This is a genomic window from Wenjunlia tyrosinilytica (assembly GCF_014646055.1).
Taxonomy (GTDB): domain Bacteria; phylum Actinomycetota; class Actinomycetes; order Streptomycetales; family Streptomycetaceae; genus Wenjunlia; species Wenjunlia tyrosinilytica.
Window position 1 is genome coordinate 115343 of record NZ_BMMS01000003.1, and the last position, 57198, is coordinate 172540.

Annotated in this window: 51 protein-coding genes and 1 pseudogene (2 of these 52 only partly in view); 14 read left to right on the plus strand and 38 right to left on the minus strand. The window is 72.1% G+C overall.

Features of this window, described 5'->3' with window-relative positions:
• The 6 genes from aroB to IEY86_RS04375 all read right to left on the minus strand — a co-directional run.
• On the minus strand, positions 1-79 hold the 5' portion of the coding sequence (aroB, locus tag IEY86_RS04350) for a 3-dehydroquinate synthase (protein WP_189130162.1). 1013 nt of this gene lie to the left of the window's left edge; the window shows 79 of its 1092 coding nt (coding positions 1-79); the start codon lies at positions 77-79; its stop codon lies beyond the left edge, outside the window.
• The gene (locus IEY86_RS04355; RefSeq protein ID WP_189130163.1) at positions 76-591 is read right to left on the minus strand and encodes a shikimate kinase; all 516 of its coding nucleotides are present in this window, start codon (positions 589-591) and stop codon (positions 76-78) included. The genes aroB and IEY86_RS04355 overlap by 4 nt, the downstream gene beginning before the upstream one ends.
• Positions 588-1772: a chorismate synthase gene (gene aroC / locus IEY86_RS04360; RefSeq protein WP_189130164.1), complete on the minus strand. Its 1185-nt coding sequence runs from the start codon at positions 1770-1772 to the stop codon at positions 588-590. Before aroC ends, IEY86_RS04355 begins: the two co-directional genes overlap by 4 nt.
• A 797-nt stretch (positions 1773-2569) precedes the next feature.
• Positions 2570-2899 (minus strand): hypothetical protein, encoded by a 330-nt coding sequence (locus tag IEY86_RS04365; protein ID WP_189130165.1) that lies wholly within the window; start codon positions 2897-2899, stop codon positions 2570-2572.
• Between the two features lie 54 nt (positions 2900-2953).
• Positions 2954-3520 carry a TetR/AcrR family transcriptional regulator gene (locus IEY86_RS04370; RefSeq protein ID WP_189130166.1) on the minus strand — a complete coding sequence of 189 codons (567 nt, stop codon included), beginning with the start codon at positions 3518-3520 and terminating at the stop codon, positions 2954-2956.
• A gap of 16 nt (positions 3521-3536) precedes the next feature.
• Positions 3537-5021 carry an amidase gene (locus IEY86_RS04375; RefSeq protein WP_189130343.1) on the minus strand — a complete coding sequence of 495 codons (1485 nt, stop codon included), beginning with the start codon at positions 5019-5021 and terminating at the stop codon, positions 3537-3539.
• 76 nt (positions 5022-5097) lie between these two features.
• On the opposite strand from IEY86_RS04375, the gene IEY86_RS04380 reads away from it, so the two are divergent.
• On the plus strand, positions 5098-5889 hold the full coding sequence (locus IEY86_RS04380; RefSeq protein ID WP_189130167.1) for an SDR family NAD(P)-dependent oxidoreductase: 792 nt from the start codon (positions 5098-5100) through the stop codon (positions 5887-5889).
• Between the two features lie 66 nt (positions 5890-5955).
• Here the strand turns inward: IEY86_RS04380 and IEY86_RS04385 are convergent, their stop codons facing one another.
• The 6 genes from IEY86_RS04385 to IEY86_RS04410 form a co-directional block, all read right to left on the minus strand.
• Positions 5956-6798 (minus strand): shikimate dehydrogenase, encoded by an 843-nt coding sequence (locus tag IEY86_RS04385; protein WP_189130168.1) that lies wholly within the window; start codon positions 6796-6798, stop codon positions 5956-5958.
• Between the two features lie 7 nt (positions 6799-6805).
• The gene (gene mltG / locus IEY86_RS04390) at positions 6806-8701 is read right to left on the minus strand and encodes an endolytic transglycosylase MltG (RefSeq protein ID WP_189130169.1); all 1896 of its coding nucleotides are present in this window, start codon (positions 8699-8701) and stop codon (positions 6806-6808) included.
• 117 nt (positions 8702-8818) lie between these two features.
• Complete coding sequence (ruvX, locus tag IEY86_RS04395; RefSeq protein ID WP_189130170.1) at positions 8819-9277, minus strand: Holliday junction resolvase RuvX; 459 nt, start codon at positions 9275-9277, stop codon at positions 8819-8821.
• Complete coding sequence (alaS, locus tag IEY86_RS04400) at positions 9277-11949, minus strand: alanine--tRNA ligase (protein ID WP_189130171.1); 2673 nt, start codon at positions 11947-11949, stop codon at positions 9277-9279. Before alaS ends, ruvX begins: the two co-directional genes overlap by 1 nt.
• A complete protein-coding gene (locus IEY86_RS04405) occupies positions 11949-12266 on the minus strand; it encodes a DUF6167 family protein (RefSeq protein ID WP_189130172.1) in 318 nt (105 codons plus the stop codon). The genes alaS and IEY86_RS04405 overlap by 1 nt, the downstream gene beginning before the upstream one ends.
• Before the next feature lie 8 nt (positions 12267-12274).
• On the minus strand, positions 12275-12673 hold the full coding sequence (locus IEY86_RS04410) for a DUF948 domain-containing protein (RefSeq protein ID WP_189130173.1): 399 nt from the start codon (positions 12671-12673) through the stop codon (positions 12275-12277).
• Between the two features lie 258 nt (positions 12674-12931).
• Here IEY86_RS04410 and IEY86_RS04415 point away from each other — a divergent pair, with 258 nt between their 5' ends.
• A complete protein-coding gene (locus IEY86_RS04415; RefSeq protein WP_189130174.1) occupies positions 12932-15148 on the plus strand; it encodes an ATP-binding protein in 2217 nt (738 codons plus the stop codon).
• 187 nt (positions 15149-15335) lie between these two features.
• Here the strand turns inward: IEY86_RS04415 and rpsD are convergent, their stop codons facing one another.
• The gene (gene rpsD / locus IEY86_RS04420; RefSeq protein WP_189130175.1) at positions 15336-15947 is read right to left on the minus strand and encodes a 30S ribosomal protein S4; all 612 of its coding nucleotides are present in this window, start codon (positions 15945-15947) and stop codon (positions 15336-15338) included.
• Between the two features lie 55 nt (positions 15948-16002).
• Here rpsD and IEY86_RS04425 point away from each other — a divergent pair, with 55 nt between their 5' ends.
• On the plus strand, positions 16003-16860 hold the full coding sequence (locus IEY86_RS04425; protein ID WP_189130176.1) for a DUF2470 domain-containing protein: 858 nt from the start codon (positions 16003-16005) through the stop codon (positions 16858-16860).
• Positions 16861-17000: 140 nt separating this feature from the next.
• On the opposite strand, the gene IEY86_RS04430 is transcribed toward IEY86_RS04425, so the two are convergent.
• Both IEY86_RS04430 and IEY86_RS04435 read right to left on the minus strand, forming a co-directional pair.
• Entirely contained in the window at positions 17001-18383 is a 1383-nt protein-coding gene (locus IEY86_RS04430) for a replication-associated recombination protein A (protein ID WP_189130177.1), read from the minus strand.
• A 116-nt stretch (positions 18384-18499) separates the two neighbouring features.
• On the minus strand, positions 18500-19168 hold the full coding sequence (locus tag IEY86_RS04435) for a vitamin K epoxide reductase family protein (protein ID WP_189130178.1): 669 nt from the start codon (positions 19166-19168) through the stop codon (positions 18500-18502).
• 152 nt (positions 19169-19320) lie between these two features.
• Between IEY86_RS04435 and IEY86_RS04440 the strand changes: the two genes are divergently transcribed.
• On the plus strand, positions 19321-19545 hold the full coding sequence (locus IEY86_RS04440) for a response regulator transcription factor (RefSeq protein WP_229698149.1): 225 nt from the start codon (positions 19321-19323) through the stop codon (positions 19543-19545).
• A gap of 80 nt (positions 19546-19625) precedes the next feature.
• On the opposite strand, the gene IEY86_RS04445 is transcribed toward IEY86_RS04440, so the two are convergent.
• Positions 19626-20114: a hypothetical protein gene (locus IEY86_RS04445; RefSeq protein WP_189130179.1), complete on the minus strand. Its 489-nt coding sequence runs from the start codon at positions 20112-20114 to the stop codon at positions 19626-19628.
• Between the two features lie 298 nt (positions 20115-20412).
• Here IEY86_RS04445 and IEY86_RS36170 point away from each other — a divergent pair.
• Positions 20413-21465, plus strand: a pseudogene (locus tag IEY86_RS36170) (MFS transporter); the annotation flags it as partial.
• Positions 21466-21514: 49 nt separating this feature from the next.
• Here IEY86_RS36170 and IEY86_RS04450 read toward each other — a convergent pair.
• Entirely contained in the window at positions 21515-22417 is a 903-nt protein-coding gene (locus IEY86_RS04450; protein WP_189130180.1) for a LysR family transcriptional regulator, read from the minus strand.
• Positions 22418-22551: 134 nt separating this feature from the next.
• Here IEY86_RS04450 and IEY86_RS04455 point away from each other — a divergent pair, with 134 nt between their 5' ends.
• Positions 22552-22986 (plus strand): hypothetical protein, encoded by a 435-nt coding sequence (locus IEY86_RS04455; RefSeq protein ID WP_189130181.1) that lies wholly within the window; start codon positions 22552-22554, stop codon positions 22984-22986.
• A 126-nt stretch (positions 22987-23112) separates the two neighbouring features.
• On the opposite strand, the gene aspS is transcribed toward IEY86_RS04455, so the two are convergent.
• From aspS to IEY86_RS04470, 3 genes are read right to left on the minus strand one after another with little or no spacing between them, the layout of a single operon-like run.
• Positions 23113-24885 (minus strand): aspartate--tRNA ligase, encoded by a 1773-nt coding sequence (gene aspS, locus IEY86_RS04460; protein WP_189130182.1) that lies wholly within the window; start codon positions 24883-24885, stop codon positions 23113-23115.
• Entirely contained in the window at positions 24882-26144 is a 1263-nt protein-coding gene (gene hisS / locus IEY86_RS04465) for a histidine--tRNA ligase (protein WP_189130183.1), read from the minus strand. Before hisS ends, aspS begins: the two co-directional genes overlap by 4 nt.
• A gap of 13 nt (positions 26145-26157) precedes the next feature.
• The gene (locus IEY86_RS04470; protein ID WP_189130184.1) at positions 26158-26874 is read right to left on the minus strand and encodes an MBL fold metallo-hydrolase; all 717 of its coding nucleotides are present in this window, start codon (positions 26872-26874) and stop codon (positions 26158-26160) included.
• Between the two features lie 222 nt (positions 26875-27096).
• Between IEY86_RS04470 and IEY86_RS04475 the strand changes: the two genes are divergently transcribed.
• Entirely contained in the window at positions 27097-27948 is an 852-nt protein-coding gene (locus IEY86_RS04475) for a peptidylprolyl isomerase (protein ID WP_189130185.1), read from the plus strand.
• A gap of 318 nt (positions 27949-28266) precedes the next feature.
• A complete protein-coding gene (locus IEY86_RS04480; protein WP_189130186.1) occupies positions 28267-29496 on the plus strand; it encodes a DUF349 domain-containing protein in 1230 nt (409 codons plus the stop codon).
• 108 nt (positions 29497-29604) lie between these two features.
• On the opposite strand, the gene IEY86_RS04485 is transcribed toward IEY86_RS04480, so the two are convergent.
• The 16 genes from IEY86_RS04485 to IEY86_RS04560 form a co-directional block, all read right to left on the minus strand.
• Entirely contained in the window at positions 29605-32133 is a 2529-nt protein-coding gene (locus tag IEY86_RS04485) for a RelA/SpoT family protein (protein ID WP_189130187.1), read from the minus strand.
• Positions 32134-32298: 165 nt separating this feature from the next.
• Positions 32299-32871 (minus strand): adenine phosphoribosyltransferase, encoded by a 573-nt coding sequence (locus IEY86_RS04490; RefSeq protein ID WP_189130188.1) that lies wholly within the window; start codon positions 32869-32871, stop codon positions 32299-32301.
• Between the two features lie 14 nt (positions 32872-32885).
• Positions 32886-34034: a protein translocase subunit SecF gene (gene secF, locus IEY86_RS04495; RefSeq protein WP_189130189.1), complete on the minus strand. Its 1149-nt coding sequence runs from the start codon at positions 34032-34034 to the stop codon at positions 32886-32888.
• Positions 34034-35785, minus strand: coding sequence for a protein translocase subunit SecD (secD, locus tag IEY86_RS04500; RefSeq protein ID WP_189130190.1), 1752 nt, complete (start codon positions 35783-35785; stop codon positions 34034-34036). Before secD ends, secF begins: the two co-directional genes overlap by 1 nt.
• Before the next feature lie 109 nt (positions 35786-35894).
• Positions 35895-36413, minus strand: a complete 519-nt coding sequence (gene yajC / locus IEY86_RS04505) for a preprotein translocase subunit YajC (protein ID WP_189130191.1) — start codon at positions 36411-36413, stop codon at positions 35895-35897.
• Positions 36414-36646: 233 nt separating this feature from the next.
• Positions 36647-37738 carry a Holliday junction branch migration DNA helicase RuvB gene (ruvB, locus tag IEY86_RS04510; RefSeq protein ID WP_189130192.1) on the minus strand — a complete coding sequence of 364 codons (1092 nt, stop codon included), beginning with the start codon at positions 37736-37738 and terminating at the stop codon, positions 36647-36649.
• Positions 37739-37886: 148 nt separating this feature from the next.
• Positions 37887-38507, minus strand: a complete 621-nt coding sequence (gene ruvA / locus IEY86_RS04515; RefSeq protein WP_189130193.1) for a Holliday junction branch migration protein RuvA — start codon at positions 38505-38507, stop codon at positions 37887-37889.
• Positions 38504-39073, minus strand: a complete 570-nt coding sequence (gene ruvC, locus IEY86_RS04520) for a crossover junction endodeoxyribonuclease RuvC (RefSeq protein WP_189130194.1) — start codon at positions 39071-39073, stop codon at positions 38504-38506. The genes ruvA and ruvC overlap by 4 nt, the downstream gene beginning before the upstream one ends.
• Before the next feature lie 230 nt (positions 39074-39303).
• Positions 39304-40056 carry a YebC/PmpR family DNA-binding transcriptional regulator gene (locus IEY86_RS04525; protein ID WP_189130195.1) on the minus strand — a complete coding sequence of 251 codons (753 nt, stop codon included), beginning with the start codon at positions 40054-40056 and terminating at the stop codon, positions 39304-39306.
• 112 nt (positions 40057-40168) lie between these two features.
• Positions 40169-40777 (minus strand): pyridoxal 5'-phosphate synthase glutaminase subunit PdxT, encoded by a 609-nt coding sequence (gene pdxT, locus IEY86_RS04530; protein WP_189130196.1) that lies wholly within the window; start codon positions 40775-40777, stop codon positions 40169-40171.
• A gap of 262 nt (positions 40778-41039) precedes the next feature.
• Positions 41040-41954, minus strand: coding sequence for a pyridoxal 5'-phosphate synthase lyase subunit PdxS (pdxS, locus tag IEY86_RS04535; protein ID WP_189130197.1), 915 nt, complete (start codon positions 41952-41954; stop codon positions 41040-41042).
• 295 nt (positions 41955-42249) lie between these two features.
• Positions 42250-42783, minus strand: coding sequence for a hypothetical protein (locus tag IEY86_RS04540; RefSeq protein ID WP_189130198.1), 534 nt, complete (start codon positions 42781-42783; stop codon positions 42250-42252).
• A 121-nt stretch (positions 42784-42904) separates the two neighbouring features.
• A complete protein-coding gene (locus IEY86_RS04545; RefSeq protein WP_189130199.1) occupies positions 42905-44083 on the minus strand; it encodes a glycosyltransferase family 4 protein in 1179 nt (392 codons plus the stop codon).
• On the minus strand, positions 44080-45000 hold the full coding sequence (locus IEY86_RS04550; RefSeq protein WP_189130200.1) for a phosphatidylinositol mannoside acyltransferase: 921 nt from the start codon (positions 44998-45000) through the stop codon (positions 44080-44082). Before IEY86_RS04550 ends, IEY86_RS04545 begins: the two co-directional genes overlap by 4 nt.
• Positions 44997-45698: a phosphatidylinositol phosphate synthase gene (gene pgsA, locus IEY86_RS04555; protein ID WP_189130201.1), complete on the minus strand. Its 702-nt coding sequence runs from the start codon at positions 45696-45698 to the stop codon at positions 44997-44999. Before pgsA ends, IEY86_RS04550 begins: the two co-directional genes overlap by 4 nt.
• 107 nt (positions 45699-45805) lie before the next feature.
• Entirely contained in the window at positions 45806-45946 is a 141-nt protein-coding gene (locus IEY86_RS04560; RefSeq protein WP_189130202.1) for a hypothetical protein, read from the minus strand.
• Positions 45947-46063: 117 nt separating this feature from the next.
• Here IEY86_RS04560 and IEY86_RS04565 point away from each other — a divergent pair, with 117 nt between their 5' ends.
• The 5 genes from IEY86_RS04565 (at position 46064) to IEY86_RS04585 (ending at position 53151) form a co-directional block, all read left to right on the plus strand.
• The gene (locus IEY86_RS04565; protein WP_229698150.1) at positions 46064-47233 is read left to right on the plus strand and encodes a sensor histidine kinase; all 1170 of its coding nucleotides are present in this window, start codon (positions 46064-46066) and stop codon (positions 47231-47233) included.
• Between the two features lie 3 nt (positions 47234-47236).
• Positions 47237-47902: a response regulator gene (locus IEY86_RS04570; RefSeq protein ID WP_265803707.1), complete on the plus strand. Its 666-nt coding sequence runs from the start codon at positions 47237-47239 to the stop codon at positions 47900-47902.
• A gap of 259 nt (positions 47903-48161) precedes the next feature.
• Complete coding sequence (locus IEY86_RS04575; protein WP_189130203.1) at positions 48162-50357, plus strand: elongation factor G-like protein EF-G2; 2196 nt, start codon at positions 48162-48164, stop codon at positions 50355-50357.
• Between the two features lie 261 nt (positions 50358-50618).
• Positions 50619-52256, plus strand: coding sequence for an AbeC-like domain-containing protein (locus IEY86_RS04580; RefSeq protein WP_189130204.1), 1638 nt, complete (start codon positions 50619-50621; stop codon positions 52254-52256).
• Between the two features lie 184 nt (positions 52257-52440).
• Positions 52441-53151 carry a glycoside hydrolase family 75 protein gene (locus tag IEY86_RS04585; RefSeq protein WP_189130347.1) on the plus strand — a complete coding sequence of 237 codons (711 nt, stop codon included), beginning with the start codon at positions 52441-52443 and terminating at the stop codon, positions 53149-53151.
• A 90-nt stretch (positions 53152-53241) separates the two neighbouring features.
• Here IEY86_RS04585 and IEY86_RS04590 read toward each other — a convergent pair whose 3' ends face one another.
• Entirely contained in the window at positions 53242-53805 is a 564-nt protein-coding gene (locus IEY86_RS04590) for an HIT family protein (protein ID WP_189130205.1), read from the minus strand.
• A 147-nt stretch (positions 53806-53952) separates the two neighbouring features.
• Between IEY86_RS04590 and IEY86_RS04595 the strand changes: the two genes are divergently transcribed.
• Positions 53953-55119 carry a flavin-containing monooxygenase gene (locus IEY86_RS04595; protein WP_189130206.1) on the plus strand — a complete coding sequence of 389 codons (1167 nt, stop codon included), beginning with the start codon at positions 53953-53955 and terminating at the stop codon, positions 55117-55119.
• 146 nt (positions 55120-55265) lie between these two features.
• On the opposite strand, the gene thrS is transcribed toward IEY86_RS04595, so the two are convergent.
• A protein-coding gene (gene thrS / locus IEY86_RS04600; RefSeq protein WP_189130207.1) for a threonine--tRNA ligase crosses the window boundary here: on the minus strand, positions 55266-57198 show its 3' portion. Its footprint extends 47 nt past the window's final position; only the last 1933 of its 1980 coding nucleotides appear in the window; its start codon lies beyond the right edge, outside the window — the gene reads right to left on this strand; its stop codon occupies positions 55266-55268.

The following is a 57198-nucleotide window of genomic DNA, read 5'->3' on the forward strand; positions in this document are numbered from 1 at the left end:
GCCGGTGGCCGACGAGCACCTCGTAGGGGTCGGTGCCCGCGGTGCCCGCGACCTGGATACGGGTGGGGGTGTCGGTCATGCCTGCCTCAGCTGGAGTGCCTCGAGGACCGCGTCGGCGACCTCTTCGGGGGTACGGCCGTCCGTGGGCACGGTGGCCCTGGCGGCCTCGGTGTACAGCGGGCGGCGCTGGTCCATCAGTTCGCGCCAGCGGGCCCGGGGATTGCCGATGAGAAGGGGGCGGGGGGCGTCGAGCCCGACGCGCTTGACCGCGTCCGCCAGCGCCACCTCGAGGAAGACCACCGGCGCCCCGGCGAGCGCCGCGCGGGTCCCCTCGTCCATGATCGCGCCGCCGCCGAGGGAGAGCACGCCGGTGTGCTCGGCCAGCGCGGTGCGCACGGCCTCGCGCTCCAGGGCGCGGAAGTGCGGCTCGCCCTCGTCGATGAAGATCTCCGGGATCGGCTTGCCGGCGGCGCGCTCGATGTCGGAGTCGGTGTCGCGGTAGTCGACGCCCAGCCGCTCGGCGACGATCCGGCCGACCGTGGTCTTGCCGGCGCCGGGCGGGCCGATCAGGACGACCGCGGGGGCGCTCATTTGATCGCCAGGTTGTCGAGGTAGCCGGTGACGTTGCGGCGGGTCTCCTGGACGGAGTCGCCGCCGAACTTCTCCGCGACCGCGTCGGCGAGCACGAGGGCCACCATCGCCTCGGCGACGATGCCCGCGGCCGGGACCGCGCAGACGTCGGAGCGCTGGTGGTGGGCCTGGGCGGGCTCGCCCGTGACGACGTCGATGGTGGCCAGCGCGCGGGGCACGGTGGCGATCGGCTTCATCGCGGCGCGCACCCGCAGCAGCTCACCGGTCGACAGCCCGCCCTCGGTGCCGCCGGAGCGGCCGGAGGTGCGGCGCACGCCCTCGGGCGTCGCCTCGATCTCGTCGTGCGCCTGGGAGCCGGGGACACGGGCGAGGTCGAAGCCGTCGCCGACCTCGACGCCCTTGATCGCCTGGATGCCCATCAGCGCGGCGGCCAGCCGGGCGTCGAGGCGGCGGTCCCAGTGCACATGGCTGCCCAGGCCCGGAGGGAGGCCGTAGGCGAGGACCTCGACGACTCCGCCGAGGGTGTCGCCGTCCTTGTGGGCCTGGTCGATCTCGGCGACCATCGCCTCCGACGCCTCGGGGTCGAGGCAGCGCACGGGGTCGGCGTCCAGCCTCGCCTCGTCGCCGGGGACCGGCAGGACACCGGCCGGGGCCTCGGCCGCGGCAAGCTCCACGACGTGGCTGACGATCTCGATGCCGGTGGTCTCCTTCAGGTAGGAGCGCGCCACCGTGCCCAGCGCCACCCTGGCCGCCGTCTCCCGGGCGCTGGCGCGCTCCAGGACCGGCCTGGCCTCGTCGAAGCCGTACTTCTGCATGCCCGCGAGGTCGGCGTGGCCGGGGCGCGGGCGGGTCAGCGGGGCATTGCGGGCGAGTTCGGCCAGGATCTCCGGGGCGACCGGGTCGGCGGCCATGACCTGCTCCCACTTCGGCCACTCGGTGTTGCCGACCATGACCGCCACGGGGCTGCCGAGGGTGAGGCCGTGCCGCACGCCGCCGAGGAAGGTCACCTCGTCGCGTTCGAACTTCATCCGGGCGCCGCGCCCGTAGCCCAGGCGCCTGCGGGCGAGTGCGTCGGCCACCATGTCGGTGGTGATCGGAACACCGGCGGGCAGCCCCTCCAGCGTCGCGACGAGTGCGGGGCCGTGCGACTCCCCCGCGGTCAGCCAGCGCAACCTGCTCAACGGTGCTCCTTCATCTGCGCCCGTGCGTTTGCCTCACGCAGATCTTCCCACGATTCGGGCGGGCGCCCGCGCCCCGTCCAGGGTGCGGACCGGCCCGACGGCCGGAGCGGGGAACGGTCGACCACCCCGGCAGGCACCCGGGGCGCCGGACTGGAGCGGGAAGGGCAAGACGGCCGGGGCGCCCGAGTGGAGCGGACGGGCACGGCGGGCCCGACGAGGCGCCCGGGCACCCGACGAGGGCGCGGCCACGCCGACCGGGCACCGGGCGGGGGCGGGACGGCCACGGCGACCGGGCGGCGGACAGCACGCCCACCGGCACGGTGGCCCGGCAAGGCGACCGGGCACCGAACAAGGGCGAGACCGCCACGGCGACCGGGCGGCGGACAGCAGGCCCCCGGCAAGGCGACCAGGGCCCCGGACAAGGGCAGGACCGGCAAGGCGATCAGGCACCAAGAGGCAGGCCCACCAGCACGACAGCCCGACAACCCCCGCCCAGGCACCAGACGAAGGCGAGACCACCACGGCGACTGGGCAGCGGACAGCAGGCCCACCGGCACGAGCCCGGCAACCCGCCCAGGCACCGGACAAGGGTGAGACCGCCACGGCGACCCGGCGCCGGACAGCACGCCCAACCAGCACGACAACCCGACAACCCACCTGGGCCCCGGACAAGGGCAGGACCGGCAAGGCGGTCAGGCACCAAGAGGCAGGCCACCGGCACGACAGCCCGGCAAGGCGGCCGGGGACCGGACAAGGGCGGGACGGGGCGGCGCGGTCGCCCCAAGGTGTGCCGGGCGCTAGTTCGGTGACTGGTCCGGTGTCCGGCCGGGGGGCGGTTCCGGGGCCTCGCTTGTGGGGGCGCCGTATGTCTGCCCCGCCGCAGGCGCGTAGCTGCCCAGGTAGTGGCTGCCCGGGCGCTGCCCGTACTGGGCGGCGGCGTGGACGGGTCGGCCCGACCGGACCGCCCTGCGGTACTGGATCTTCCGCACCAGCTTGAACACCCAGGTCGCGACGACGGCCAGCGCGACGAGTCCCAGCAGCGTGAGCGCCAGCCAGTGCGGCAGGAAGGACAGCACGACTGCGAAGATCTTGCTGCCGATGGACGCCTGCAGGGTGTGCCATTCCATTGAGCTCCCCCTCCGGATACGGAAAACGCGTCCGGATCCTAGCGCCCGTCCCCGTCAGCCGCTGCTCGCCCCCCGAGCGAGCAGCAGGAGCGCGTCGACGAGGTCCGAGGCGGGTGAGCCGGTGGCCAGGCGGCGCAGTTGGAGGCCGAAGACGAGGGCGACGGCGGTGCCCGCGACCCGCTCGGCCTCGGGCACGCCGAGCCCGCCGAGGATCCGCGCGGCCAGCCGGTCGTAGGCGGCGAAGCACTCGGCCGCCGCGGTGCGCAGCCGCTCGTCCCGGCCGGCCTGGACGTACAGCTCGAAGGGCGCGATGTGCGTGCTGTCGAACTCCGTGCCCCCGGCCACCTGGGCGACGGTGGCCGCGGCCCCGTCGAGGTCGATCCCGTCGGAGCGGCACAGGTCGGCGAGCTCGGTGAAGCGCCGGGTCTCCTCCCCGACGAAGTGCAGCAGGCTCTCGCGCAGCAGCTCGTGCTGGGTCTCGAAGTGGTAGGTGACCGTCCCCAGGGAGACTCCCGCCTCCTTGGCGATCCGCCGGTTGGTGACCCCGGCGAGGCCGTCCTGGCCGATGATGCGCAGGACGGCGTCGATGATGCTCTGCCGGGTGTCGGCGGGCTTGGACATGCGGATCATTGTTCCATCAGCGTCCCGGCTCCATCCCGCGAAGGGCGGGGCGGCTCTCGTACCAGCGGCGGTCGGCCTCGAGCTGGGCGGCGAGGGAGACGAGGAGTTCCTCGCTGTTCGCCGGGCCGAGCAGTTGGGCGCCGACCGGCAGCCCGTCGCGGGTGAAGCCCGCGGGCACGCTCATCGCCGGCCAGCCGAGCACATTCCACGGCCATGCGTAGGGGCAGGCCGCTGTCATCGCCTTGTCCGTCCGCCAGGCGCTCAGATCGTCGAAGGCGCCGATGCGCGGGGGCGGGGCGGCGGACGTCGGGGTGAGCACGATGTCGTACGAGCGGTAGATCCCGCCGATCCTGCGGTGCTGGCGGGGCTCGCGGGCCCGGGCGAGGCGCAGGACGGGCCCGGCGAGACGTCTGCCGGTGCGCGCGGCGGCGCGGGTGCGGGGGTCGAGCAGGCCGGGCTCGGGGTGCAGGGCGGCCAGTTCCGCGACCCCCGCGGTGGCGCGGGCCACCAGGCTGGGCCCGATCAGGCCGTAGCGCGGCCTGGCCTCCTCGACGTCGTGCCCGAGGCGGGCGAGCGCCTCGGCGAGGTCGGCGACCGCGCGGCGCACATCGGGGTGCGCGGTGGCGCGGGTGCCGGTCAAGGGCGGCCGCCACGCCAGGGCGATGCGCAGTCGGCCCGGCTCCCGGCGGGCGGCCTCCCGGGCGTTGATGGGACCGGGCCGGTGCAGATCTTTCGGATGGGCGCCGAGGACGGTGTCCAGCAACAGGGCCGCGTCGCCGACGGTACGGGCCAGCGGTCCACTGACGGCCAGGCCGTTGAAGGCGTCGCTGTACGGGTGCAGGGACACCCGCCCGCGCTGCGGCTTGATGCCGACGAGATGGGTCCAGCCCGCGGGGATGCGGATGGATCCGGCACCGTCGGAGCCGAGCGCGGCCGGGACGAGTCCGGCGGCGACGGCGGCGGCCGAGCCGCCCGAGGAGCCGCCGGGGGTGTGGTCGGTGTTCCAGGGGTTGCGGGTGGCACCGAAGGCGGGGCCCTCGGTGAAGGGCCACTGGCCGAGCTCGCAGGCGTTGGTCTTGCCGACGATCACCGCCCCGGCCTCGCGCAGCCGCCGCACCGGCTCGGCGTCGGCGGACGCGGGGCCGATCTCGCCCCGGCAGCCGAACAGCGTCGGCAGTCCCGCGACATCGGTGTCGTCCTTGACCGCCACGGGCACCCCGAGCAGGGGCCGCCGCACCAGAACGTCGTGCGCCGCCCCCGCCCCCGCTCCCGCGGCGAGTGCGCGGTCGGCCTTCTCGGCCTCCTCCAGCGCGGCTTCGGCGCGAAGGCACCGGAAGGCGTTGATCGTGTCCTGGGTGGCCTCGATGCGCTCGAGCGACGCCCGGACCAGGGCCACCGAGGTGGTCCGGCCCTCGGCCAGGGCTCGGGCGCACTCGGCGAGTCCGGTGGGACGGGCCGACGCGGTGGGTCCGGTTGAACCGGTGGGGCCCGGTATTCCCATGGATTCGGCTGTGGACACGGTCGCCTCCCCTCTCTATCGTTCGTTCGAACGAACAGGTCCTCGGGAGGCTACTCGTATGCGCATCACCGGAACAACCGTCCTGCTCACCGGGGTCACCGGCGGCATCGGCCGGACGATCGCCCGGGACCTCGCGCGAAAGGGGGCGAAGTTGGTGATCTCCGGGCGGCGCCCCGAGGCTCTTGGGCCGATCGCCGCCGAGCTCGGCGCCCGCGCCGTCACCGCCGATCTGGCCGACGCCGACCAGGTGGCCCACCTCGCCGAGGCCTGCGGGGACGCCGACATCCTCATCGCCAACGCCGCTCTGCCCTCCAGCGGCGACCTGCTCGACTACACGCCTGGCCAGGTGGACCGGGCGCTGACCGTGAATCTGCGGGCCCCGGTCATGCTCGCCCGCCTGCTCGCGCCACGCATGGTGGACGCGGGACGCGGCCATGTGGTGTTCGTCGGCTCGATCTCCGGAAAGGCCGCCAGCAAGTCCTCGTCCCTGTACACCTCGACCAAGTTCGGGCTGCGCGGCTTCGCCCATGGCTTCCGCCAGGACCTGCACGGCACGGGGGTCGGGGTCTCCCTCGTCCAGCCCGGATTCGTCCGTGACGCGGGGATGTTCGCGGCCACGGGCGCGACCCCGCCCGGCGGTGTGCGCACGGTCTCCCCCGAGCAGGTGGCGGCGGGCGTCATCCGGGCCATCGAGCGGGACCTGTGCGAAGTCAACGTCGCCCCGCTGGAGTTGAGGCTGCTGAGCGCGATTGCCGGGCAGTTCCCGGCATTCGCCGCGATGGTGCAGCGCCGCTCGGGCGCGGAGCGCACCATCGGCCGGATCGTGGAAGCCCAACGCGAAAGCCGCTGACGACGCACCGCCTCAGCATGGCGCACGTCGCAGCGTGGCGCACCGCCTCGGACGCGGCGCACCGCCTCAGACCTCCCGCGCCGCCAGTGCCGCCTCGCCCGCGGCCCGCATCGCCGCCAGGGGGGCCGGGGACCGGCCCGTCATCAGTTCCACCTGGAGCACCGCCTGGTGGACCAGCAGGTCGAGTCCCCCCACGACCGCTGCCCCGCGCGCCGACCAGGCGGCGGCCAGCGCCGTGGGCCACGGCTCGTAGAGGACGTCGAACAGCGCGCCGGGGCGCTCCGGCACCGCGTGCGCCAACTCGTCCGTCGTGCCCGCCGGGGTGGTGGAGACGACCAGCTCCGCCGAGAACGCCCGCGCCGCGCGGGACCACTCCTCGGTGCGCACGGTGACCCCCAGCCGCTCCCCCATGGCCCGCATCTGCTCGGCCCTGGCCTCGCCGCGCACGTACGCGGTCACCTCGCCGCGGCAGATCCGCGAGAGCGCGGCCAGTGCCGAGGAGGCCGTGGCGCCCGCGCCCAGGACGGCGGCCGACGCGACCTCGTCCACCCCTCGTTCACGCAGCGCCGAGACCATGCCCGGGACATCGGTGTTGTCCCCTACTTTGCGCCCGTCGGGGGTGAAGACCACCGTGTTCACGGCGTCCACCGACGCGGCGACGGGGCCGATCCCGTCCAGCAGCGGCATGATCGCGCGCTTGAGCGGCATGGTCAGCGACAGGCCGGCCCATCGCTCCTGCTCGGCCTCGAGCCCCTTGACGAACGCGGGCAGCGCGGCCTCGTCCACCTCGAACCGGTCGTACCGCCAGCCGTCGAGCCCGAGGGCCTCGTAGGCGGCGCGGTGGAGCACCGGGGAGAGGGAGTGGGCGATGGGCGAGCCCAGGACCGCCGCCCGCTTTGCGTCTGCCATCGTGCCGTCAGCCGTCCTTGTGCTCTTTCTGGTACTTGTTGAACTCGGCCACGTTCTTGTCGTGGACCGCCTGGTCGTTCGTGAAGCGGGTGTCCCCCGGCCTCACGGTGACGAAGTAGACCCAGTTGCCCTTCGTGGGGTTCAGCGCGGCCTCGATAGCCTGGTGGCCGGGGTTGCCGATGGGTCCGGGCGGAAGCCCCTTGACCTTGTACGTGTTGTAGGGGCTGTCGAGCTGCGTCTCGCCCTCGGTGGTGTCCAGCGTGCTGCGGTTGAGGGCGTAGTTGATGGTGGAGTCCATCTGCAGCAGGCCATGGGTCGCCTCGGTGTCCAGGCGGTTGTACATCACCCGGGCGACCTTGCCGAAGTCCTTGTCCTCCTTGGCCTCGGCCTGCACGATGCTCGCCAGCACGATCACCTCGTACGGCGACCTGTCGACCGCCTTGGAGGCGTCGGCCAGTCCGTCGCGGCGGTACTCCTTGTCGGCCTGCTTGACCATCTGCTTGACCAGGTCGAGCGGCTTGGTGTTCTTGCCGACGGTGTAGCGCGAGGGGAACAGGAAGCCCTCGGGGTTGCCCTTGGCGTAGTCGGGCAGGCCCAGATCGGCGTCCTTGACGGCGTCGCGGGTCTCGCCGGCCTTCAGCCCGAGCTTCTTGTCGATCGCCTCGTAGATCTTGGAGGCACGCAGGCCCTCCGGGATGATCAGGGCGTTGAGGCTGGCCGGGTCGGTCATCACCTTGACGGCGGAGCCCGCCGACATCTTCTTGTGCATGGGGTACACCCCCGCCTGGATGCTCTTGCCGTCGGCCGCCTCCACGAAGGCCTTGGTGCTCTTGACCACGCCCGCGCGGACCAGGATGTCGCCCATGTCGGACAGGCTCGCCCCGTCCGGGATCTCGACCTGGACGTCTCCCGTGCCCGCCCCGGAGAAATCGGGCGGCGGGCCGAAGTGCGACTGCCAGAACTGGTAGCCCACATAGCCCACGCCCGAGACGGCGCCGCCGAGGACCAGTACGACGACCAGGCAGGCCATGCCGCTGCGGCGGGGTCTGGTCTTCTGCTTGGGCCCTCGGCCGCGCCGGTCCTGGCGCGAGGACCGCTCGTCCGGCTCGTCGTCCCAGTCGCCGTCCGGGTCGTCGTGTCCGCGCGCGAAGAACGCGTGGTCGTCGTCCTCCTCGCCGTCCATGGGCGGCTGCTGGGGATCGGCGTGCGGCTCGGTCCGCGTGGCCTGCGGCTCCTGGCCGTAGTCCTGCCCGCCGTAGGGGTCGTAGGGCTCGGCCCCGGCGAACGGGTCCTGGCCCTGGTGGGCGGGGTCCTGGTGCCGGCCCGGGTCCTGGTAGGTCCCCTGCGGTCCCTGGCCGTGGGGATCCTGCCGTCCGTAAGGGTCCTGCTGGCCCTGGCCGTAGGGATCCTGCTGCCCCTGACCGTAGGGATCGGGCTGGCCCTGGCCGTAGGGGTCCGGCTGTCCTTGGCCGTACGGATCGGGCTGGTTCCGGCCGTAGGGGTCCGGCTGGCCCGGGCCGTAACGATCCGGCCGGCCCTGGCCGTAGGGGTCCGGTTGGCCGTACGGATCGGGCTGGCCGTAGGGGTCCGGATGGACGTACGGATCCGGCTGACCGTAGGGGTCCGGCCGTCCGTACGGGTCCTGCTGGCCGTAGGGATCGTGTCCGTAGCCGTGGTGGTCGGGCTGCTGGTACGGGTCGCCCTGGGGGCGGCCGTACGGGTCACCGGAGCCCTGGTAGGAGCCCTCCCACTGCGCGGCCTGGGCCCCCTGCTGAGCGCGCGGCGCAGCGCCGTAACCGTCCCAACCCCCCGTAGGCGTCCCGTGCCCGGCCCAGTCGGGGTCCGTGAGCGGATCCCCTGGGTACCACGGATCGGAACCGGAGCCCCGGCCAAGGTCAGTCATCTATCCCCTATCACCGGGACGGCGGCGCTGCACGATCCAGGCTCCTGGACTCGCCTCAGGGTTCGAACGAGCGCCCTAACGGGCTGCCACATCCCGCGGAACGTTACCGTACCGCGATCAGACAACCACTTCGACGCACTCCCCAGGAGTAGTACCGGAGACCCGTTCGGTCTCGAGGGCGCTCTGCAGGATGACGACCGCGGCCGCCTGGTCGACGACGGACCGGCCCTTCTTGCTCCGCACACCCGAGGCCCGCAGGCCATGGGTGGCGGTGACGGTGGTCATGCGCTCGTCCACCAGCCGTACGGGGACGGGCGCCACGAGCTTCGCCACGTCCTGGGCGAAGGCTCTGACCTTCGCCGCGGCCGGCCCCTCGCGCCCGTTCAGGGAGCGCGGAAGGCCGACCACGACCTCGATCACTTCGTACTCGGCGGCGATCTCCGCGATGCGGGCCCGGTCGCCCCGGCCCGCCCGCACGGTCTCCACGGGAGTGGCGAGCAGGCCGTCGGGGTCGCAGGAGGCGACCCCGATCCTGGCGTCGCCGACGTCCACGCCGATCCGCCGCCCGCGGCGCATCAGGCGGCCCGCTCCGCGACGAGGCGCTCGACGGCGCCCACGGCCTCGTCCACGGCGGACGGGTCGCTGCCGCCGCCCTGGGCCACGTCGTCCTTGCCGCCACCGCCGCCGCCGAGGGTCTTGGCGGCGGTGCGCACCAGCTCACCGGCCTTGATGCCGCGCTCGCGGGCGGCCTCGTTGGTGGCGACGACGACGAGCGGACGGCCGTTGGCCACGGTGAAGACGGCGACGACCGCCGGGCGGCCGCCGGTGACGCGGTTGCGGACGTCGAGGACGAGCTTGCGCAGGTCGTCGGCGCCGGCGCCGTCGGCCACCCGGGCGGCGACCAGCGCCACCCCGTGCACGTCCCGCGCCTGCTCGGCGAGGCTGCCCGCGGCCTGGAGGACCTTCTCCGCGCGGAACTTCTCGATCTCCTTCTCGGCGTCCTTCAGCTTGGCCAGCAGACCGGAGATCCGCTCGGGCAGTTCCTCGGGGCGGCCCTTGACGATGTCGGTCAGCCGGGAGACGACCGTGTGCTCGCGGGCGAGGAAGTTGTAGGCGTCCACGCCGACGAGCGCCTCGACCCGTCGCACCCCCGAGCCGATGGAGGACTCGCCGAGCAGCTTGACCAGGCCGAGCTGGGCGGTGTTGTGCACGTGCGTGCCGCCGCACAGCTCCTTGGAGAAGTCGCCGATGGTGACCACACGCACCCGGTCGCCGTACTTCTCGCCGAACTCCGCGATCGCGCCCTGCTTCTTCGCCTCGTCCATGCTCATGACCTCGGCGGTCACATCGAGCTCGCGGGCGAGCACCTCGTTGATCTTCTGCTCGACATCGCCGAGCACCGTGCCGGGAACGGCGGACGGGGAGCCGAAGTCGAAGCGGAAGCGGCCGGGAGAGTTCTCCGAGCCCGCCTGGGCCGCCGTCGGGCCGAGGGCGTCGCGCAGGGCCTGGTGGGTCAGGTGCGTGGCGCTGTGGGCACGGGCGATGGCGCGTCGGCGGCCGGTGTCGATCTGCGCCCAGGCTCCGGCGCCGACGGTGACCTCGCCGACCTGGACGACGCCCTTGTGCACGCTGACGCCGGGGACCGGCTGCTGGACGTCGCGGACGTCGATCACCGCGCCGGAGTCGATCCTGATCCGGCCGGTGTCGGCGAGCTGGCCGCCTCCCTCGGCGTAGAACGGGGTGCGGTCGAGGACGACCTCCACCTCGTCGCCCTCGTGGGCGGCCGGGGAGGGCAGGCCGTCGACGAGCAGGCCCACCACGCTGGCCTCGCCCTCGAGGTCGGTGTAGCCGGTGAAGACGGTCTGCCCGGCCTCGTCGGCGATGCCCCGGTACGAGGTGAGGTCGGCGTGCCCCATCTTCTTGGCCAGGGCGTCGGCCTTGGCCCGGTCCCGCTGCTCCTTCATCAGGCGGCGGAAGCCCTCCTCGTCGACGGACAGGCCCTGCTCGGCCGCCATCTCGAGGGTCAGGTCGATCGGGAAGCCCCAGGTGTCGTGGAGCAGGAACGCCTTGTCGCCGGGCAGGACGTCGCTGCCGGACTTCCTGGCCTCGTTCACCGCGCCGTCGAGGATCGTGGTGCCGGTCTTGAGCGTCTGGAGGAAGGAGGCCTCCTCCGCCAGGGCGACGGTCTCGACGCGCTTGCGGTCCTCGATCAGCTCGGGGTACTGCTCGCCCATCGTCCCGATGACGGTGTCGACGAGCTCGCCGACGACCGGCTGCGTGGCACCGAGCAGGCGCATGTTGCGGATGGCTCGGCGCATGATGCGGCGCAGCACGTAGCCGCGGCCCTCGTTGCCGGGGGTGACCCCGTCGCCGATGAGCATCACCGAGGTGCGGATGTGGTCGGCGACCACGCGCAGCGACACGTCCGAGCGCTCGTCGGCGCCGTAGCGGACGCCGGTCAGCCCGGTGGCCTTGTCGATGACCACCCGAAGGGTGTCGGTCTCGTACATGTTCCGCACGCCCTGAAGGATCATCGCGAGGCGTTCGAGGCCGAGGCCGGTGTCGATGTTCTGGGCGGGCAGGTCGCCGAGGATGGGGAAGTCCTCCTTGCCGACCCCCTCGCCGCGCTCGTACTGCATGAAGACCAGGTTCCAGATCTCCACGTACCGCTCGTCGTTGACGGCGGGGCCGCCCTCCTGCCCGAACTCGGGGCCGCGGTCGTAGTTGATCTCGGAGCACGGACCGCAGGGGCCGGGGACGCCCATGGACCAGAAGTTGGGACCCATGCCCAGGCGCTGGATGCGCTCGGCGGGCACGCCGATGACGTCGCGCCAGATGCGCTCCGCCTCGTCGTCCTCCTTGTAGACGGTGATCCAGAGCCGGTCTGGCTCCAGCCCGTAGCCGCCTCCCGCGACGGGAGTCGTCAGCAGCTCCCACGCCAGCTTGATGGCGCCTTCCTTGAAGTAGTCGCCGAATGAGAAGTTGCCGCACATCTGGAAGAACGTGCCGTGGCGCGTGGTCTTGCCGACCTCTTCGATGTCGGGGGTGCGTACGCACTTCTGCACGCTGGTGGCGCGCGCGAAGGGCGGCTTGACCTCGCCGAGGAAGTAGGGCTTGAAGGGGACCATGCCGGCCGGGACCAGCAACAGGGTGGGGTCGTCGGCGATGAGCGATGCCGACGGCACGACGGTGTGCCCGCGCTCCTCGAAGAAGCGCAGCCAGCGGCGGCGGATCTCTGCCGACTCCATCAGTGGTCGTCCTTCCGGTTGTACGCGTTGCCCGAGCGCTGTCCAGGCAGTGCCTGGTCCGGCGCCGCGGGGAAGCCGCGGTGGTAGTCCCGGCCGGTGCGGCCGGGGGTCTTCTTGAGCTCTGCCTCGCGCTCGGCCATGCCGGTGCGCACGTCCTGCGCGAATCGGCGGACCTGGCCGCCGAGGTCGGCCGCCCGGCCGACCGCGGTCTCCGCGATCCCCTCGGGGGTGAGCTTGCGGGCTGCCCGGTTGACCTTGGTGGTACCCCAGGTGCCGATGGCGATTCCGGCGACGAGCCAGAAGAGGCGGCGGAACATGTGTCGTGTCAGCCCTTCGATCCGCGGACCCGGCTCGCGTCGTCCGTCCGGCCCTTCGACGTCCGGCTCCGGCCGGCCGCCCGGCGTACGCCGTAGCCGAACGCGGCGACCTTGGCCAGGGGTACTCCGATGGCCTCCTGGACGGCACCCGACAGCGCCGAGGCGTTGGCGGCGACCTCCTCGGCGTCGGCGGTGATCGCGTCGACGCGGTCCAGCTGGACACCGGTCCTGCGCAGGGTGGTCGCGGCCTCGCCCAGCAGCGGGACGGTCTGGTCGGCGACCCCGGCGACGAGCCGGGTGGTCTCCCGCAGGGCTCTGGCGAGCCGGACCAGCACGACGGCGAGGAAGGCCACGAGGATCGCCCAGAACACGGCGACGATCAGCCCCGCAACCTCTCCACCGGACACCTTGCGCGCTCCCTCGATGACGTCGGTCGGCCGCCCGGACCCGGTCGGTCGCCCCGGCGGGACCTTCGGGAACCGCGGGGTGCGGCGGTTGCGCACGCACGGCCGGCAGGGTCCGACCCTATCGCGCCGGGCCGGTGGATCCGTACCGCATTTGGCCTGGGGCCCACGGGCTCGCCGCGGCGATCGGCACCACGGGCGCGGAAAGCGCACGCAGGGGGTTTGTACGGCGCGTGCGGCCGCAAGTACGCTCTGTGAGCAATGTGCGCTCATGCCTCGACCCGCGATGCCCCGGCCGTCTGCCGCCGCCCCGGAAACCTCCCTGCGGAACTCAACCGCTTCATCGGCCGCGGTCCCGAACTGGCCGAGGTCGACGCGCTGATGCGCGGCGCCCGGCTGGTGACGCTGACCGGGCCCGGCGGGGTGGGCAAGACCAGACTGGCACTGCGCGCGGCCGCCGCCGCCAAGGACCGGTTCCACGACGGTGTCTGGCTGGTGGACCTGTCCGTGCTGCGGGATCCGGAGCTGCTGGGGCATGCCGCCGCCGAGGCGCTGGGGCTCGCCGACCGCACCACGCGCACTCCCCGCGAAGCGCTCGCGGAGCACCTGGCGGGGCTGGAGTCGCTGCTCGTTCTCGACACGTGCGAGCACCTGGTGGAGGCATGCGCCGACCTCGTCGCGGAACTCCTGCGCCGGGCACCGCGCCTGAGGGTGCTGGCGACGAGCCGCCAGCCGCTGAGGGTGTGCGGGGAGCACTCCTTCACCGTGCCGCCGCTGCCGGTGGCGCAGGACTGCGGGCGGCCGGTCGCCGACGCGGTGGAGCTGTTCGTGGAACGGGCTCGCGCGGTCGTCCCGGGACTGACCGTGAACGACCGCGAACGGGCCCGGATCGCGGAGCTGTGCCGCCGCCTCGACGGGATCCCGCTGGCGCTCGAACTCGCGGCGGGACGGATGCGCGCTCTGTCGGTGGAGCAGTTGCTGGAGCGCCTCGACGACCGGTTCCGGCTGCTGACGGGCGGCAGCCGGTCCGCGCAGCCGCACCACCGGGCGCTGCGCACGGCGATCGGCTGGAGCCACGAGCTGTGCTCCCCGGCCGAACGGCTGCTGTGGGCTCGCCTGTCGGTCTTCGCCGGGGGTTTCGACCTGGAGGCGGCGGAGTACGTGTGCGCCTGCGTGGAACTGCCCGCCCAGGATGTGCTGGACGTGGTGGGTGAGCTGGTCGCCAAGTCGATCGCGGTGCGCGAGGAGGGACCGGCCGGTGTCCGGTACCGGCTGCTGGACACCGTTCGCGAGTACGGCGCCAACTGGCTGGCCGTCACCGGTGACGCCGAGCGCGTCCAGCGGCGGCACCGGGACTGGTACCTGGGCCTGGCGACATGGGGCGAGGTGGACTGGTTCGGCCCGCGGCAGGTCGAGGTGGCCGCGCGGATCGAGCGCGACTTCCCCAATATGCGGGTGGCGCTGGAGTACAGCCTCACGACGCCGGACGAGGCGCACCTGTGCCAGTACATGGCCGGCACGCTCTGGTTCTACTGGGTCGGCTGCGGGCGGCTGGCGGAGGGCCTGCACTGGCTCACCCGGGCGCTGGAGGTGGACGGCCGCCACTACCGGGCGAGGGCGAAGGCGCTGTGGGTGGCCGGGTACGTGGCGATCCTGCGCGGGGAGACCGTGCGCGCCACGGATCTGCTCCACGAGTGCGAGGCCCGCGCGCTGCACGAGGGCGACCCGGTGGCCGCGGCGTACGCGCTGCACCGGCTGGGCTGCCTGGCGCTGGTGACCGACGACATGGCGCGCGCCGAGGAGCTGATCCGGGAGGCGCTGCACGAGTACCGGGCGATGGGCGAGCTCAACAGCAATGTGATCATGGCGCAGAACGAGCTGGCGATGGCGGTCGCCTTCCAGGGCCGCCTGGACGAGGCGGTGGCGCTGTGCGACGACGTGCGCGAGGTGTGCCGGGACCACGGCGAGCGGTGGGCGCTGGCGTACGCGCTCTATGTGCTGGGGCACTCGGCGTGGGCGTCGGGGGATCTGCCCCGGGCCCGGGCGCTGGTGAGGGAGTGCCTGGACATCAGCCACTCGTTCCGCGACCTGGTGGGCATCGTGCTCGCCGTGGAGCTGCTGGCCCAGGTCACCGAGGGCGAGGGGCACGCCGGGGAGGCGGCGGTGCTGCTGGGGGCGGCGAGCCGCATATGGAACACGGTGGGCCTGCCGCTGTTCGGCTGCCGGCACTTCAAGGGGCCCCATGTGCTGTGCGAGCAGCGGCTGCGGGCACGGCTCGGGGAGAGCGCCTACGAGGAGGCGTTCGCCCGCGGCAGGAGCCTGGGCCTCGACGATGTCGTGGCCGGTGCCGGGCAGCGGCGCGGCGGTCCGCAGCGGCCGCCGGACCCGGAGCGGGCCCCGGCCGCCGACCAGGAGGGCATCCCGGCCCAGTACGGCGGCGAGCCCGCCGTCTCCCCGCCGACCGGCACGGCCGACTGACCGGCACGGCCGACTGGTCGGTACGGCCGACTGACCGGCACGGCCGACTGACCGGCACGGCCGACTGGTCGGTACGGCCGACTGACCGGCGCGGCCGACTGACCGGCCTGCGCGGTCGGCCGGGAGCGGACGACCGGGGACTGCGGGCTCGCGTCGCGGCGCCGGGCGCCCCGCGGGGCGGGACGCGTCAGCGGGCGTAGTACTCGACGACCAGCTGCTCGTCGCAGATCACCGGGATCTCGCGGCGGTTGGGTTCGCGGTCCAGGCGGAAGGCCAGCGCCTTGAGGTTGACCTCGAGGTAGCGCGGGGTCTCGCCCTCACCGGCGTAGCCGCCCTCGCGGGCCACCTGGAACGGGTGCTTGTCGCGGCTGCGCTCACGCACCGTCACGACGTCGCCGGGGCGTACACGGAACGACGGGCGGTCGACCTTGCGGCCGTTGACCTCGATGTGGCCGTGCACGACCATCTGCCGGGACTGGTAGACGGTCCGGGCGATCCCGGAACGCAGGACGAGCGCGTCCAGACGGCGCTCGAGCTCGATGATCAGCGCTTCGCCGGTCTTGCCTTCGACCTTCCGAGCGCGGTCGTAGGCACGGCTCATCTGCGTCTCGCTGATGTCGTACTGAGCGCGCAGACGCTGCTTCTCCAGCAGGCGGACCTTGTAGTCACTGCTCTGCTTGCGGCCGCGACCGTGCTGTCCCGGCGGGTACGGGCGCGCCTCGAAGTACTTGACGGCCTTCGGGGTCAGCGGGATGCCCAGCGCGCGGGACTTGCGGACCTTGGGTCGCGATTGGTTCACGTTCTTCGAACCTCCGTGTAAGTTAGGTGAGGCTTACCTTAGCGGAGGAGATCGCATGTTTCGACCCGGGAGCCCCACGCCCATGACCGACGACGCCACCGGGGCGGCGGATCACGCGGATCACAGGGAGTCGGGTCAGCCGCGCCCTCAGGCAGAAGGAAGCGTCCGGTCGCCGTCGGCGGCCGAACGCGCACGAACCCTCGTCGAGGGTAACTCGTCCGCGGGTCTGGACATTCCCGGCTGTGAGTACCGCGATCCCACCGGCGCCCTGCCCGCGGCGCGGGCCGTGCTGCCCGACGGGGATGTGCTTCTCCTGATGCCGGGCGACTCCCCCGCCGCCCGCTTCGCCGCCCACGCGCAGGACGACGACCTGGCCTGTGTGCTGGAAATCACGGACGTGGCACCGGTCGCCGTGGCCCACCGCATCCGGGGCAGGGCGTGGGTCGCGGGCTGGCTGACCCCCGTGCGCGGGGACGACCGGGAGACGGGCCTGGCGCTTCTGGAGCGCCCGGTGGAGCCCGACCCGCGCTGGACGCTGCTGCGGCTGGAGGTCGGCGAGGTCCTGGTGGACGACCTGTGGGGCGCCGAGCACGTGGAGCCCGAGGAGTTCGCGCGGGCGGCACCCGACCCCCTGGCGGGGTACGAGGCCGAGCTCCTCCAGCACCTGGCGGCGGCCCACGGGGACCAGATGCGCCGCCTGTGCTCCCTCCTGGGCGAGGACGCCCCGTCCTGCTCCGGCGGGCGAAGGCCTCTGATGGCGGCCCCCCTGTCCCTGGACCGCTTCGGCCTGCGAGTCCGCTTCACCGGCGAGGGCCCCGCATTCGACGCCCGCTTCGACTTCCCCGAGCCGGTCACGTGCCACGAGGACCTCCGCCGAGCGATGCACCGCCTCTTCGAGGCAGCCGAGCGCTGAGGGCACCGGCACCGTGCCGAAGGCCCGCCCGACCCGCACCGTGCCGAAGGCCCGCCCGACCCGCGCCGTGCCGAAGCCGCCCGACCGGCACCGTGGCGAAGGCCCGCCCGACCGGGCCCGGCGGCCCCGGCCGTCCGCCGCTACTTGGACGCGCTCTCCGGTTCGTCGTCGGAGCGGCCCGAGAGGCGGTGCCTGACTCTTTCCACCACGTCCGCGTAGCGGGCTTCGGCGCCGTAGCGGGTGGGGTGGTAGTAGCGGCGGCCATGGATCTCGTCGGGGGCGTACTGCTGGGCGGCCACCGCGCCGGGGATGTCATGCGGATACTGATAGCCGCTGCCGTGGCCGAGCTTGGCGGCGCCCTGGTAGTGGGCGTCGCGCAGATGGGCCGGAACGGGGCCGGCCAGGCCCTTGCGGATGTCGGCCAGCGCCGCGTCCACGGCCAGATAGGCGGCGTTGGACTTCGGCGCGAGCGCCAGCGCGATCGTGGCCTGGGAGAGCGCTATGCGGGCCTCGGGGAAGCCGATCATCTGCACGGCCTGGGCGGCGGCCACGGCGGTCTGCAGCGCCGTCGGATCGGCCATGCCGACGTCCTCACTGGCCGAGATCATCAGCCGCCGCGCGATGAACCGCGGGTCCTCCCCCGCGTCGATCATCCGCGCGAGGTAGTGCAGCGCCGCGTCCACGTCCGAGCCGCGGATCGACTTGATCAGGGCGCTGGCCACGTCGTAGTGCTGGTCGCCCGCCCGGTCGTACTTGACCGCCGCGCGGTCGACCGCCGCCTCCAGCGTGGCCAGGGTGACCTCGGCCTCCCCCTTGGCCAGCGCCGAGCCCGCCCCGGCCTCCAGTGCGGTCAGCGCCCGCCTGGCGTCACCGCCCGCGATCCGCAGAAGGTGCGCCTCGGCGTCCTCGGCGAGCGTCACCTCGCCGTCCAGACCCCGAGGATCCTCCAGCGCCCGCCGCACCAGCCCCCTGATGTCCTCGTCGGTCAGCGACTCCAGCGTCAGCAGCAGCGAGCGGGACAGCAGCGGGGAGATCACCGAGAAGTAGGGGTTCTCCGTGGTGGCCGCGACGAGCGTCACCCAGCGGTTCTCCACCGCGGGCAGCAGGGAGTCCTGCTGCGCCTTGCTGAAGCGGTGGATCTCGTCCAGGAAGAGCACGGTCTCCCGCGCGTATCCCCCGGACTCGCGCTTGGCCGACTCGATGACCGCGCGGACCTCCTTCACCCCCGCCGTGATGGCCGACAGCTCGACGAAGCGGCGGTTGGTGGCATGGCTGACCACATAGGCGAGCGTGGTCTTTCCCGTGCCGGGTGGTCCCCACAGGATCACCGACGACGGGCCCGCGGGCCCTCCCGAGGACTGGGCGGCCACCAGGCGGCGCAGGGGCGAGCCCTCCCCCAGCAGCCGCTGCTGCCCCACCACCTCGTCCAGGGTGCGCGGACGCATCCGGACGGCCAGGGGCCTCAGTCCGGGCTCCTTCTCCGCTCGCTCCTCTGCGGCTGCGGTGAACAGGTCGGGCTCCACGTCGGGAAGCCTATGCCACCCCACCGACAGCGCCCCCTGCACCGCCCGCAGCCCTCACCCGGGCCCGGGCGACCCCCGGGCCCGGCCGCCGCCCGCCGCGGGGCCGGCCGCCCGGCCTACAGCAGCGTCTTCCAGTACGACCAGAAGCGCGTGAGGATCAGCATCGCGATCACCAGGTACCAGGTGAGCACGACCACCCAGTGGAACTCCAGAACCGCGTCCAGCGCCTTGCGCCCGCCCGCGGGCAGCGGGATCACCCCGCGCTTGAGGCTGTGCAGCGTCACATACACGAACATCGGGATCGTGGCCGCCCAGGCCACCATGCAGTAGGGGCACAGGGCGCCGATGCGGTACAGCGACTGGAAGACCAGCCAGTGGATGAAGCCGACGCCGAAGGTGGCGCCGAGCTGCACGCCGACCCAGAACCACCGCTGGAAGCGCGCCCCCGCCAGCAGCGCCACGCCCACCGCCATGACGACCGCGTACCCGGCCAGGCCCATGAACATATTGGGGAAGCCGAAGGCCGATGCCTGCCAGGTCTTCATCACAGAGCCGCAGCTCAGGACCGGGTTGAGGCTGCAGCTGGGGACATAGCTCGGGTCCTCGAGCAGCTTGATCTTCTCGATGCTGAGGACGAACGCCGCGGCGAGCCCGACGGCTCCGGTGACCACCAGCAACCAGGCGAGGGCACGCCCGGCGCCGACGGTGCCGTCACTCCCGTCGGTCCTGTCGGTTTCGCGTTGGTCCTGGCCGCCGCGGGCCCTGTCGAGCTCTGAGATCGTCATCACGCCGTTCCGTGTCCATGCGGGGTCCGGTAGCACTCCCCAGTACAACGATCCCACCCCCGCCCAGGTGCCGGAGACGCAGGGGTCGCTCATATGTCCAGATTTCCGCCCTGTTCCCGCCACGAGCAGGAACCTATGATTTCGACGGGGTGATGCCGATGCACCTGAGTCCGCGGCAGGTCCAGATCTTTTCACTGATCGTCGAAGGCTGTGGCGACAAGGAGATCGCGCAGCGGCTGGGAATGTCCGCGAGAACCGTTGATTCACATCTTCAAAGACTCTACGACCGGCACGGATTGCACAGCAGGGCCGCTATTGTGGCGAAATGGATACTGGAGGGCGGAGTTCCGGAAACGGCGACGACGGACCTCGTGTGAAAAGGGCCGGCCGGAAATCCGGTCGGCCCCTCATTTCCGGCACGGCACCCATTTCCGGCACGGCACCCCGGCCGCCGGGCTCAGCACAGCACCATCACGGTGGCCTGGACGAAGGCGTCGTCCCGGTACGCCTCCATCACGCGCGCGAACGCCTCCTCGGGGCTGCGCGGCGCCGGCGCCGGCCCCTCCACGCTGAACTCCCGCTCCCCCTCGAGCGCCGCCTTCACCTGCTCGCCGGGGCAGTGCACTCCCCGGTTCGTGACCAGGACATCGGTGATCTGCGTGACCAGGGCGCCGAGTCGGCTCTCCTCCCAGCGGGCCACCGTGCCGTCGGTGTCCTCCACGGAGAACCGCTCGAAGACGCGGACCTCGGCGCGGCTGTCCCCCTGGACCATCAGCATGTAGACGCGGCGCCGCACAAGTTCGGCGGGCAGTGCCGCGAGGTTCGCCGCCACCGTGCCCGGAGCGCCGAGGAAGCTGTGGGACTGGCAGTCCCACGCCGCGGTCTTGCAGGCCATGGCTGTCGGGTGGCCGACGTCCCGTCGCGCACCGGCCGTCCCAGTGGGCATGGTTTTCGCCTCCTCCGGTATCACGGTCAGGATCTCGGATTCACGGAACGCTGCCAGACATTAGTCACGGCGGGCGCCCCGGTCGAGATGGGGATTCACCCGACAGCGCGATGCCCGAGCCGGAACCCCGGTATGCCGGAATGGTATGACCCAGCTGCCGTGGATCATTGACGGCGTGCTTCGCGCCTCCCGAGGATTGGCATCGACCCGATGGAGGCAGCCCCGTGAAGGCAGCAGCCCTATGAAGGCATTGGCCCGCTACCGGTCCGCCCTCGCCTTTCCCGGTGTCCCACGGGTAATGGCCGCCGCGTTCCTCTGCCGGCTTCTCGCCGGCATGGTGAGCCTGTCCCTCCTGCTGGTGGCCGAGGAGGCCACCGGAGGGTACGCCGGAGCGGGATCCGTGGCGGGCGCGTACGCCGTCGCGCTCGCCTTCACCTCGCCGCTGTGGGGGCGCGTGGCCGACCGGCACGGGCCGCGCACGACCCTGGCCTGCGCAACGTCGCTGCAGTCGGTCGCGTTCGGGCTGTGCGTGCTCGCCGCCGCCACCCATGCCTGGGTGCCCCTGCTGACCGCGACCGCGTTTCTCGCCGGGGCCTGCACCCCTCCGACCGCCGCCGTCTCCGACGCGGTCTTCATGGCGGTGGTGCCCGACGAGGACTCCCGCAGGGCGCTGTTCGCGATGGCGGGACTGCTCACCGAGGCCGTCTTCGTCGTGGGCCCGCTCGTGGTGGCCGGTGTCGTCGCCCTCTTCCCCGCCGTCTGCGCGGTCGCCGTGACCGCGACCGTCTCGGCCGCGGGCACCTGGTGGCTGCGCGGGGCCGCCGCGGTGCGCCTGGTGGACCGCGAGCGCCCCTGCCGCTCGGACACGGGCTCCAGGATGCGCTGGAACGGCGACCGGCTGCACATCATGCTGGTCGTGGCCGTCGCCGCGTTCGCGATCGGCGCGCTCCAGGTGTCCGTCGTCGCCCGCGCCGGCCAACTGGGCGTGAGCGCCGGAGTGTTCCTCGCCGCGCTGGCCCTGGGAGGCGTGCTCGGCAGCTTCCTGTACGGCGGCTCGCGCCCCCGTGCCTCGCTGCCCGCCCAACTCGCCCTGGCGCTCGCTCTGTACGGCCTGTGCATCCTCGCCCTGGGGACCGGCCCCGGAACGGCGGTCAGCGCCGTCCTGCTCCTGCTCGTCGGAGCCGCCAACGGCCCCGCGGACGCCGTCGAGACCCTGCTCGTCGGCGAGTACACCCCGCCCGCCGCTCACGCGCGGGCGTTCTCCGTCCTGGTCGCCGCCAACTGGGTCGGCTTCGCCGCGGGCAGCGCCGCCGCGGGCGCGGTGGTGGAGCACCTGTCCGTCGGCGCCGGCTGCGCGACGGCGGCGGCCGCCGCGCTGGCAGCCGCCGTGTCGATGGCCGTCAGGGTCCGTAGTGCCGCCCGGCCGCCCGCAGAAGCTCGACCATCGAGGCCACCGCGGGCACCCGGCGGCCGCCGTCGGGACACGCCAGGTAGATCCGCCGCCGCGGGATCTCGTCGTCCAGATGCATGAGGGTGATGTCGGGCCGCGCGCTGAGGCGGGCCAGCGCCGGGAAGAGCATCACCCCGGCCCCCGAGGCCACCAGGCCCTGCTTTCCCGTCCAGTCGTCGCACCTGATGCCGACGGAGGGGATACGGCCGAAAGAGCCGAGCAGCCCGTCGAGCGGTCCCAGGCAGTCCGGGTGCGCCCCGTCGATCCAGGTGTCGTCGAGCAGGTCCGACAGCCGCACCCTGCGGTTGGCCAGCGGATGGGTCTCGGGCAGGGCGAGGAGCAACTCGTCCTCGGTCAGCGGGATGAGCTCCACCCCGTCCAGGTCCTGTCCGTGCAGATCCCACTCGGTGACCAGCGCCAGGTCCAGCTCGCCGTCCCGCAGCGCCGTCAGATGCTCCTCCGGGTCCGTGGTGGGGACCAGCGGCTTGGCCGCACGCGGGTGGCGGCGCAGGTACTCGCGTATCGCCTGGGGCAGGAGCACGGTATTGGCGCTGCTGAACGAGCCGATGCGCAGCCCCGTCCCACCCGCGTCGGTGAGCATCGCCAGCTGTCTCTCCGCCCGTGAGAGGCGGTCGATCATATTGCGGGCGTGCGAGACGAGCAGTTCCCCGACCGGGGTCAGGCGTGCGCCGTTGGGCGTGCGCACGACGAGCCGGGCGCCGGCCTGTCGCTCCAGCGCCGCGATCTGACGGGACACGGCGGGCTGGGTGCAGCACAGCGCCGCGGCCGCGCTCGTCATGGAGCCGTGCTCGGCCACGGCCACGAGGGCCCGCAGCCGACCGAAGTCAAGCATGAGCAGAGCGTATATCCCCAGGGCGGGGCAATGGTGGGCGTTCGGGATCTCCGTCTCGAGTCCTGGCTGAGCGGCCCTGGATCCGCCCCCTTCCGCGGTGGGCCGGCGGGCGGGCCGGACCTAGCGTGGAAGGCATGCCGAACCCGAGCGCCGGGGCGCCCGATGCCGCCCTCCACGCCTTCCGCGGGCCGCCGCGCACGGTCGCCGAGTGCCTGTACGCGCTGCCGCGCCATGTGGTGGAGGGACGGGTGTGCGCCCTCCTCCTCCAGGGGGCGGGGGCGGCAAGGGTTCACCTGCTCGAACGAGTCGCCGCCGACGACGCCCGGGGCCCCGTGGCGGTGTGGGAGGGCACGGCCCTGGGGACGCTCCCTAGCCGCGTGGCCGCCCTGCTGGGGACGGACACCCCGGAGGTGACGAACGCCGTCCGCGCCGCCCTGCGCGCCCACGGCGAGTACCACGACCTGGGCACCGTCCCCTGCCCGCCCTCCCCCCGCGGCGCCTTCGGCCACCCGATGACCGCCTTCGCCCGGGCAGGAGAAGTAACCGCGTTCGTCGTCGCGGCGACCTGAGGCATCAGGACAACGGGCGAGGCCCCGGCGGGATCTCTCCTGCCGGGGCCTCGCCCATGTCGTGCCCCTGTGCGGTACGCCCGCGCCCGCGCCGCGCGCGCCACGCGCCCGCGCCCTGAGGCGCTGTCAGGCGCTCGGCTCCTCGGCGCTCTTCGGCTGGGCGTCCACGCCGGCCTCGCGGCGCTGCGCCGGGGTGATCGGCGTCGGCGCGCCGGTCAGCGGGTCGCCGCCGTTGCTCGTCTTCGGGAAGGCGATCACGTCGCGGATGGAGTCCACGCCCGCCAGGAGCGCCACCAGGCGGTCCAGGCCGAGGGCGATGCCGCCGTGCGGCGGCGGGCCGTAGTTGAACGCCTCGAGCAGGAAGCCGAACTGCGACTTGGCCTCCTCCTCGGACAGGCCGATCGCCTCGAACGCCCTCTGCTGGACGTCCCGCTGGTGGATACGGATCGAGCCGCCGCCGATCTCGGAGCCGTTGAGCACCAGGTCGTAGGCGTTGGACAGGGCGTTCGCCTGGTCCTTGTCGAAGGTGTCCAGGCTCTCCGGGGTGGGCGCCGTGAACGGGTGGTGGATCGCCGTCCAGCCGATCTGGTTGCCCTTGTCGTCCTCGACGGGCTCGAACATCGGGAAGTCGACGACCCAGAGGAACTCCCACTTCGACTCGTCGATCAGGCCGCGGCGGCGGCCGATCTCGAGACGGGCGGCGCCCAGCAGCTCCAGCGACGGGGTGCGGGGTCCGGCGGCGAAGAAGATCGCGTCGCCCTTGCCGGCCCCGGCCGCCTCGGAGAGCCCGGCCAGGTGCTCCTCGGAGAGGTTCTTGGCGACCGGGCCGCGCAGCTCGCCGGTCTCGGCGTCCACCAGCACGTACGCCAGGCCCCTGGCGCCGCGGGACTTCGCCCAGTCCTGCCAGGCGTCGAGCTCCTTGCGGGTCTGCGCGGCGCCGCCCGGCATGACGACCGCGCCGACGTGCTCGGCCTGGAAGACCCGGAACGAGGTGCCCTCGAAGTACCCGGTGAGGTCGACCAGCTCCTGGCCGAAGCGCACATCCGGCTTGTCCGAGCCGTAGCGGGCCATGGCGTCGGCGTAGGAGATGCGCGGCAGCGGCCGCGGGAGCTCGTACCCGAGCACGTCCTTCCAGACCCGGGCGACGACCTGCTCGCCGATGTCGAGCACGTCCTCCTGCTCGACGAAGGACATCTCGACGTCGAGCTGGGTGAACTCGGGCTGCCGGTCGGCGCGGAAGTCCTCGTCCCGGAAGCACCGGGCGATCTGGTAGTAGCGCTCCATGCCGGCCACCATCAGCAGCTGCTTGAACAGCTGCGGGGACTGCGGCAGGGCGTACCAGTGGCCCTGCTGGAGGCGGACCGGCACCAGGAAGTCGCGGGCGCCCTCGGGGGTGGAGCGGGTCAGGTACGGCGTCTCGACGTCGAGGAAGCCGTTCTCCTCCATGACCGTGCGGATGACGTGGCTGACGCGCGAGCGCAGGCGCAGCGCCCTGGCCGGTCCCTCGCGGCGCAGGTCGAGGTAGCGGTACTTCAGCCGCACCTCCTCGTTGACCGATCCCGGCTCGTACTCGGCGACCGGGAACGGCAACGGGGCGGCCTCGGAGAGCACCTGGAGGTCGGAGACGACGACCTCGACGGCGCCGGTCGGGATGTCCGGGTTCTCATTGCCCTCGGGGCGCACCCGCACATCGCCGGTGACGAGCACGCAGTACTCCGCGCGCAGGCCGTGGACGGAGTCCAGGTCCCGCACCACGACCTGGACCGTGCCGGAGCCGTCGCGCAGATCGATGAACGCGACCCCGCCGTGGTCCCGGCGCCGGGCGACCCACCCGGCGAGAGTCACGGTGGTGCCGGCGTCGCTCGCGCGGAGCGAACCGGCGTCATGGGTGCGGATCACTGCAGCTTCTCCTTGATCGTGGTGGTGAGGGCGTCGAGGGCGACCGGTCCCTGGTCCCCGCTCCCGAGGTCCTTGAGCTGGACGGCGCCTTCGGCGAGGTCCCGCTCGCCGGCGACGAGGGCGAAGCGCGCGCCCGAGCGGTTGGCGGACTTCATGGCGTTCTTCAGTCCCTTGCCGCCGAACGCGAAGTCGGCCCGCACTCCTGCACGGCGCAGCTCGGTGACGGCGCCGAACAGCACCCGCCGGGCCTCGTCGCCGAGGGGGACGGCGAAGACGTCCGGGCGGGCGGGGGGCGTGAGCTCGACGCCCTCGGCCTTGAGGGCGAGGACGGTCCGGTCGACGCCGAGCGCCCAGCCGACCGACGGCAGCGAGGGGCCGCCGATCATCTCGGACAGGCCGTCGTAGCGTCCGCCGCCGCCGACCGCGGACTGCGAGCCGAGGCCGTCGTGGACGAACTCGAACGTGGTGCGGGTGTAGTAGTCGAGGCCGCGCACGAGCTTGGGGTCGTCCTCGAAGTCCGCGCCGGCCGCGGTCAGGAGCTCGCGCACCTGCTCGTGGTAGGACTTGCACGCCTCGCACAGGTGGTCGCGCATCATGGGGGCGCCGACGAGCTGCTTCTGCACGGCCTCGCGCTTGTCGTCGAGGACCCGCAGGGGATTGATGTCGACGCGGCGGCGGGTGTCCTCGTCGAGGTCGAGGCCGCGCAGGAAGTCCTGGAGGGCGGCCCGGTAGGCGGGGCGGCACTCCTGGTCACCGAGGCTGTTCAGCAGCAGGCGGAAGTTCCGCAGGCCGAGCGAGCGGTACGCGTCGACGGCCAGGATGATCAGCTCGGCGTCCAGCACCGGGTCCTCGGCGCCGATCGCCTCGGCGCCGACCTGGGAGAACTGCCGGTAGCGGCCCGCCTGCGGGCGCTCGTAGCGGTAGTAGGAGCCGGAGTACCAGAGCTTGACCGGCAGATTGCCCAGGCGGTGCAGATTGGCCTGGAGCGCGGCGCGCAGCACGGAGGCGGTGCCCTCGGGGCGCAGCGCGAGGTCGGTGCCGCCCTTGGTGGTGAAGGCGTACATCTCCTTGGTGACGATGTCGGTGGACTCGCCGACCCCGCGGGAGAACAGGCCCGTGTGCTCGAACGCGGGGGTCTCGATGTAGCCGTACCCGGCACGCCGCAGGGGCGCGGACAGCGCCTCACGGACGGCGTTGAAGGTGTCGGAGTCCGGCGGGATCAGGTCGTAGGTGCCCTTGGGGGCTTCGAAGCTGCTCACGGTGGAAGAGTCGTCACAATCCTCGTCGCGGGGCCGCCGGTTCGGCAGCGCCCTCGCCCGCCTGCGCCACCTGCCGGAGGAAGGGGTTGGTGGCGCGTTCGCGGCCGATGCTGGTCTGGGGGCCGTGTCCGGACAGGACCACGGTCGAGTCGTCCAGGGGCAGGCACACTCGGGCCAGCGACTGGAGGATCTCGGCGTGGTCGCCGCCGGGGAGATCCGTGCGTCCGATGGAGCCGGCGAAGAGCAGGTCGCCCGAGAAGAACACCGAGGGGATGTCACCGCCCTCGGGCAGCCGGAACGTCACCGACCCCTTGGTATGCCCGGGCGCGTGGGCGACGGAGAACTCCAGGCCCGCCAGGTCGAGCGTGCCGCCGTCCTCGAGCTCCTTGACGTCGCTCGGCTCGCCCACGGTCAGCTCGCCGAGGAGCTGCGCGCCGAAGGCCCTGCCGAGGGCCTTCTCGGGGTCGCTCATCATGTACCGGTCCTCGGGGTGGATCCAGGCCGGGACGTCGTGCGCCCCGCACACCGGGACCACGGAGGCGACATGGTCGATGTGCCCGTGGGTGAGGATGACGGCGGCGGGCTTGAGCCGGTGCTCCCGGATCAGCTCCTGGACGCCGTCGGTGGCCTGGTGGCCCGGGTCGATGATCACGCACTCCTCACCCGCGGCGGGGGCGACCAGGTAGCAATTGGTCCCCCAGGCCCCTGCGGGGAACCCGGCAATGAGCACGTTCGTCCTCAGATCGTCGGTGGAGGTTTCGGCTCGTACGAGACTACCGGCGCCGCCGGGCCGATCGCGAACCAGTTGGGTCCGGATCGGGTGGCTCTCTCCTACACTGTGCGCCTGACCGGCCCACGGGATCGGGCTGGGCCGGCGCACAGGATCGCGCCGCACATCGGGCGGCACAGCGGGGAACGGCTCCGCGCGGACGCACGAACGGGAGGCAGGTCGGTGGCCAGCAGGGACCAACGGCGGCGGCAGCTCGCCCGGCAGAAGTTCGAGCGGCAGCAGCAGCGGCGGGCTGAACGGCGGGCCAGGGTGAGGCGCCGCAACGCCGTGATCGCCGCGGTGGTCGCCGTCGCCGTGGCCGGCGGAGGAGCGGCCTGGGCCTCCATGGCGCTGACCGGGGACGACAAGGGCTCGCCGGGCGCCAACGGCGCTCCCTCGGACTCCGCCACGCCGTCGGCCTCCCCGACGAGCAAGGCCCCCGACCCGTGCGACGAGCCGGCCAAGGGCTCCCCCGCGAAGAAGACGTGGAAGAAGGAGCCGGCGCTGACGGTGGACAAGCAGGCGAAGTACACCATGGCGCTGGAGACCACCTGCGGCAAGGTCACGCTCTCCCTGGACGCGGCGAAGGCGCCGCGCACCGTGAACTCGTTCGCGTTCCTGGCCCAGCACAAGTTCTTCGACCACACGAAGTGCCACCGCCTGGTCACGGGGAGCATCCATGTGCTCCAGTGCGGCGACCCGACCGGCACCGGCTCGGGCGGGCCCGGCTACACGATTCCCGACGAGAACCTGTCGGACCCGCTGGTCAAGGACAAGGTCTACCCGGCCGGGACGGTCGCGATGGCCAACCAGTACGACGCGCAGAAGAACACCGGCCGCAACACCGGCGGCAGCCAGTTCTTCCTCGTGTTCAAGGACAGCCCGCTGCCGCCGGACTACACCCCGTTCGGCAGGATCACCGGGGGGATGGACGTCCTGGAAAAGGTCGCCGGCGCGGGCACGGCCACGGGCACTCCCGACGGCCCGCCGAACGCGACGGTGGTCATCGACAGGGCGACGGTCGTCAAGGGCTGACCGCCCACGGCGGCGAGCGGCGGGTTTCGTGGAAATTTCGGCCGTGCGGGATGCGGACAGCCCGCACGCCGTTCGCCTATGTTGGGCGTTGTATAGGGTGCCTGTTCCGACGGCTGCCACCCAGGTCATCTTGAAACTAAACTGTCTGATCACCACTGATCGACAGGAATTATCGGCAGCATCAGCAGCGCGTCGGACCGGCCGTGGTACGCGGCCCGGCCGGAGGGCCTCTCCCCGCCGAACTCTGGCGGGGAGGGAGAAACTGTGGACGATGTCCGCGGGTGGGAGACCACCGGGGCATCACGTGGAGGAGGCGCTGTGACCAGCGACCCATGGGGCCGCGTCGACGAGCAGGGGACCGTGTACGTGCGCACGGCCGACGGTGAACGCGTCGTCGGTTCGTGGCAGGCCGGATCCCCTGAGGAGGCCCTCGCCTACTTCGAGCGCAAGTACGAAGGACTTGCCGTCGAGATCGGCCTCCTTGAGCGGCGGGTACGGACGACGGATCTGTCACCGAAGGACGCGTTGACCGCCATCGAGCATCTGCGCGCGTCCGTGGACGAGGCGCACGCCGTGGGCGACCTCGACGCGCTGTCCAAGCGGCTGGACGCCCTGGTGAGCGCGGTGGAGGAGCGGCGCGAGGAGCGCAAGGCGCAGAAGGCCAAGGCGACCGACGAGGCCCGGCACGCCAAGGAGGCGCTGGTCGTCGAGGCCGAGGAGCTGGCGGCCAGCGAGCAGTGGAGGGCAGCCGGGGAGCGGCTGCGGGCCCTGGTGGACACCTGGAAGGGGCTGCCGCGCCTGGACCGCAAGACCGACGACGAGCTGTGGCACCGCTTCTCGCATGCCCGCTCGGCGTTCTCCAAGCGCCGCAAGTCGCACTTCGCCTCGCTCGACGCCCAGCGCGAGGAGGCTCGCCGCCGCAAGGAGAAGCTGGTCGAGGAGGCCGAGGCGCTGTCGGACTCCACCGACTGGGGCCCGACGGCGGCCCGCTACCGCGAGCTGATGGCGGAGTGGAAGGCGGCGGGGCGCGCCCAGCGCGAGGCCGAGGACGACCTGTGGAACCGCTTCCGCGGCGCCCAGGACATCTTCTTCCAGGCCCGCTCCGAGGTCTTCGCCGAGCGCGATGCCGAGCAGCGCGAGAACCTCACCCGCAAGGAGGAGCTGGTCGTCGAGGCCGAGAAGATCCTCCCGGTGACCGATCTGAAGGCGGCCAGGGCCGCGTTCCGGCTGGTCAACGAGCGGTGGGAGCAGATCGGGCACGTTCCGCGCGACGCCAGGCCGAAGATCGAGGCCCGGCTGCACGCCGTGGAGCGGGCGATCCACGAGGCCGAGGACTCGGAGTGGCGCCGCACCAACCCGGAGGCGCGCGCCCGCGCCGAGGGGCTCACGGGGCAGCTCCAGGCCGCGGTGGACAAGCTCCGCTCCCAGGCGAACGCCGCGCGTGCCTCGGGCAACAACGCCAAGGCGGACAAGCTCGAGGCGGAGCTGGCGGGCCGTGAGGCACTGCTGGAGCAGGCACTGAAGGGCCTCGAGGAGTTCGGCGGCTGAGACCCGCCACCGCCGACGTGCGAAGCGCCGCGGCCCCGGACATCGGTCCGGGGCCGCGGCAATTGGTGTGCGTCCTGTCCTCGGCGTGTGCGTGCTGCCGGGCCGCGCCTAGCGGGAGCGGGCCGAGGTGACGCGGTAGACGTCGTAGACGCCCTCGACTCCGCGTACGGCCTTCAGGACGTGCCCGAGGTGCTTGGGGTCGCCCATCTCGAAGGTGAACCGTGAGGTGGCCACCCGGTCACGGCTGGTCTGGACGGCCGCCGACAGGATGTTGACGTGCTGGTCGGACAGCACCCTGGTGACGTCGGAGAGCAGCCGCGAGCGGTCCAGCGCCTCGACCTGGATCGCGACGAGGAAGACGGACGACTGGGTGGGCGCCCACTCGACCTCGAGGATGCGCTCCGGCTCCTGCGAGAGCGAGTCCACATTGACGCAGTCCGCGCGGTGCACCGAGACGCCGTTGCCCCGGGTGACGAAGCCGATGATCGGGTCGCCCGGCACCGGCGTGCAGCACCGGGAGAGTTTGACCCACACGTCGTCGACGCCCTTGACCACCACTCCGGGGTCGCCCGCGGGGCGGCGCCTGCGGCTGCGCGGCGACGGCGTGGTGACCTCGGCGATGTCCTCGGTCGCGCCCTCCTCGCCGCCGAGCGCCTGCACCAGCTTCTGCACGACGGTCTGCGCCTCGACGTGGTGCTCGCCGATGGCCGCGTACAGCGCGGAGATGTCCGGGTAGCGCATCTCGTGCGCCAGGGTGACCAGCGAGTCGCCGGTCAGCACCCGCTGGATCGGCAGGTTCTGCTTGCGCATCGCGCGGGCGATGGCTTCCTTGCCGTGCTCGATGGCCTCCTCGCGGCGCTCCTTGGAGAACCAGGCGCGGATCTTGTTGCGGGCGCGCGGGCTCTTGACGAAGCCCAGCCAGTCCCTGCTGGGCCCGGCGCCCGGCGCCTTGGAGGTGAACACCTCGACGAGGTCGCCGTTGTCGAGCGTGCTCTCCAGCGGGATCAGGCGGCCGTTGACCCGGGCGCCGATCGTGCGGTGGCCGACCTCGGTGTGGACCGCGTAGGCGAAGTCGACGGGTGTCGCCCCGGCGGGCAGCGCTATGACGTCGCCCTTGGGGGTGAAGACGAAGACCTCGTTGCGCGAGAGGTCGAAGCGCAGCGACTCCAGGAACTCGCCCGGGTCCTCGGTCTCCTTCTGCCAGTCCAGCAGCTGGCGCAGCCACGCCATGTCGTTGACCGTGTCGCCCTTGTCGCCCTTCCTGGGCGTCTTGGGGGTGTCCGTGCGCACCTTGGAGGCGCCGGCGACGGCCTCCTGCTTGTACTTCCAGTGCGCGGCGATGCCGTACTCGGCGCGGCGGTGCATGTCGAAGGTGCGGATCTGCAGCTCGACCGGCTTGCCGCTGGGCCCGATGACCGTCGTGTGCAGCGACTGGTACATGTTGAACTTGGGCATCGCGATGTAGTCCTTGAACCGACCCGGCACGGGGTTCCATCGCGCGTGGATGGTGCCCAGTGCCGCGTAGCAGTCGCGGACGCTGTCGACCAGGACGCGGATGCCGACCAGGTCGTAGATCTCGGCGAAGTCGCGGCCCCGCACGATCATCTTCTGGTAGACGCTGTAGTAGTGCTTCGGGCGCCCGGTGACCGTGGCCTTGATGCGGGCCGCGCGCAGATCCTGCTGGACCTGGTCGGTGACGACGGCGAGGTACTCGTCCCGCTTGGGGGCGCGCTCGGCGACCAGCCGGACGATCTCGTCGTACATCTTGGGGTAGAGGATCGCGAAGGCGAGGTCCTCCAGCTCCCACTTGATGGTGTTCATGCCCAGCCGGTGTGCCAGCGGAGCGTAGATCTCCAGCGTCTCGCGGGCCTTCTTCTCCTGCTTGTCCCGCTTCAGATAGCGCATCGTGCGCATGTTGTGCAGCCGGTCGGCCAGCTTGATCACCAGGACCCTGGGGTCCTTGGCCATGGCGACGACCATCTTGCGCACGGTCTCGGCCTGCGCGGCCTCGCCGAACTTGACCTTGTCCAGCTTGGTGACACCGTCGACCAGCAGCGCGACGGACTCGCCGAAGTCGCGGCGCAGGGCGTCGAGGCCGTACTCGGTGTCCTCGACGGTGTCGTGGAGCAGGCCCGCCATCAGCGTGGCCGGGTCCATGCCGAGCTCGGCCAGGATCGTGGTCACGGCGAGCGGGTGGGTGATGTACGGGTCGCCGCTCTTGCGCTTCTGGCCGCGGTGCCAGCGCTCGGCGACCTGGTAGGCGCGCTCCAGTCGGCGCAGGTCCGTCTTGGGGTCATTGCTGCGCACTATGCGCAGCAGGGGCTCCAGGACGGGGTTGTACGGGCTGCTGCGCTGCACGCCGAGGCGGGCGAGGCGGGCGCGGACCCGGTTGGACGAGGAGGGCTGGCGGCCGGGGACGAGCGCCGCCGGAGGGACGGCGGCGGGGGTCCGGACGGGCCGGGCGACCGCGGGGGCGGCAGCGGCCGCGGAGGGGTCGGCCGTACCGGGGCCGGCGGGCGCAGCGGAGCCGTTCGACGCGGGAGCGGGGGCGTCCGCGGGCGCGACGTCGGGCGCCGCGGCGGGGCGGGCGCTGTCGTCCTGCGGTGCGGCGGCCAGGGGCTGGGCCTCGTCAGGCAAGGGCACTCCTCAGGGGCCTCTCCCTGCCCGGCGGGCGGACGAAGGAGGGAGGGTCCGGAAATCCATGGTAGCGATCGAGCGGGCGTGGACGCTCACCGGAACGGACGCGGGCCCCCGGCGTGCGCCGGGGGCCCGCGATGTGCGACCGGCTGTCGCCGGACCGCCTCAGATGGTGACGAGAACGTCCAGGGAAGCCCCGCCGAGGGACTCCTCCAGACGGGCCCGGCCGCCGAGGAAGCCGAGCTCCAGCAGGACCGCGAGGCCCGCGACCTCGGCCCCGGTCCTGCGGATGAGCGCCAGGGAGGCCTCCGCGGTTCCGCCGGTGGCCAGGACGTCGTCGACCACGAGCACACGGTCGCCCGCGCCGAAGGAGTCCTGCTTGACCTCGATGACGGCGTTGCCGTACTCGAGCTCGTAGGACTGCGCCAGACAGACTCCGGGGAGCTTGCCCTCCTTACGCACCGGGACGAAGCCCAGACCGGCCTTGACGGCCACCGGGGCGGCCAGGATGAAGCCTCTGGCCTCCAGACCGGCCACCTTGGTGGCGCCGTGCCGTACGGCCAGCTCCGCCAGCGCGTCCACCAGCGCCGTGAAGGCGCCGGAGTCGGCGAGCAGCGGGGTGATGTCCTTGAACACCACACCCGGCTTCGGGTAGTCCGGCACGTCCTCGATGCGGTCGAGCAGGAGCGTGCGCAGATCGGACGGGGCCTCGGTGGACCCGGTGTCCGTGGAACTCATCTGGTCGGTCTCCTTCAGCGCCGCTTGCCGGACGGGCGGTTCCTGCCGCGGCTGCGGCTCGTCGGCTGCCTGCGCTGGCCTCCGATGCCCGCGGTGGCCGCGTCGGGCTCCACGCCGTCCTCGCCGCCGTCCTCGCCCGTGGCCGCGTCCTGCGGCTCCTTCGTGAGGTCCGGGGCCTTGCCCTTGGCGGCGTCGGAGGCCCGGCGGGCGGCGACCCGCTTGGCCAGGGCCTTCATCTCCGGCTGCTGTTCCTTGAGCCAGGCCAGCAGCGGGGTGGCGATGAAGATCGACGAGTAGGCACCGGCCGCGAGGCCGACGAACAGCGACAGCGCGATGTCGTTGAGCATGCCCGCGCCGAGCAGGCCGCCACCGACGAACAGCAGCGCGGCGACCGGCAGGAGTGCCAGGACCGAGGTGTTGATCGAGCGCACCAGGGTCTGGTTGAGGCCGTGGTTGGCCGCCTCGGAGTAGTTGCGGCGGTTCTGCTTGGTGATGTCCTTGGTGTTCTCCTTGATCGTGTCGAAGACCACCACGGTGTCGTAGAGCGAGTAACCGAGGATGGTCAGCAGACCGATCACGGTGCCGGGGGTGACCTCGAAGCCGACGAGCGCGTACACACCGACGGTGATGGTGAGGTCATGGATTAGCGCGACGAGCGCCGCGATCGCCATCCGCCACTCGAACGCCATGGCCAGGTAGATCACCACCAGGACCATGAAGATCCCCAGGCCCGTCCAGGCCTTCTTGGAGATCTCCTCGCCCCAGCTGGGGCCGATGACCTGGGCCTTGATCTTGCTGACGTCGACGCCGACGTCCTTGGCGAACTCCTGCTTCGCCGCGTCCGCCTTCTCGGTGGACAGCTCCGCCATCTGGACGCGCAGTTGGCCGTTGCCGAGCTTCTGGACGATCGGCGTGTGGCCGGTGATCTCCTCCGCGGCGTGCCTGGCCTGGTCCTGCGAGACCGACGGGGTGGTCTTGTCGACCGTGAAGACCGCGCCGCCGGAGAACTCGATGCCCATCTGCAGGCCCGGCGTGATCAGGCCGATGACCGCGGCGACGGTGATGAGCAGGGAGAGCAGGAACCAGCGCTTCTTCTTGCCGACGAAGTCGTAGGAGACCTCGCCTCGGTACATCCGCTCGCCGAGGTTGCCCAGCCGGGACATCAGGCCTCCTTCACGGGGGTGGCGGGACGACGGCGTCCCCGGATGGGAGCGGGCTTGGCACCCAGGCGCTTGGGGTCCAGTCCGGAGAACTTGTGGCCGCCGCCGAAGAACTCGGTGCGGGCCAGCAGGGTCATCAGCGGCTTGGTGAACAGGAACACCACCACGACGTCGAGCAGCGTGGTCAGGCCGAGGGTGAACGCGAAGCCCTGCACCTTGCCGACCGAGACGATGTACAGCACCGCGGCCGCCAGGAACGAGACGAAGTCCGAGACGAGGATGGTGCGCCTGGCCCGTGGCCAGGCGCGCTCCACGGCGGGCCGCAGCGACCGGCCCTCGCGGATCTCGTCGCGGATGCGCTCGAAGTACACGATGAACGAGTCCGCGGTGATACCGATGGCGACGATCGCGCCGCAGACCGCCGGCAGGTTCAGCGCGAAGCCGATGCCCGGTCCGAGCAGCGTCATGATCGAGTAGGTCAGCACCGCGGAGACCGCCAGGCTGAGGATCGAGACGAAGGCCAGACCGCGGTAGTACAGCAGCGAGTACCCGATGACCAGGGCCATACCGATGGCGCCCGCGATCAGGCCGCCCTGGAGCTGGTCGCTGCCGAGCGCGGCGGAGACCTCGGTGACGTCGTCGGTCTGGAAGGTCAGCGGAAGGGCGCCGAAGGACAGGATGTTGGCCAGGCTCTGGGCCTGCTCCTGTGTGAAGCTGCCGGTGATCTCCGCCTGGCCGCCGCCGATGGCGTTGGTGACCTGCGGGTGGGAGAACACATCGCCGTCGAGCACGATCGCGAACTGGTTGTTCGGCGGCTGCTGGGTGGCGAGCTTGCCGGTGATGCCCTGGAACTTGCTCGCGCCCTTGCCGGTGAACTTCAGCGTCACGAGCCACTGGCCGCGCTGCTGGTCGAACACGCCCTTGGCGTTGGAGAGGTCGGTGCCGTCGACGGCCACGGGGCCGAGCACGAACTTCTCGTCCTTGGACTCACCGGTGCCGCAGGCGACGACCTTGTCCTCGGGCTTGCCCAGCGGGGGCTTGACGTTCTTGTCGGTGCAGTCGAGCGCCGCGAACTTCTTCTGCAGGTCCGCGGGGATCGTGCTGTCCAGCGCACCGGGCGGGGTGGCCGGCTTCGACGCGCTCGGCTTCGGGCTGGGGGTGTCCTTCGTCAGCGCGCCGGAGACCGCTCGGCCCTGGGTGGTGGAGCTCGGCGAGGGCGAGGGCGAGGAGCCGGAGGTGTCGGCGCTCGCCGAGGAAGAAGCGCTCTGGGAGGGCGTGGGGCTCTGCTTGCCCTGGTCCTGGCTGCCCGGCTTGCCCGACTGGCTGGGACTCGGCTTGGGCTTCGGCGCCTTCCCTGCCTGGGCGACGGCGATCACGGGGCGGAAGAACAGACGGGCGGTCTTGCCGACCTGTTCCTTCGCCTCCTGCTCGTTCGTGCCCTTGGGGATATTGACGATGATGTGCTTGTCGCCCTGGGTCTGAACCTCGGCCTCGGTCACACCGACACCATTGACACGCCGGCTGATGATATTGGCGGCGGTCTTGAGGTTCGCCTGGTTGATCGCGTTCTTCTGGCCGGGCTCGTTCTTCGCCGTCAGCGTGATGCTGGTACCGCCCGCGAGGTCGATGCCCAGACGCGGCGTCGTCGTGCCGGAAAGGAGCATCCCTCCCACCAGTGCGACGATCGCCAGCAGGATCACAGCCAGGGCGCGCCCCGGGTACTGCTGGGAGCGGCCCTTCTTGGGTGCTGCCACCTTCTCGATTCTCCCTGTCCGAACCGCCCCGCGTCGCTTTGTGGGCGTGCGGGGCGGTCACGAAGTGTTGATGAGGATGTGCCGGTCCGTGAACGGCCGGCCCCGGGCGCTACTTGGTGGCGGGGCCGTCCTCGTCGTCGCTCTTCGCGTCCTCGGCCTTCGACTCAGGGGTGTCGTCGGGCTTCGCCGCGGGGGTGCCGCCGGGCTTCGCCGCGGCGGTGCCGCCGTCGGCCGAGGGCTTGGCGTCGGCCTTCTTGCCCAGGTCGATCGGCTCGAGGCCCTCGGGGCTGTCGGGAACGACGGGCAGCTCGTCGCCCTTGATCCCCCCATCGAGGGAGTCGTCGACGTGGCCGTTGACGATGCGGTCGAACTCGGAGTCCTCGAGGACGGCGCCGATCGCGTTCTTGGCGAACAGGGCGTGCACGCCCGAGGCGATCTCGAGGACAACGGTGTCGTCGTTGACCTCCTTGACGGTGGCGTACAGCCCGCCGATCGTCCGCACCCCCGTCCCCGGCTGCATTTCATTGCGCATCTGAGCGGCAGCGCGCTGCTTGTTCTTGGCCGAGCGCGTCATCAGGAACATGGCACCGATGAGCACGATGAACGGGAGGAGAGTGACAATGTTCACGGTCTCAGGAAGTCCTTCACGGGGCCGCCGCCAGCGGCGGCCCGTCTGCGGGGGATATGGGGGCCGTCTCCTCAGAGGCGGCGTCGGCGGAGTCTAAGCGAACCCGCCTTTGTGGAACAACGCCAAGCATTGCATCCGAGTTCCATCCGGGGCGAGCCCCCGCGCTGCGGTGATATCGCACGCGTGTGAACCCCGGTCCGGAGCACATTCGCCGCAATGCCCCCTCAATGCTGTCACGGCTGACCGAAAAGGCCTTGCTGCGAACCGCCCCACCCCTGCTGGGGAGCGGTCAGGCCCAGATGCGCCCAGGCGGCCGGTGTGGCGACGCGGCCACGGGGAGTACGCGCCAGCAGCCCCTCCCGCACCAGGAACGGTTCGGCCACCTCCTCCACCGTCTCGCTCTCCTCGCCCACGGCCACCGCCAGCGTGGAGAGCCCCACCGGTCCCCCGCCGAAGAGTTTGAGGAGGGCTTCGAGCACGGCCCGGTCCAGCCGGTCCAGCCCGCGGGCGTCGACCTCGTACACGCTCAGCGCCCGGGCGGACACCTCACGGGTGATGACGCCGTCGGCCTTGACCTGGGCGAAGTCGCGCACCCGGCGCAGCAGCCGGTTGGCGATACGGGGGGTGCCGCGGGAGCGTCCGGCGATCTCGGCCGCCCCCTCGGCCTCGAGGGGGACGTCGAGCAGGCCGGCCGAGCGGTGCAGCACGCGCTCGAGTTCGGCGGGCGCGTAGAAGTCCATGTGGCCGGTGAAGCCGAAGCGGTCGCGCAGCGGTGGCGGCAGCAGGCCGGCGCGGGTGGTGGCGCCCACCAGGGTGAACGGGGGCAGCTCCAGCGGGATGGCGGTGGCCCCCGGCCCCTTGCCCACGATGACGTCGACCCGGAAGTCCTCCATCGCCATGTAGAGCATCTCCTCGGCGGGCCGGGACATGCGGTGGATCTCGTCGAGGAAGAGGACCTCGCCCTCGGCGAGCGAGGACAGGATGGCCGCGAGGTCCCCGGCGTGCTGGATGGCCGGGCCCGAGGTGATCCGGATGGGGGCGCCCATCTCGGCGGCGATGATCATGGAAAGCGTGGTCTTGCCGAGACCGGGGGCGCCGGAAAGCAGCACATGGTCGGCGGTGGCGCCGCGCTGCCTGGCGGCCCTGAGCACGAGGTCGAGCTGTTCCCTGACCCGCTCCTGACCGACGAACTCGCCGAGGTCCTTGGGGCGCAGGGCGGCCTCGACGGCCTGGTCCTCCCGGTCGGCGGCGGCACCGACCAGCCGGTCGGCCGCACCCGGGCGCGGGTCGTCTGCGTCGCCGGGTGTGGTCTCGTCCCAATTCACTGCGGATTGCCTCGCGTTGTCGTTGCGGTTCGGAGTGGCTGCGCGGTTCGGATTCGCTGCGCGGTTCGGAGTGGCTGCGCGGTCCGGGGCGGCTTCCAGGGGCTCGGGATGGCTGTGCGGTCCAGGAGCTGCCACGGGCTCGGGGCGGTCAGCGGGCGCGGCCCAGACCCCGCAGGGCCGAGCGCAGGAGGGCGGGGACATCGGGGGCGGAGCCCTCGGCCACCGCCGCCTCCGCCTGGGGAGCGACGGCGGCGAGGGCCTCGTCCGCCTCGCGGGTGGCATAGCCGAGACCCACCAGGGCGGCGTGGACCTGGTCGCGCCAGCCGGAGGTGACGGCCGATCCAATGCCCGCCGACTGCCCTCCGACCGGCTCGCCGAGACGGTCCTTCAGCTCGAGCAGGAGCCGCTGGGCCCCCTTCTTGCCGATTCCGGGAACGGCGGTCAGCGCCTTCTCGTCACCGGTGGCGAACGCCCGGCGCAGCCCGTCCGGGGAGTGCACGGCGAGCATCGCCTGGGCCAGCCGGGGGCCGACCCCGCCGGCTGTCTGCACCAGCTCGAAGACCTGCCGTTCGTCCTCGTCGGCGAAGCCGTAGAGCGTCAGCGAGTCCTCCCGGACGACCAGCGAGGTGGCGAGCCTCGCCTCCTGGCCCACCCGGAGCCGGGCCAGGGTGCCGGGGGCGCACTGGACGGCCATGCCGACGCCGCCGACCTCGATCACCACCGAGTCCGGGGCGAGCGCGGCCACCCGGCCGCTGAGATGCGCGATCATGTGGTGCTCCTGTGCTGGACGGCGCGGGGGACGCGGCTGCCGCGGGGCGCGGCCTTGGCCTGGGCTGCGACCGCCTCGGCGAGCCGGCCCGCGGCCGCGCCGCGCCAGATGTGGCAGATGGCGAGCGCGAGGGCGTCCGCGGCGTCGGCGGGCTTGGGCGGGGCGTCGAGCCTGAGCAGCCGGGTGACCATGGCGCCGACCTGGGCCTTGTCGGCCCGCCCGCTTCCGGTGACCGCGGCCTTGACCTCGCTGGGGGTGTGCAGGGCGACGGGAAGCCCTCGACGGGTGGCGCAGAGCATGGCCACGGCGCTGGCCTGGGCGGTGCCCATCACCGTGCGTACGTTGTGCTGGCTGAACACCCGCTCCACGGCGACGGCTTCGGGGCGCTGCTCGTCGAGCCACTGCTCGAGGCCCTGCTCGATCAGGAGCAGCCGCTGCCCGATCCCGGCGTCCGAGGGGGTGCGGATGACGCCGACGGCGGCCATGCGCAGGGGGCGGCCGGGGGTGCCGTCCACGACGCCCACTCCGCACCGGGTCAGGCCCGGGTCGACTCCGAGCACCCGCATGCGCACCCCCCTCCGACCGCTGTTGTCCTGTCCACGTCTGTCCGCCGGGCGCCTGCCCTGCCGGTCGACCGGCCTGCCTTCGGCGCACTGCCCTGCCGGCCGACCGGCACGTCGATCGAGTCGATCGTGCCCGGTCCGCCTGCTCGTCGCACGCTACCGTCAGACACCGACAGCGCATACGAGCGGGGCCGGGCCGACACATGGTCGGCCCGGCCCCGGTTGTGCCGTCGTCAGGCGTCCATCTTCTCCATGATGTCGTCCGGGACGTCGAAGTTGGCGAAGACGTTCTGCACGTCGTCGCTGTCCTCGAGGGCGTCGATCAGCTTGAAGATCTTGCGCGCGCCGTCCTCGTCCAGCTCGACCTGGACGCTGGGCAGGAAGTTGGCGTCGGCGGAGTCGTAGTCGATGCCGGCCTCCTGGAGCGCGGTGCGCACCGCGACCAGGTCGGAGGCCTCGCTGACGACCTCGAAGGACTCCCCGAGGTCGTTGACCTCCTCGGCACCCGCGTCCAGGACGGCGGCGAGGACGTCGTCCTCGCCCAGCTCGCCCTTGGGGACGATCACGACGCCCTTGCGGGAGAACATGTACGACACCGAGCCGGGGTCGGCCATCGAGCCGCCGTTGCGGGTCATCGCGACGCGCACGTCGGACGCGGCCCGGTTGCGGTTGTCGGTGAGGCACTCGACGAGCACCGCGACCCCGTTGGGCCCGTAGCCCTCGTACATGATCGTCTGGTAGTCGGCGCCGCCGGTCTCGAGGCCGGAGCCGCGCTTGACCGCGCGGTCGATGTTGTCGTTGGGGACCGAGCTCTTCTTCGCCTTCTGAATGGCGTCGTAGAGCGTCGGGTTGCCGTCCGGGTCACCGCCGCCGGTGCGGGCCGCCACCTCGATGTTCTTGATGAGCTTCGCGAAGAGCTTGCCGCGCTTGGCGTCGATCACGGCCTTCTTGTGCTTCGTGGTAGCCCATTTAGAGTGGCCGGACATCCGCCTGTCTCCTTCACGTCACCCATTACTCAACGAACACGTGCGATCCTACCGGGATCGCGCGCACCCGCCCTCCGCCACCCGCTCCTTCGGGCCCGGCCGCGCCCCGCCGTCAGGCGGCGCGGACCATGTCGACGAAAAGCCGGTGCACCCGGTGGTCGCCGGTCAGTTCGGGGTGGAACGAGGTGGCCAGGAGGCCGCCCTGGCGGACCGCGACGATGTGGCCCTGCGCGGGCCCTGCGGTCAGGCGGGCGAGCACCTCGGCGCTCGCGCCCACGGACTCCACCCACGGGGCGCGGATGAAGACGCCCTGCAGCGGGCCGCCCTCGATGCCGGTGAAGTCGATGGGCGACTCGAAGGACTCGTTCTGGCGGCCGAAGGCGTTGCGGCGCACGATCATGTCGATGCCGCCGATGGTCTCCTGGTCCTCGCGGCCGTCCAGGATCTTGTCCGCGAGCATGATCATTCCGGCGCAGGAGCCGTAGGCGGGCATGCCCGCCGCCACTCGCTCGCGCAGGGGCCCCAGCAGGCCGAAGGCGACCGCGAGCTTGGACATCGTGGTGGACTCGCCGCCGGGGATGACCAGGCCGTCGACCTCCGCCAGTTCCTCGGGACGGCGGACCGGGCGGGCGAGGGCATCGGCCTCCGCGAGGGCGATGGTGTGCTCACGCACGTCGCCCTGAAGGGCCAGGACACCGATGACGGGGGTGGAGGAGGACACGGAGGGGAACCTCTCGAACGGTCGAGGGGGCGCGAGGCGCTCCCGCGGGGGCCGGCCCGGCGTCCGGGTGGCCGCGGCCGGTGGCGGTGTCGGTGGCGGGGGCGGTGGTGTCGGTGGTGGTGTCGGCGGTGTCGGTGTCGGTGTCGGTGTCGGCGGCGGGGGTGCGGCCGGCGGGGGACGGACCGTCGATGGGCGGCGCCGCCTGGTGGAGGCGGGGCCGCCCATCGGTGCCGGAGGCTTCCGGAGCACTGCCGGAGTGCGGCTACCAGCCGCGGTTGGCGTACCGCTGCGTCTCGGGCAGGTCGTCGCAGTTGATGCCGACCATCGCCTCGCCGAGGCCCCGGGAGACCTTGGCGATCATGTCCGGGTCGTCGAAGAAGGTGGTGGCCTTCACGACGGCGGCGGCGCGCTTGGCCGGGTCGCCGGACTTGAAGATGCCGGAGCCGACGAAGACGCCCTCGGCGCCGAGCTGCATCATCAGCGCGGCGTCGGCCGGGGTGGCGACACCGCCGGCGCTGAAGAGGACGACCGGCAGCTTGCCGTGCTGGGCGACCTCCTTGACCAGCTCGTACGGGGCCTGGAGGTTCTTCGCCGCGACGAACAGCTCGGTCTCGTCGAGGGTGGTCAGGCGGCGGATGTCGGCGCGGATCTGGCGCATGTGGCGCACGGCCTCGACGACATTGCCGGTGCCGGCCTCGCCCTTGGAGCGGATCATGGCCGCGCCCTCGGCGATGCGGCGCAGTGCCTCGCCCAGGTTGGTGGCACCGCAGACGAAGGGGGTGGTGAACGCCCACTTGTCGCTGTGGTTGACCTCGTCGGCGGGGGTCAGGACCTCGGACTCGTCGATGTAGTCGACTCCGAGGGCCTGGAGCACCTGGGCCTCGACGAAGTGGCCGATGCGCGACTTGGCCATGACGGGGATCGAGACGGCGTTGATGATGCCGTCGATCATGTCGGGGTCGGACATGCGGGCGACGCCGCCGTCCTTGCGGATGTCGGCGGGGACGCGCTCGAGGGCCATGACGGCGACGGCACCGGCGTCCTCGGCGATCTTGGCCTGCTCCGGCGTGACGACGTCCATGATCACGCCACCCTTGAGCTGCTCGGCCATGCCGCGCTTGACGCGCGCGGTGCCGGTCTCAGGGGTGCCGGTCGAGACGGGGGGCGCAGTGGACACGGTTGACCTCACTCGAAGACGAAAAGGTTATGAACCCATCGTAGGCCCGTCGATCTGATGGTCAGAACGCGCCTTCCGGTCCAGGTGGGGGCCGGTACTGCTACGGCCCGGCCAATGGAACGCTACCCTCCGGCCAGCCGACCGCTACCTCCCGGGCAAAAGGCCCGCCCGACAAACCAGCCGGGCAAGCCGGGCAAACCAGCCGGACGAACCGGGCGAGAAGACCCGCGAGGCGTCCACGGGGCACTCCGGGGGCGCCGGGGGGCGCCGGGGCCGAATCAGTCACGTGAGGGGTTCAGTCACGTGAGAGCGGCGCCGGGGGCTCGTCGTCCATCTCGAACGTCATCGGGAACGGCGCGTGCCCCGCCAGCCGGAAGTAGCGCACCAAGCGGTGGCGGCGCACGGCGCGGGCGGCCCGTACGGCGTCGTTGTGGAAGCGGCGGGCCATCGGCACCCTGCGCACCCCGGCGGTCAGCTCGGTGATGGCCTCGGTTCCGCCCGGTGCCTGCCCGACCGCCTCGACCTGGCCCGCCTCACCGAATACCGCCCGCAGTGACTGGCTCAACTCGCTCTCGGCCACCTCGCGTTGCTCGTCCTCGGCGGCGCGGGCGGCGTGCGCCGCCTGGTAGAGCACGATCGACGCGGCCGGGTCGAGCAGTCCCGAGGTGGCCAACTCCTGTGCCACCGAGGCCCGGCGCAGCAATTGGGCGTCGAGCGCCGCGCGGGCCGCGTCGATCCGGGCGTGCAGCCGGTCGAGGCGGCCGGCCGTCCAGCTCAGGTACACGCCGACGACGAGCACGGCGACGGCGATCCAGATCACAGTGGTCACGGCCGAGAAGGCTACCGGCCCGGCGGCGGGCGCCCGGCGGCACCACCGCCCTGCCGCTCGCGCGCCCACCGGGCCGCCCCCGTCCGGGCGCGCGGTCGCTGCCCGCGCACCCGTGAGGCCGCTACTCCCGCGCCCCCGTGCGGTCGCCGCGCCCGAAGCGGGCGAAAAGGCCGACCCGCTCGTCCTCGGCCACCGTGGCCGCCGCGCCCGCCGTGATCGTCTCGTACACCGACAGGATGTCGGCCCCGACCCTCGACCAGTCGAAGCGGCGCACATGGGCGCTGCCGATGCGCCGCAGCTCGGCGAGGCGTTCGGGGTCGCCGAGCAGCCGCACCGCCGACTCCGCGAGCGCGTCGGCGTCCTCCACCGGGAACAGCTCCCCCGCCTCTCCGCCGCCCAGCACCTGCCGGAACGCGTCGAGGTCGCTGGCGAGCACGGGAGCGCCCGCCGACATGGCCTCGACGAGGATGATCCCGAAGCTCTCACCGCCGGTGTTCGGCGCCACATACAGATCGACGCTGCGCAGCAGCCGGGCCTTGTCCTCGTCGCTGACCATCCCGAGGAACTCCACCTGGGAGCGCACCTTCTCCGGCAGCGACGCGGCGGCCTCCTTCTCGTCACCCCGTCCGGCGACGAGCAGCCGCACATCGGGCAGCTCCTCCAGGATCCGGGGGAACGCCTTCAGCAGCGTCGGCAGGCCCTTGCGGGGCTCGTCGATGCGTCCTATGAAGCCGATGGTCCGGCCCTGCCACTGCGGCCGGGGCCGCGCGTCGGCGAAGAACGAGACATCGACCCCGTTGGGGATCACGACGGCGTCGCCGCCGAGGTGCTCGACGAGGGTGCGGCGGGCGTACTCGCTGACCGCGATCCGGGCGCTGAGCTTCTCCAGCGACGCCTGGAGGATGCCGTAGGCGGCGATCATGGCCCGCGAGCGCGGATTGGAGGTGTGGAACGTGGCCACGATGGGGCCCTTGGCCGCCCAGCACGCCAGCATGCCCAGCGACGGCGAGGACGGCTCATGGATGTGCAGCACGTCGAACTTGCCCTCGCGCAGCCACCGGTGCACCCGCGCCGCCGACAGGAAGCCGAAGTTGAGGCGGGCGACGGAGCCGTTGTAGGGCACCGGCACCGCCCGGCCGGCCGAGACGACGTACGGCGGCAGCGGGGTGTCGTCGTCGGCCGGGGCGAGCACGGAGACCTCGTGTCCGAGGCCGATCAGATGCTCGGCGAGGTCGCGGATGTGGAACTGGACGCCTCCCGGGACGTCCCAGGAGTACGGGCAGACGATCCCGATCCTCAAGAGGTCTCCGTCCTGGAGCTCTCGGGGCTTGCGGACAGGTCCGCGAGCCACAGCCGCTGGAGCATGTGCCAGTCCTCGGGATGCTCGGCGATCCCGGAGGCGAAGGTGTCCGCCATCGACTGCGTCATGGCGGCGATCTTCTCGGCCCGGGTGCCCTCGGCCGGCACCTCGACGGCCGGGTGCACCCGGCCGCGCATGACCGGGCGCTCGTCGTAGTGGAGGGTCACGGGCAGCAGGGGCGCTCCGGTCTGAAGGGCGAGCATCGCGGGCCCGGCGGGCATCCGTGTCGCCTCGCCGAAGAAGGTGACCTCGACGCCGTTCCTGGACAGGTCGCGGTCGGCGACCAGGCAGACCAGCTTGCCCGAGCGCAGGCGCCTGGCCATGGTGCCGAAGGCCCCGGCCGCCCCGCCCTCGTGGGCGAGGACCTCCATGCCCAGGCTCTCGCGGTAGGCCACGAAGCGGTCGAAGAGCTTCTCGGGCTTGAGCCGCTCGGCGACGGTGGTGAACGGGTAGCCGCGTTCGGCGATCCACGCGCCCGCCAGGTCCCAGTTGGCCAGGTGCGGCAGGGCAAGGACCACGCCCTTGCCCGCGGCCATCCCCTCGTCCACCCGGTGCACGTCCTTGGGATCGAACGAGGCGCGCACCCGCTCGGGACTCCACGTGGGCAGCCGGAAGGACTCCAGCCAGTAGCGCATGTACGAGCGCATCCCGGCCCGGGACAGCTCGGCCAGACGCTCGGGCCCGGCGTCGGGCACGACCCGCGAGAGGTTGGCCTCCAGCCGCAGCACGCCCTTGCCGCGCTTCTTCCACGCCTGGTCGGCGATCCTCTCGAAGAGCCGCTGGGCGGCGCGCTCCGGAAGGCGCTTGACCAGGCCCCAGCCCAGTGCGTACGCGGAGTCCGTCAGGTGCTGCTTCACGAGGTGCCGCCCCCTCCCGAGGTCCCGTTGGCGGGCTCCGCCCGCTGCTCTGCCCGGCCGGCCTCGAGGGCGTCGGCCTCCGCCGCCTCCCGGTGGACGGTCCGCACCCGCTGCCACAGGGTGATGGCGCTGCCGACCGCGACGATCCACAGCGCGATGGGCGTGAGCCACTCGATGTAGGGAACGCCGAACTTGTGCAGTCCGGCGAAGCCCGTCGCCACGAGGGTGATCACCAGCCGCTCGGCCCGCTCGACGAGGCCGGAGACGTCGCACTTGAGCCCCAGGCTCTCCGCGCGGGCCTTGGTGTAGGACACCACCTGGCCGCTGGCCAGGCAGAACAGGGCGACCGCGGTGAGGGTCAGATCATTGCCCCTGCCCGCGTACCACATGGCCAGGCCGCTGAAGATGACCGCGTCGCCGACCCGGTCCAGGCTGGAGTCCAGGAACGCGCCGAAGCGGCTGGAGCGGCCGGACTGGCGGGCCATGTTGCCGTCCACCAGATCCGAGAAGATGAACAGCGTGATGACCACCGTGCCCCAGAAGAACTCGCCCCTGGGGTAGAAGGCCAGCGCGCCGGCCACCACTCCCCCGGTTCCCACCAGGGTGACCGCGTCCGGGGTGACGCCGATGCGCAGCAGGAACGAGGCGAACGGGGTGAGGACACGCGTGAAGAATGCACGCGCGTACTTGTTGAGCATGGCCTTCCCGAGGTTTGGCGGACGCCGTGCGGCCCGGGTGGGCACCGGCGGGCCCATCGTAGCCAGGCCGTCGCGCGTCGCCGCCGGAAGGCACCCGCTCGCCCGCCTCAGGGCCGGTGGCGTGACTCACCGGCGCGCTCGGCACGCTCGGCGCCGAAGAAGTCGAACAGCGGCAGCAGTCCACCGGCGAACAGGCACAGCCCGCCGATGGCCGCCATGACGTAGAGGAAGATGTGGAATGCGCTCATGGCACCAAGGTGGCTGCCGGAGCGCCCTCGCCGCGTCGGCCGTGCGGCCGGTACGGCGGCCGGTCCCTCGACCGTTCGGACGATCCCCGACTCATCCCCGCTTCGTACCCTCACCCTGTGGAAGATCCCGTTTCGCTCCCCCGCTTCGTCCGCGCGGCCGCGCGCTGGACACTCCTGCTGTTCCTGGGCCTGCTCTGGCTGTTCGACATCAACGGCTCCCCGCTGTACGGGACGACCCCGGTCCTGACCGGGGCGCTGTTCGCCGCGGTGGTGCTGATACCCGGGCGGCTGCCGCTGCGCTGGCGGGCCGGGATCGTCGGGGCCGCCTCATGGGCGGTCACCTTCGCCGTGGTCCCCGGGGACTCGTGGGCGAGGTTCAGCACCTGGGGCATGCTCGAGACCGCGGTCCTGCTGTGGGTGCTGATGCTCACCGTGCGCCGGGTCCAGCCGCCGCAGCTGGCCATGGCGGAGGGCGCGCTGCTGAGCACCGCGGTCATCGTCATGCCGCTGCGGATCATCGCCGGCACAGAGGCGCTCACCTTCAGCTTCCTGCTGACCTTCGTGGTCGCCGCGGCCATCGGCCTCGCCCTGTACCTGCGCGTCCTCGATGCCCGCAGGATCAGGGCGGTGGACGCGGTGCGGCAGAGCGAACGGCTGGAGCTCGCCCGCGACCTGCACGACTTCGTCGCCCACCATGTGACCGGCATCGTCGTGCAGGCCCAGGCCGCCCGGACCGTCGGCGCCACCTCGCCGCAGGAGGTGGAGCCGCTGCTGGCCAGCATCGAGCAGGCCGGCGCCGAGGCCCTGGCCTCGATGCGGCGCCTGGTGCAGGTGCTGCGCGAGGACGAGCGGACGGTGGCCAGGCCCGCCGAGGGGTTCACCGAGCTGACGGCGCTGACGACGGAGTTCTCCCGTACCGGGCCCTATGTCTCGCTGCGGGTCGCCGAGGCGGCGCGGGGTGCCCGCCTGGCCCCCGAGGTGACGACCTCGGCGCACCGGGTGGTCCAGGAGGCGCTGACCAATGTGCGGCGGCACGCGCCGAGCGCGGCGAGCGTCCTGGTGCGCATAGGACTGGTGGCCGGCTGCCTGGAGGTCACGGTCTGCAACGACGCCCCGGCCCACGGCGGCCACCGCGGCGCGCCCACCGGGGGCCACGGCGGGTTCGGGCTGGTGGGCCTGCGCGAACGCGTCGAGGCCGTCGGCGGCAATCTGCGGGCGGGCCCCCTGCCCCAGGGCGGCTGGGAGGTCGCCGCCCGGCTCCCGGTGCTCTCCATGACAGGATCCTGAGGCGTGACGACAACAGTGCTCATCGCGGACGACCAGGAGATGGTCCGCACCGGATTCCGGCTGATCCTCAACGCCCAGCCGGACCTGGAGGTCATCGGCGAGGCCTCGGACGGGGCGGCCTGCGTCGAGCTGGCGCGCAGGCTGCGGCCCGACGTCTGCCTGGTGGACATCCGGATGCCGCGCCTGGACGGTCTGGAGGTGACACGCCTGCTGGCCGGCCCCGGGGTGACCGACCCGATGCGGGTCGTGGTCGTCACCACGTTCGACCAGGACGACTATGTGTACGGGGCGCTGCGCGGCGGCGCGTGCGGCTTCCTGCTCAAGGACGCGGGCCCGAATCTGCTGGTCGAGGCGGTGCGGGCGGCGGCGAACGGGGACGCGATGGTCTCCCCCTCGGTGACGCTGCGCCTGCTCAAGCGGCTCGGTGACACCGCTCCGGCGACCGGTTCGTCCCAGCGGCCCGGGACGACGGCGCTCAGTGAGCGGGAGCTGGAGGTGGTCCGCCTGGTGGCCCGCGGCCGCACCAACCAGGAGATCGCCACGGAGCTGTTCGTCTCCCTGTCCACGGTCAAGACGCACCTGGGCAGCATCCAGTCCAAGCTGGATGTACGGAACCGGGTCGAGATAGCCGCCTGGGCCTGGGAGACAGGAGCTGTGGGCAGGGAGTAGGCGCCGAGGAACGGGCCGAGGGCCGCGGAGCGCGCCCGCGGCCGCGGGCGCTCGTGAGGGCGTTCGAGGGCGTTCCATGAGGTGGCACGCGGGAACCCGGAGTCCGGATTCGCGCGCTGTACGCGCTATGGACGGGCAGTGACGCTCGTGGAAAGCTCGAAAGACCGCGGGCGTCGTTGAGGCCGCCCTGGACGGGCGACGCGTCGCGCGCATCCATCCCTGCGAACATCCAACTCGCGGTGAGCGGGAGGCGAGCCCCATGGCCGACAAGACGAATGCTCATACCGGAGCCGCCGGAAGGGCACCGGCGGCCGACCAGCCCTCGTCCGTACGCAACGTGGTGCTGGTCGGCCACAGCGGCTCGGGCAAGACCACGCTGGTCGAGGCGCTGGCCCTGGCGACGGGGGCGACGACCCGTGCGGGCCGGGTCGAGGACGGAACGAGCGTCTCCGACCACGACGACATCGAGCACCGCCAGCAGCGCTCCGTGCAGCTGTCCCTGGTGCCGGTGGAGTGGACCGACATCAAGATCAATCTTTTGGACACACCGGGCTACGCCGATTTCGTGGGCGAGCTCAGGGCCGGTCTGCGGGCAGCGGACGCGGCCCTTTTCGTCGTCTCGGCCGCCGACGGCGTGGACGGCGCGACGCGCATGGTGTGGGAGGAGTGCGCGGCGGTCGGCATGCCCAGGGCCGTCGTCGTCACCCATTTGGAGTCGGCGCGAGCGGATTTCGACGAGATGGTGTCGATCTGCCAGCGCGTCTTCGGCGGCGACAACCCCGAGACGGTCCTCCCGCTCCACCTGCCCCTGCACGGCGAGGAGGCCCCCGACGGCCACGCGCCCGTGGCGGGCCTGATCGGCCTGCTCTCCCAGCGGGTCTTCGACTACTCCTCCGGGGCCCGCGAGGAGCGCGAGCCCGACCCCGAGCACCTGCCGCTGATCGAGGACGCCCGCTCCCGGCTCATCGAGGGGATCATCGCCGAGAGCGAGGACGAGACCCTCATGGACCGCTATCTCGGCGGTGAGCCCCTCGACATGAAGACGCTGATCCAGGACCTGGAGCGGGCCGTGGCACGCGGCTCCTTCCACCCCGTCCTCGCCGCCGCCCCGGCCGCCGAGGGCGCCCGGCAGGGCCTGGGCACCGTGGAGCTGCTGGAACTGGTCACCGGCGGGTTCCCCACCCCGCTCGAGCGCGAGGCGCCGGCCGTGACGACCCTGCAGGGCAAGCCCAGGGGGCCGCTGTCGTGCGACCCGGAGGGCCCGCTCGCCGCCGAGGTGGTCAAGACCGCCTCCGACCCCTACGTGGGGCGGATCAGCCTGGTGAGGGTCTTCTCCGGCACGCTGCGCCCGGACGAGACCGTGCATGTGTCCGGCCACGGGATGGAGGACCGCGGGCACGAGGACCACGACGTGGACGAGCGCGTGGGCGCGCTGTCGTCCCCGTTCGGCAAGCAGCAGCGCACGGTCGCCAAGTGCATCGCCGGTGACATCTGCAGCGTCGCGAAGCTGACCCGCGCCGAGACCGGGGACACGCTCTCCTCCAAGGACGACCCGCTGCTGATGGAGCCGTGGGTCATGCCCGATCCGCTCCTGCCGGTGGCCATCGAGGCCCACAGCAAGGCGGACGAGGACAAGCTGTCCCAGGGGCTGGCCCGGCTGGTGGCCGAGGACCCCACGATGTGCCTGGAACAGAACCAGGACACCCACCAGGTCGTGCTGTGGTGCCTGGGAGAGGCCCATGTGGACGTCCTGCTGGAGCGGCTGCGCACCCGCTACGGGGTCCAGGTGGACGCCGTCCCGCACAAGGTGTCGCTGCGGGAGACCTTCGGCGGCAGGGCAGCCGGTCGCGGGCGCCATGTCAAGCAGTCCGGCGGCCACGGCCAGTTCGCCATCTGCGAGATCGAGGTCGAGCCGCTGCCGACGGGCTCCGGGTTCGAGTTCGTCGACAAGGTCGTGGGCGGCTCGGTGCCGCGCCAGTTCATCCCCTCGGTGGAGAAGGGGGTGCGGGCGCAGCTCACCAAGGGCGTCGCCGCCGGATACCCGATGGTGGATGTGCGGGTGACGCTGCTCGACGGCAAGGCGCACTCGGTGGACTCCTCAGACGCCGCGTTCCAGACCGCGGGCGCGCTGGCCCTGCGGGAGGCGGCGGCGGACGCCGTGATCCATCTGCTGGAGCCCGTGGCCGAGGTCAAGGTGCTGGTCTCGGACGAGTACGTGGGCCCGGTGATGAGCGACCTGTCCAGCCGCCGGGGCCGGGTGCTGGGCACCGAGCCCGCGGGGCCGGGCCGCACTCTGGTGCGCGCGGACGTCCCGGAGATCGAGATCAGCCGGTACGCGGTGGACCTGCGCTCGATCTCGCACGGAACCGGGCGCTTCAGCCGCGAGTACGCGCGCCACGAGCCGATGCCGCCGCAGCACGCGGCGAAGGTCCGTGCCGAAGCCGAGGAGAAATAGGCAGGCAACAGCGAATGCCGCATGGGAAAGGCCGAAGTCGGGGAGGAACAAGCGGGGTTCGGCCGTTGCCGGGGCGCGACGCCTCGTCCGGGACGTGGCGCCCAGGTGCGGCTGTCCGGTTATCGGTTACGTGCGCGGCGGGCCGCCGATAGTCTTGGTCCGGGTGTGCCCATCGGATGATCGGGGAATGTGTCGTGCGTCGCCGCGGCGCGAACCGGTGAGCCACGCCCGCGAGTTGGATCCGGACTGGCAGGGGGCGCAGTGACCACGTTCGACTTGAGTCCCGGAGCGCAGGTTCCGCTGACGGGCCTGTCCCATCAGACCGCCGCCACACAGGCCTTGGCTTCGGCCGCCTACCGGGACGACCCGGTGTCCCTGCTCACCGATCTGGACCCCAAGACCAACCAGCAGACCGGCAAGTTCAGCATGTTCTCCCCGAACCTGGGCGAGGCGTTCTCCCGGGCGGTCCAGGAGCGCATGCTGGGCGGTGCCCGCGGGCAGGTCGTCCAGTCGTTCGGTGCCGACCCGGCCGCGGTGGTCCAGCACTGCCTGGCGGCGAGCAAGATCCGGCGCACCAGGGACGCCCGGCTGACCGCGGTCATGGCGGTGTTCGGGCTGTTCTTCCTGCCGGGCACACTGCTGTGGCTGGGGGCGTTCCAGCTGCGGCGGACCCTGCGGAGCCTGTCGAAGTCGCGCACCAGCGGCCTCGGCTCCGTGGTGCTCTTCGTGGCCGGACTGTTCTCCGTACTGCTGTTCTTCAGGCCGCCGTTCAGCGGTTTCGCCCAGCTCTACATGCGGGTGGTGATGCTGGCGCCGATCGTCGGCTGGTTCTTCGCGCAGCGGATCTGCCGTCGCACGGCCGAGGAACTGCGGCAGCACTGGTCCGACGTGCTCGACGGGGCGGGCGGGCCCTCGGTGCCGGAGGCGGTGCCGACCGGTCCGCACGACTCCAAGGCCGAGACGATGCGCCGTGAGCTGGAGAAGCTCATGGCCGAGCAGAACAGCAATGTGATCTTCTACCAGGGCCGCGAGGGCATCCTGGGCATGGGCTCGCGCTGGGGCAGCTGGCACATGGCCGAGGAACTGGTGGGCCACGACGGCGCGGAGATCAACCCGTTCCGCAGCTGGGACGTCATCCGCTCGATCCACGACCGGCTGCGCGAGCTGGAGCGCGGCCCCCTGCACACCGGCGGCTTCCCCAAGGCGTCGATACGGCACTGGGTCGTGGTGCCCCTGTCCGAGGGTGCGGGCGCCATCGAACGGCCGACGGGCACCGAGACGGAGGGCTACTCCGTCCGCGACTTCGAGGTGCAGCGGATCTGCAACGAGCAACAGTTCGGCAGCGGCAACCGGCACTACCTCGGGGTGCAGTTCGTGCTGTGGGAGGGGCAGTTGGTGCTGACCCTCATGTGCACGGTGACGGTGCTGCACAAGACGCTGAGGGTGGAGGTCACCGGGCACACGCTCGGCCCGGTCGCGCCCATGCTGAGCGGCAAGCCCGAGCCGAGGGTGCGCGAGGTCGCCAAGAGCATCAGGTTCTGGGAGACCAAGACGGTGGTGGACTCGGTGGTCAGCACCGAGGAGGTGGTCCGGCTCACGGTCAGGGCGCCGTTCACCTGGATGCCGCCGACACTGCTGGACTGGCTGGGCGGAAAGCTCACCCTGCCCGAGCCGTTCGGGTTGAGGCACTCCTGGGTGGAGAAGCCGTGGGCGAACCGCTTCATGGCCGATGACGCGGTGCGGGCGGTCACTCCGGTGCTGCGGGTGGTGCACGCCGCCACGATCCGTGTGCTGGAGGAGAACGGTGTGGACACCGAGAAGTTCAGTGCCCGCTCGCTCGTCCTGAGCGGCGTGGTGCAGGGGGCGGAGCCGAAGAAGGCCGACGTCTACGACGCCTAGCCGCGGGCCCGGCACATCGGAGATCGCAGGGCACCGCAGATCGCACAAGCGCAACTCGCCCGGCCCGGACGGAATTTGACCGTCCGGGCCAGATTTTTGTCGTGAGCATGGTTGACCCGCCGCCGACTTGGGGGCAGATTTGGCCACGCACTGAAAGGAAACTTTCCTAATGAAGGGCGATTTCATGCGCAAGCGCATCCTCACCGCCATGGCGGGCGTCGGTCTCCTCGCGGCCGCCGGGTTCACCTCCGCCGCGGGAGCGTCTTCGGCGGGCACGGCCTCGCACAAGCCTTCCTCGACCACCCGCGAGGGCACGGTCGGCGCGGCCGACCTGCTCGCCAAGGTCAAGTCCTGTTCGCAGATATCCAACGGGAAGTACCGCACCGACTCCGAGACCTCCGCCACGGTCCCGGTCTGCGGCAAGAACGGCGCGGTCTTCTGGAAAGCCGACCTGGACGTCGACTGCGACGGCCAGCGGACCTCGAAGTGCAACGAGGACACCGACCCCTGGTTCCTGCCCGACACGGCCTTCCACCAGTCCGACGGCAAGCCCCTGCGCGCCGACTCGCTCCCCTACGTCGTCGTGCCGAGCTCCAGCAGCATCTGGAACTACAGCAGCGCCGGCATCAAGGGCGGCGGCGTCGTGGCCGTCATCTACAACAACAAGGTCGAGTACGCCGTCGTCGGCGACACCGGCCCCGACAAGATCATCGGCGAGGCCTCCTACGCGACCGCGAAGGCACTGGGGATCAACCCCGACCCGGAGAACGGCGGGGCCGACTCCGGCGTGACCTACATCCTGTTCAAGAACTCGAAGGCCTCGCCCATCGAGAGCCACAGCAAGGCCGTCTCGCTCGGCGACAGCCTCGCCAAGAAGTTCCTCCAGGACAACTGACCCTCAGCGGCTGAACCACCCTGGCGCCGGGGGCAGTCGGGCAAGGACTGCCCGACCGGCCCGACCGCCCCGCGCCGTCTCTCCCGCGCCCTACTCCTCCACGGCAGCGCAGTGCTGCCATGCCTCGGCCAGCATCTTGCGTGTGTCCGCGAGGAGTTGGGGCAGCACCCGGGTGTGGCCGACGACCGGCATGAAGTTGGTGTCGCCGCCCCAGCGCGGCACCAGGTGCTGATGGAGGTGCGCGGCGATCCCCGCGCCGGCCACCGAGCCCTGGTTCATGCCGATGTTGAAGCCGTGAGCGCCGGAGGCCGTCCGCAGCGTCACCATCGCCTTCTTGGTGAACGCCGCGAGTTCGGCGGTCTCCGGCCCGGTGAGATCCGTGTAGTCCGCGACATGGCGGTACGGCACGACCATCAGGTGGCCGCCGTTGTACGGGTAGAGGTTGAGCACCGCGTACACATGCGTCCCACGCGCCACGACGAGTCCGTCCTCGTCCGACTTGCCGGGGATCGTGCAGAACGGACAGCCGTCTTCGGCCCCCGGGCCGGTCGGCTTGTTCTCGCCCTGGATGTACGCCATGCGGTGGGGCGTCCACAGGCGCTGGAACGCGTCCTGCGTCCCGACTCCGATCTGCAGCTCCGGCTCACTCGTCATGCGTGCAGCATATGACCTCCGGGCGGCCCGCCGGAGGGCGCGTCCGGTTCTCCGACGCCCCGCATTCCGCGGGGACGCGTACCCGGTTTACGATCGCTGCGCTCGACAAGCTACCAGTCGGTATCCAACGATCCCGGGGGCTCCGTCATGACCACCGCACCCAGCCGGACCGTCTACGTCGTCGGTGCGGGACCCGGCGGGCTCGCGGCCGCCGCCGCCCTGCGCGCCCGAGGGGTCCCGGCGAGCGTCCTGGAGCGCAGCGAAGCCGTGGCCGCCGCCTGGCGCGGCCACTACGACCGGCTCCATCTGCACACCACACGCCGCCTGTCCGGGCTGCCGGGCCTCGCCATCCCCCGCGCCTACGGCCGGTGGGTCGGCCGGGACGACGTGATCCGCTACCTGGAGGCGTACACCGCCCACCACCGGCTCGAGGTGCGCACCGGCACCGAGGTCGAGCGCGTGGACCGCTCCTGCGGCGACGACGGGGTCCGGTGGGCGCTGCGCACCACGGGCGGCGAGGAGTTGCGGGCCCGCGCCGTCGTCGTGGCGACCGGCCACAACCACACCCCGCACCTGCCGCCGTGGCCCGGCCGGGACTCGTTCACCGGGCGGCTCCTGCACGCGAGCGCGTACCGCTGCCCCGCCCCGTTCACGGGCCTCGACGTCCTGGTCGTCGGCGTCGGCAACACCGGGGCGGAGATCGCCGTGGACCTCGCGGACGGCGGTGCGCGGCGGGTGCGGCTGGCGGTGCGCACACCGCCGCACATCGTGCGCAGGGACACCCTGGGCTGGCCGGCGCAGGCCACGGGGGTGCTGGTGCGCCATCTGCCCCCGGCCGCGGTCGACCGCGCGGCCGGGGTGCTGGCGCGGTTGAGCGTTCCGGACCTGAGCCAGTACGGGCTGCCGCGTCCGCAGGACGGCCCGTACACCCGGCTGTTGCGCGACGGGGCGATCCCGGTCCAGGACGTCGGCCTGATCGACGCGGTGCGGGCGGGGCGGGTGGAGCCGGTTGCGGCGGTCGAGGGCTTCGAGGACGCCGAGGTGCGGCTGGCGGACGGGAGCACACTCATGCCGGACGTGGTGATCGCGGCGACCGGGTACCGGCGGGGGCTGGAGAAGATGGTCGGCCACCTCGGCGTCCTCGACGGCCGGGGACGCCCGAAGGCCCATGGCGCGACCACGCCCACGCCGGGCCTGTACTTCACGGGATACACCAACCCCATCAGCGGCATGTTCCGGGAGATGGCGATCGACGCCCGCCGCATCGCGAAGGCCGTCCGGCGCGAGGGCCCGGGCCGCGGGCCGGGCGGCTGAGGCACGGCGGACGGCCGACGCATGGCGGGCGGCTGGGGCACGGCTCAGGCACGGCGGGCGGCCGACGCACGGCGGGCGCCCGCTGGGACGCGAAGGTCCCCGCCGCCCGGCAGGGGCGGCGGGGGCCTCGGCGGGCCGGGCTGGGCTCAGGCCTGGACGCGGTCCTCGACGGCCTTGACGATCTCGTCGACGGCCTCCTGGATCGGGACGCCGTTCTTCTGCTCGCCGCTGCGGTAGCGGAAGGAGACCGCGCTCTTGGCGACGTCCTCGTCACCCGCGAGCAGCATGTACGGGATCTTCTGCTTCTGGGCGGTGCGGATCTTCTTCTGCATCCGGTCGTCCGAGCTGTCGACCTCCACGCGGATGCCGTGCTTGCGCAGTCGCGCCGCGACCTCCTGGAGGTACGGCACATGCTCGTCGGTGATCGGGATGCCGACGACCTGCACCGGGGCCAGCCACGCCGGGAACGCGCCCGCGTAGTGCTCGACCAGGACACCGAAGAACCGCTCGATCGAGCCGAACAGCGCCCGGTGGATCATCACCGGCCGCTGCCGGGTGCCGTCCGCGCCCTGGTACTCCAGGTCGAACCGCTCCGGGAGGTTGAGGTCGACCTGGATCGTGGACATCTGCCAGCTGCGGCCGATGGCGTCGCGCACCTGCACCGAGATCTTCGGGCCGTAGAACGCAGCCCCGCCCGGGTCCATCACCAGCGACAGGCCCTGCTTGCCGGCGGCCTCCCGCAGGGCCCGGGTGGCCTCCTCCCAGACCTCGTCCGACCCGATGGACTTCTCCGGGTCGCGGGTGGACAGCTCCAGCTCGAAGTCCTCGAGCCCGTAGTCCCGCAGGAGGCCGAGCACGAAGGTGAGCAGGGAGTCCAGCTCGTCCGCCATCTGCTCGCGGGTGCAGTAGATGTGGGCGTCGTCCTGGGTGAGGCCCCGCACACGGGTCAGGCCGTGCACCACGCCGGACTTCTCGTAGCGGTAGACGGTGCCGAACTCGAAAAGCCGCAGGGGGAGTTCACGGTAGGACCGGCCCCGCGCACCGAAGATCAGGTTGTGCATGGGGCAGTTCATGGGCTTGAGGTAGTACTTGTGGCCCTCCTCCAGCTCCATGGGCGGGTACATGCCGTCGGCGTACCAGTCCAGGTGGCCGGAGGTCTGGTAGAGCTCCTGCTTGGTGATGTGCGGGGTGTTGACGAAGGAGTACCCGGCCTCCTCGTGGCGCCACCGCGAGTAGTCCTCCATGACCCGGCGGATGACGCCGCCCTTGGGGTGGAAGACGGGCAGGCCGGAGCCGATCTCCTCGGGGAAGGAGAACAGGTCGAGCTCGGCACCGAGCTTGCGGTGGTCGCGCCTCTCGGCCTCGGCCAGGCGCTCGAGGTAGGCCTTGAGCTCGTCCCTGGACGGCCAGGCGGTGCCGTAGATGCGCTGCAGCTGCGGGTTCTTCTCACTGCCCCGCCAGTACGCGGCGGCCGAGCGCATGAGCTTGAACGCCGGGATGTTGCGGGTGGTCGGCAGGTGCGGACCGCGGCACAGGTCCTTCCAGCACAGGTCGCCGGTCCTGGCGTCGAGGTTGTCGTAGATGGTCAGCTCACCCGCGCCCACCTCGGCGGAGGCGCCCTCGGCGGCGTCGGCGGCGGAGCCCTTGAGGCCGATCAGTTCGAGTTTGTACGGCTCGGCCGCCAGTTCCTCGCGGGCCGCCTCGTCGGTGACCGGGCGGCGGGAGAAGCGCTGGCCGCGCTTGACGATCTCCTGCATCTTCTTCTCGATGCGCTTGATGTCGTCCGGGTGGAACGGGGTCTCGACGTCGAAGTCGTAGTAGAAGCCGTCCTTGACCGGCGGGCCGATACCCAGCTTCGCCTCGGGGAACAGCTCCTGCACGGCCTGCGCCATGACATGGGCGGTGGAGTGGCGCAGGATCGCCAGTCCGTCCTCGCTGTCGATGGCGACCGGCTCCACCTCGTCGCCGTCGGAGAGCGGGTGGGCGAGGTCCCTGAGCTGGTCGGCGACCCGGGCGGCGACGACGCCGCGGTCGCCCTCGAAGAGGTCGGCGGCCGTAGTACCCGTGGTCACCACTCGC

What these genes read in the sequence shown, in the direction of transcription:
- IEY86_RS04355 (WP_189130163.1), bottom strand. Translation starts at nt 591, where the DNA reads ATGAGCGCCCCCGCGGTCGTCCTGATCGGCCCGCCCGGCGCCGGCAAG.
- IEY86_RS04365 (WP_189130165.1), bottom strand. Translation starts at nt 2,899, where the DNA reads ATGGAATGGCACACCCTGCAGGCGTCCATCGGCAGCAAGATCTTCGCA.
- IEY86_RS04370 (WP_189130166.1), bottom strand. Translation starts at nt 3,520, where the DNA reads ATGTCCAAGCCCGCCGACACCCGGCAGAGCATCATCGACGCCGTCCTG.
- IEY86_RS04375 (WP_189130343.1), bottom strand. Translation starts at nt 5,021, where the DNA reads ATGGGAATACCGGGCCCCACCGGTTCAACCGGACCCACCGCGTCGGCC.
- IEY86_RS04380 (WP_189130167.1), top strand. Translation starts at nt 5,098, where the DNA reads ATGCGCATCACCGGAACAACCGTCCTGCTCACCGGGGTCACCGGCGGC.
- IEY86_RS04385 (WP_189130168.1), bottom strand. Translation starts at nt 6,798, where the DNA reads ATGGCAGACGCAAAGCGGGCGGCGGTCCTGGGCTCGCCCATCGCCCAC.
- mltG (WP_189130169.1), bottom strand. Translation starts at nt 8,701, where the DNA reads ATGACTGACCTTGGCCGGGGCTCCGGTTCCGATCCGTGGTACCCAGGG.
- ruvX (WP_189130170.1), bottom strand. Translation starts at nt 9,277, where the DNA reads ATGCGCCGCGGGCGGCGGATCGGCGTGGACGTCGGCGACGCCAGGATC.
- alaS (WP_189130171.1), bottom strand. Translation starts at nt 11,949, where the DNA reads ATGGAGTCGGCAGAGATCCGCCGCCGCTGGCTGCGCTTCTTCGAGGAG.
- IEY86_RS04405 (WP_189130172.1), bottom strand. Translation starts at nt 12,266, where the DNA reads ATGTTCCGCCGCCTCTTCTGGCTCGTCGCCGGAATCGCCATCGGCACC.
- IEY86_RS04415 (WP_189130174.1), top strand. Translation starts at nt 12,932, where the DNA reads ATGTGCGCTCATGCCTCGACCCGCGATGCCCCGGCCGTCTGCCGCCGC.
- IEY86_RS04425 (WP_189130176.1), top strand. Translation starts at nt 16,003, where the DNA reads ATGTTTCGACCCGGGAGCCCCACGCCCATGACCGACGACGCCACCGGG.
- IEY86_RS04435 (WP_189130178.1), bottom strand. Translation starts at nt 19,168, where the DNA reads ATGACGATCTCAGAGCTCGACAGGGCCCGCGGCGGCCAGGACCAACGC.
- IEY86_RS04440 (WP_229698149.1), top strand. Translation starts at nt 19,321, where the DNA reads ATGCCGATGCACCTGAGTCCGCGGCAGGTCCAGATCTTTTCACTGATC.
- IEY86_RS04445 (WP_189130179.1), bottom strand. Translation starts at nt 20,114, where the DNA reads ATGCCCACTGGGACGGCCGGTGCGCGACGGGACGTCGGCCACCCGACA.
- IEY86_RS04450 (WP_189130180.1), bottom strand. Translation starts at nt 22,417, where the DNA reads ATGCTTGACTTCGGTCGGCTGCGGGCCCTCGTGGCCGTGGCCGAGCAC.
- IEY86_RS04455 (WP_189130181.1), top strand. Translation starts at nt 22,552, where the DNA reads ATGCCGAACCCGAGCGCCGGGGCGCCCGATGCCGCCCTCCACGCCTTC.
- IEY86_RS04490 (WP_189130188.1), bottom strand. Translation starts at nt 32,871, where the DNA reads ATGAGTTCCACGGACACCGGGTCCACCGAGGCCCCGTCCGATCTGCGC.
- secF (WP_189130189.1), bottom strand. Translation starts at nt 34,034, where the DNA reads ATGTCCCGGCTGGGCAACCTCGGCGAGCGGATGTACCGAGGCGAGGTC.
- ruvA (WP_189130193.1), bottom strand. Translation starts at nt 38,507, where the DNA reads ATGATCGCGCATCTCAGCGGCCGGGTGGCCGCGCTCGCCCCGGACTCG.
- ruvC (WP_189130194.1), bottom strand. Translation starts at nt 39,073, where the DNA reads ATGCGGGTGCTCGGAGTCGACCCGGGCCTGACCCGGTGCGGAGTGGGC.
- IEY86_RS04525 (WP_189130195.1), bottom strand. Translation starts at nt 40,056, where the DNA reads ATGTCCGGCCACTCTAAATGGGCTACCACGAAGCACAAGAAGGCCGTG.
- pgsA (WP_189130201.1), bottom strand. Translation starts at nt 45,698, where the DNA reads ATGCTCAACAAGTACGCGCGTGCATTCTTCACGCGTGTCCTCACCCCG.
- IEY86_RS04560 (WP_189130202.1), bottom strand. Translation starts at nt 45,946, where the DNA reads ATGAGCGCATTCCACATCTTCCTCTACGTCATGGCGGCCATCGGCGGG.
- IEY86_RS04575 (WP_189130203.1), top strand. Translation starts at nt 48,162, where the DNA reads ATGGCCGACAAGACGAATGCTCATACCGGAGCCGCCGGAAGGGCACCG.
- IEY86_RS04585 (WP_189130347.1), top strand. Translation starts at nt 52,441, where the DNA reads ATGCGCAAGCGCATCCTCACCGCCATGGCGGGCGTCGGTCTCCTCGCG.
- IEY86_RS04590 (WP_189130205.1), bottom strand. Translation starts at nt 53,805, where the DNA reads ATGACGAGTGAGCCGGAGCTGCAGATCGGAGTCGGGACGCAGGACGCG.
- IEY86_RS04595 (WP_189130206.1), top strand. Translation starts at nt 53,953, where the DNA reads ATGACCACCGCACCCAGCCGGACCGTCTACGTCGTCGGTGCGGGACCC.